At 63.4% G+C, this 56,306-nt stretch carries 54 protein-coding genes (2 of these 54 running past the window's edge); 18 read left to right on the top strand and 36 right to left on the bottom strand.

What is annotated here, in order from left to right; translation table 11 throughout:
- The 11 genes from NLY43_RS31025 to oiaX all read right to left on the bottom strand — a co-directional run.
- On the bottom strand, positions 1–1,264 hold the 5' portion of the coding sequence (locus tag NLY43_RS31025; RefSeq protein WP_023710714.1) for an FGGY-family carbohydrate kinase. 296 nt of this gene lie to the left of the window's left edge; the window shows 1,264 of its 1,560 coding nt (coding positions 1–1,264); it begins with the start codon at positions 1,262–1,264; the stop codon falls past the left edge of the window.
- A gap of 111 nt (positions 1,265–1,375) precedes the next feature.
- On the bottom strand, positions 1,376–2,317 hold the full coding sequence (locus NLY43_RS31020; RefSeq protein ID WP_081726801.1) for a D-ribose ABC transporter substrate-binding protein: 942 nt from the start codon (positions 2,315–2,317) through the stop codon (positions 1,376–1,378).
- A 39-nt stretch (positions 2,318–2,356) separates the two neighbouring features.
- Complete coding sequence (locus tag NLY43_RS31015) at positions 2,357–3,490, bottom strand: ABC transporter permease (RefSeq protein WP_023688198.1); 1,134 nt, start codon at positions 3,488–3,490, stop codon at positions 2,357–2,359.
- Positions 3,491–3,515: 25 nt separating this feature from the next.
- Complete coding sequence (locus NLY43_RS31010) at positions 3,516–5,054, bottom strand: sugar ABC transporter ATP-binding protein (protein WP_023697632.1); 1,539 nt, start codon at positions 5,052–5,054, stop codon at positions 3,516–3,518.
- On the bottom strand, positions 5,051–5,698 hold the full coding sequence (locus NLY43_RS31005; protein WP_023710715.1) for a DUF2291 family protein: 648 nt from the start codon (positions 5,696–5,698) through the stop codon (positions 5,051–5,053). The genes NLY43_RS31010 and NLY43_RS31005 overlap by 4 nt, the downstream gene beginning before the upstream one ends.
- A 33-nt stretch (positions 5,699–5,731) precedes the next feature.
- Positions 5,732–6,796, bottom strand: a complete 1,065-nt coding sequence (locus NLY43_RS31000) for a sugar-binding transcriptional regulator (RefSeq protein ID WP_245263962.1) — start codon at positions 6,794–6,796, stop codon at positions 5,732–5,734.
- Between the two features lie 273 nt (positions 6,797–7,069).
- Positions 7,070–8,782 (bottom strand): glycerol-3-phosphate dehydrogenase/oxidase, encoded by a 1,713-nt coding sequence (locus NLY43_RS30995; protein WP_023710716.1) that lies wholly within the window; start codon positions 8,780–8,782, stop codon positions 7,070–7,072.
- Positions 8,779–9,555 carry a DeoR/GlpR family DNA-binding transcription regulator gene (locus NLY43_RS30990; protein ID WP_023672603.1) on the bottom strand — a complete coding sequence of 259 codons (777 nt, stop codon included), beginning with the start codon at positions 9,553–9,555 and terminating at the stop codon, positions 8,779–8,781. The genes NLY43_RS30995 and NLY43_RS30990 overlap by 4 nt, the downstream gene beginning before the upstream one ends.
- Positions 9,552–11,069: an FGGY-family carbohydrate kinase gene (locus NLY43_RS30985; RefSeq protein WP_023688194.1), complete on the bottom strand. Its 1,518-nt coding sequence runs from the start codon at positions 11,067–11,069 to the stop codon at positions 9,552–9,554. Before NLY43_RS30985 ends, NLY43_RS30990 begins: the two co-directional genes overlap by 4 nt.
- Positions 11,070–11,304: 235 nt before the next feature.
- The gene (locus NLY43_RS30980) at positions 11,305–12,639 is read right to left on the bottom strand and encodes a four-carbon acid sugar kinase family protein (RefSeq protein ID WP_023710717.1); all 1,335 of its coding nucleotides are present in this window, start codon (positions 12,637–12,639) and stop codon (positions 11,305–11,307) included.
- 4 nt (positions 12,640–12,643) lie between these two features.
- On the bottom strand, positions 12,644–13,894 hold the full coding sequence (oiaX, locus tag NLY43_RS30975) for a 3-oxo-isoapionate-4-phosphate decarboxylase OiaX (protein WP_023697638.1): 1,251 nt from the start codon (positions 13,892–13,894) through the stop codon (positions 12,644–12,646).
- A 187-nt stretch (positions 13,895–14,081) separates the two neighbouring features.
- Here oiaX and NLY43_RS30970 point away from each other — a divergent pair, with 187 nt between their 5' ends.
- Positions 14,082–14,795, top strand: a complete 714-nt coding sequence (locus NLY43_RS30970; RefSeq protein WP_023710718.1) for a transcriptional regulator NanR — start codon at positions 14,082–14,084, stop codon at positions 14,793–14,795.
- A gap of 2 nt (positions 14,796–14,797) precedes the next feature.
- Here the strand turns inward: NLY43_RS30970 and apnL are convergent, their stop codons facing one another.
- From apnL to NLY43_RS30925, 9 genes are all read right to left on the bottom strand, one after another.
- Positions 14,798–16,636 (bottom strand): D-apionate lactonase, encoded by a 1,839-nt coding sequence (gene apnL, locus NLY43_RS30965; protein WP_023710719.1) that lies wholly within the window; start codon positions 16,634–16,636, stop codon positions 14,798–14,800.
- Positions 16,633–17,667, bottom strand: a complete 1,035-nt coding sequence (locus tag NLY43_RS30960; RefSeq protein ID WP_023681700.1) for a Gfo/Idh/MocA family protein — start codon at positions 17,665–17,667, stop codon at positions 16,633–16,635. The genes apnL and NLY43_RS30960 overlap by 4 nt, the downstream gene beginning before the upstream one ends.
- Positions 17,668–17,669: 2 nt before the next feature.
- Positions 17,670–18,734, bottom strand: a complete 1,065-nt coding sequence (locus NLY43_RS30955; RefSeq protein ID WP_023681701.1) for an ABC transporter permease — start codon at positions 18,732–18,734, stop codon at positions 17,670–17,672.
- Positions 18,727–20,283 (bottom strand): sugar ABC transporter ATP-binding protein, encoded by a 1,557-nt coding sequence (locus NLY43_RS30950; RefSeq protein ID WP_023710720.1) that lies wholly within the window; start codon positions 20,281–20,283, stop codon positions 18,727–18,729. Before NLY43_RS30950 ends, NLY43_RS30955 begins: the two co-directional genes overlap by 8 nt.
- Positions 20,280–20,924: a DUF2291 family protein gene (locus NLY43_RS30945; protein WP_023688188.1), complete on the bottom strand. Its 645-nt coding sequence runs from the start codon at positions 20,922–20,924 to the stop codon at positions 20,280–20,282. Before NLY43_RS30945 ends, NLY43_RS30950 begins: the two co-directional genes overlap by 4 nt.
- A 95-nt stretch (positions 20,925–21,019) precedes the next feature.
- Positions 21,020–21,961 (bottom strand): D-ribose ABC transporter substrate-binding protein, encoded by a 942-nt coding sequence (locus NLY43_RS30940; RefSeq protein WP_023681704.1) that lies wholly within the window; start codon positions 21,959–21,961, stop codon positions 21,020–21,022.
- 326 nt (positions 21,962–22,287) lie between these two features.
- On the bottom strand, positions 22,288–23,115 hold the full coding sequence (locus tag NLY43_RS30935) for a phosphogluconate dehydrogenase C-terminal domain-containing protein (protein WP_023710721.1): 828 nt from the start codon (positions 23,113–23,115) through the stop codon (positions 22,288–22,290).
- Positions 23,116–23,537: 422 nt separating this feature from the next.
- Positions 23,538–23,918 carry a hypothetical protein gene (locus NLY43_RS30930; RefSeq protein WP_023697645.1) on the bottom strand — a complete coding sequence of 127 codons (381 nt, stop codon included), beginning with the start codon at positions 23,916–23,918 and terminating at the stop codon, positions 23,538–23,540.
- A 136-nt stretch (positions 23,919–24,054) separates the two neighbouring features.
- The gene (locus tag NLY43_RS30925) at positions 24,055–24,282 is read right to left on the bottom strand and encodes a KTSC domain-containing protein (RefSeq protein ID WP_023691072.1); all 228 of its coding nucleotides are present in this window, start codon (positions 24,280–24,282) and stop codon (positions 24,055–24,057) included.
- A gap of 154 nt (positions 24,283–24,436) precedes the next feature.
- On the opposite strand from NLY43_RS30925, the gene NLY43_RS30920 reads away from it, so the two are divergent.
- From NLY43_RS30920 to NLY43_RS30900, 5 genes are all read left to right on the top strand, one after another.
- Positions 24,437–25,033 (top strand): alpha-ketoglutarate-dependent dioxygenase AlkB, encoded by a 597-nt coding sequence (locus tag NLY43_RS30920; RefSeq protein ID WP_023701700.1) that lies wholly within the window; start codon positions 24,437–24,439, stop codon positions 25,031–25,033.
- Between the two features lie 64 nt (positions 25,034–25,097).
- On the top strand, positions 25,098–25,484 hold the full coding sequence (locus tag NLY43_RS30915; protein ID WP_023697647.1) for a hypothetical protein: 387 nt from the start codon (positions 25,098–25,100) through the stop codon (positions 25,482–25,484).
- 77 nt (positions 25,485–25,561) lie between these two features.
- Positions 25,562–25,993, top strand: coding sequence for a cupin domain-containing protein (locus tag NLY43_RS30910; protein WP_023681708.1), 432 nt, complete (start codon positions 25,562–25,564; stop codon positions 25,991–25,993).
- Between the two features lie 114 nt (positions 25,994–26,107).
- Complete coding sequence (locus NLY43_RS30905) at positions 26,108–26,863, top strand: copper homeostasis protein CutC (RefSeq protein WP_023697648.1); 756 nt, start codon at positions 26,108–26,110, stop codon at positions 26,861–26,863.
- Positions 26,863–27,369 (top strand): GNAT family N-acetyltransferase, encoded by a 507-nt coding sequence (locus tag NLY43_RS30900; protein WP_023710722.1) that lies wholly within the window; start codon positions 26,863–26,865, stop codon positions 27,367–27,369. Before NLY43_RS30905 ends, NLY43_RS30900 begins: the two co-directional genes overlap by 1 nt.
- A 66-nt stretch (positions 27,370–27,435) precedes the next feature.
- Here NLY43_RS30900 and NLY43_RS30895 read toward each other — a convergent pair whose 3' ends face one another.
- From NLY43_RS30895 to NLY43_RS30880, 4 genes are all read right to left on the bottom strand, one after another.
- Positions 27,436–28,458: an acyltransferase family protein gene (locus NLY43_RS30895; protein ID WP_023710723.1), complete on the bottom strand. Its 1,023-nt coding sequence runs from the start codon at positions 28,456–28,458 to the stop codon at positions 27,436–27,438.
- A 205-nt stretch (positions 28,459–28,663) separates the two neighbouring features.
- Positions 28,664–29,461 (bottom strand): FAD binding domain-containing protein, encoded by a 798-nt coding sequence (locus NLY43_RS30890; protein WP_023710724.1) that lies wholly within the window; start codon positions 29,459–29,461, stop codon positions 28,664–28,666.
- 98 nt (positions 29,462–29,559) lie between these two features.
- Positions 29,560–31,905: a xanthine dehydrogenase family protein molybdopterin-binding subunit gene (locus tag NLY43_RS30885; RefSeq protein WP_023710725.1), complete on the bottom strand. Its 2,346-nt coding sequence runs from the start codon at positions 31,903–31,905 to the stop codon at positions 29,560–29,562.
- A 123-nt stretch (positions 31,906–32,028) separates the two neighbouring features.
- Entirely contained in the window at positions 32,029–32,529 is a 501-nt protein-coding gene (locus NLY43_RS30880; RefSeq protein WP_023710726.1) for a (2Fe-2S)-binding protein, read from the bottom strand.
- A 248-nt stretch (positions 32,530–32,777) separates the two neighbouring features.
- Between NLY43_RS30880 and NLY43_RS30875 the strand changes: the two genes are divergently transcribed.
- On the top strand, positions 32,778–33,962 hold the full coding sequence (locus NLY43_RS30875) for an FIST N-terminal domain-containing protein (RefSeq protein ID WP_353621253.1): 1,185 nt from the start codon (positions 32,778–32,780) through the stop codon (positions 33,960–33,962).
- A gap of 3 nt (positions 33,963–33,965) precedes the next feature.
- Positions 33,966–35,309: an ATP-binding response regulator gene (locus tag NLY43_RS30870; RefSeq protein WP_023710729.1), complete on the top strand. Its 1,344-nt coding sequence runs from the start codon at positions 33,966–33,968 to the stop codon at positions 35,307–35,309.
- A gap of 123 nt (positions 35,310–35,432) precedes the next feature.
- Here the strand turns inward: NLY43_RS30870 and NLY43_RS30865 are convergent, their stop codons facing one another.
- A complete protein-coding gene (locus NLY43_RS30865; RefSeq protein ID WP_023701705.1) occupies positions 35,433–36,116 on the bottom strand; it encodes a response regulator in 684 nt (227 codons plus the stop codon).
- A gap of 210 nt (positions 36,117–36,326) precedes the next feature.
- On the opposite strand from NLY43_RS30865, the gene NLY43_RS30860 reads away from it, so the two are divergent.
- From NLY43_RS30860 to NLY43_RS30850, 3 genes are read left to right on the top strand one after another with little or no spacing between them, the layout of a single operon-like run.
- Entirely contained in the window at positions 36,327–37,049 is a 723-nt protein-coding gene (locus NLY43_RS30860) for a fumarylacetoacetate hydrolase family protein (protein ID WP_023710730.1), read from the top strand.
- Between the two features lie 4 nt (positions 37,050–37,053).
- The gene (maiA, locus tag NLY43_RS30855; RefSeq protein WP_023710731.1) at positions 37,054–37,704 is read left to right on the top strand and encodes a maleylacetoacetate isomerase; all 651 of its coding nucleotides are present in this window, start codon (positions 37,054–37,056) and stop codon (positions 37,702–37,704) included.
- Positions 37,705–37,740: 36 nt separating this feature from the next.
- Positions 37,741–38,781, top strand: a complete 1,041-nt coding sequence (locus NLY43_RS30850) for a zinc-dependent alcohol dehydrogenase family protein (RefSeq protein WP_023710732.1) — start codon at positions 37,741–37,743, stop codon at positions 38,779–38,781.
- Between the two features lie 28 nt (positions 38,782–38,809).
- On the opposite strand, the gene NLY43_RS30845 is transcribed toward NLY43_RS30850, so the two are convergent.
- Positions 38,810–39,673, bottom strand: coding sequence for a DMT family transporter (locus NLY43_RS30845; RefSeq protein WP_023710733.1), 864 nt, complete (start codon positions 39,671–39,673; stop codon positions 38,810–38,812).
- Between the two features lie 106 nt (positions 39,674–39,779).
- On the opposite strand from NLY43_RS30845, the gene NLY43_RS30840 reads away from it, so the two are divergent.
- Positions 39,780–41,198 (top strand): aminotransferase-like domain-containing protein, encoded by a 1,419-nt coding sequence (locus NLY43_RS30840; RefSeq protein ID WP_023710734.1) that lies wholly within the window; start codon positions 39,780–39,782, stop codon positions 41,196–41,198.
- Between the two features lie 4 nt (positions 41,199–41,202).
- On the opposite strand, the gene NLY43_RS30835 is transcribed toward NLY43_RS30840, so the two are convergent.
- Entirely contained in the window at positions 41,203–42,096 is an 894-nt protein-coding gene (locus tag NLY43_RS30835) for a LysR family transcriptional regulator (protein ID WP_023710735.1), read from the bottom strand.
- A gap of 131 nt (positions 42,097–42,227) precedes the next feature.
- Between NLY43_RS30835 and NLY43_RS30830 the strand changes: the two genes are divergently transcribed.
- Entirely contained in the window at positions 42,228–43,700 is a 1,473-nt protein-coding gene (locus tag NLY43_RS30830; RefSeq protein WP_023710736.1) for an MFS transporter, read from the top strand.
- A 14-nt stretch (positions 43,701–43,714) separates the two neighbouring features.
- On the opposite strand, the gene NLY43_RS30825 is transcribed toward NLY43_RS30830, so the two are convergent.
- The 3 genes from NLY43_RS30825 to NLY43_RS30815 form a co-directional block, all read right to left on the bottom strand.
- Positions 43,715–44,212 carry a MaoC family dehydratase gene (locus tag NLY43_RS30825; protein WP_023710737.1) on the bottom strand — a complete coding sequence of 166 codons (498 nt, stop codon included), beginning with the start codon at positions 44,210–44,212 and terminating at the stop codon, positions 43,715–43,717.
- A 160-nt stretch (positions 44,213–44,372) separates the two neighbouring features.
- A complete protein-coding gene (locus tag NLY43_RS30820; protein ID WP_023672638.1) occupies positions 44,373–44,795 on the bottom strand; it encodes a phasin family protein in 423 nt (140 codons plus the stop codon).
- A gap of 107 nt (positions 44,796–44,902) precedes the next feature.
- Positions 44,903–46,198, bottom strand: a complete 1,296-nt coding sequence (locus NLY43_RS30815) for a DUF445 domain-containing protein (protein ID WP_023710738.1) — start codon at positions 46,196–46,198, stop codon at positions 44,903–44,905.
- 295 nt (positions 46,199–46,493) lie between these two features.
- On the opposite strand from NLY43_RS30815, the gene rirA reads away from it, so the two are divergent.
- Complete coding sequence (gene rirA / locus NLY43_RS30810; protein WP_023672640.1) at positions 46,494–46,955, top strand: iron-responsive transcriptional regulator RirA; 462 nt, start codon at positions 46,494–46,496, stop codon at positions 46,953–46,955.
- A gap of 10 nt (positions 46,956–46,965) precedes the next feature.
- Here the strand turns inward: rirA and NLY43_RS30805 are convergent, their stop codons facing one another.
- The 5 genes from NLY43_RS30805 to hemP are packed head-to-tail and all read right to left on the bottom strand — an operon-like array spanning position 46,966 to position 51,080.
- Positions 46,966–47,754: a heme ABC transporter ATP-binding protein gene (locus NLY43_RS30805; protein ID WP_023710739.1), complete on the bottom strand. Its 789-nt coding sequence runs from the start codon at positions 47,752–47,754 to the stop codon at positions 46,966–46,968.
- Positions 47,755–47,777: 23 nt separating this feature from the next.
- Positions 47,778–48,872 carry a FecCD family ABC transporter permease gene (locus NLY43_RS30800; RefSeq protein WP_023710740.1) on the bottom strand — a complete coding sequence of 365 codons (1,095 nt, stop codon included), beginning with the start codon at positions 48,870–48,872 and terminating at the stop codon, positions 47,778–47,780.
- A gap of 4 nt (positions 48,873–48,876) precedes the next feature.
- Positions 48,877–49,755, bottom strand: a complete 879-nt coding sequence (locus NLY43_RS30795; RefSeq protein ID WP_023710741.1) for a heme/hemin ABC transporter substrate-binding protein — start codon at positions 49,753–49,755, stop codon at positions 48,877–48,879.
- Between the two features lie 10 nt (positions 49,756–49,765).
- Entirely contained in the window at positions 49,766–50,824 is a 1,059-nt protein-coding gene (locus NLY43_RS30790; protein WP_023697659.1) for a hemin-degrading factor, read from the bottom strand.
- 49 nt (positions 50,825–50,873) lie between these two features.
- Entirely contained in the window at positions 50,874–51,080 is a 207-nt protein-coding gene (gene hemP / locus NLY43_RS30785) for a hemin uptake protein HemP (protein WP_023673860.1), read from the bottom strand.
- A gap of 258 nt (positions 51,081–51,338) precedes the next feature.
- On the opposite strand from hemP, the gene NLY43_RS30780 reads away from it, so the two are divergent.
- The 4 genes from NLY43_RS30780 (at position 51,339) to hmuQ (ending at position 55,389) form a co-directional block, all read left to right on the top strand.
- Positions 51,339–53,486: a TonB-dependent hemoglobin/transferrin/lactoferrin family receptor gene (locus NLY43_RS30780; RefSeq protein ID WP_245263963.1), complete on the top strand. Its 2,148-nt coding sequence runs from the start codon at positions 51,339–51,341 to the stop codon at positions 53,484–53,486.
- Between the two features lie 5 nt (positions 53,487–53,491).
- Complete coding sequence (locus NLY43_RS30775; protein ID WP_023710743.1) at positions 53,492–53,926, top strand: hypothetical protein; 435 nt, start codon at positions 53,492–53,494, stop codon at positions 53,924–53,926.
- Between the two features lie 223 nt (positions 53,927–54,149).
- Positions 54,150–55,019 carry an energy transducer TonB family protein gene (locus NLY43_RS30770; RefSeq protein WP_245263964.1) on the top strand — a complete coding sequence of 290 codons (870 nt, stop codon included), beginning with the start codon at positions 54,150–54,152 and terminating at the stop codon, positions 55,017–55,019.
- 55 nt (positions 55,020–55,074) lie between these two features.
- A complete protein-coding gene (gene hmuQ / locus NLY43_RS30765; protein WP_023688161.1) occupies positions 55,075–55,389 on the top strand; it encodes a heme-degrading protein HmuQ in 315 nt (104 codons plus the stop codon).
- Positions 55,390–55,434: 45 nt separating this feature from the next.
- On the opposite strand, the gene NLY43_RS30760 is transcribed toward hmuQ, so the two are convergent.
- Positions 55,435–56,306, bottom strand: the 3' portion of a protein-coding gene (locus NLY43_RS30760; RefSeq protein WP_023710744.1) for a glycosyltransferase. It continues 193 nt past the right edge of the window; only the last 872 of its 1,065 coding nucleotides appear in the window; its start codon lies off the right edge, out of view — the gene reads right to left on this strand; its stop codon occupies positions 55,435–55,437.

Genomic DNA, 56,306 nt, shown 5'->3' with positions numbered 1-56,306 from the left:
TGCGCGCGGCGCCGCCAGACAGGCGGATTTCGCCGGGCATGCTGCCCATTGCCTGGTAGCAATCGCGGGCCGCGAAGGCCAATCCTTCGAGAACTGCGCGCGCCAGATCGCCAAAACCGTGCTTGACGGAAAGCCCGATGAAGCCCGCGCGTGCGTCGGAGTCAACGAACGGTCCGCGTTCGCCGGCGAGCGAGATATAGGGCTGATAGACCAGCGATCCCGGCTCCGATCCTTCGACCCAGACATCGAGCGCTTTCAGCAATTCGTCGCCCGAAGGTTTTGCGCCGCTGGCGGTCAGCACGTCGCGCGCCAGGCCGAGCAGCCAGTCGATGTTGAGCGTCGCCGCCATATTGGATTGCAGTTGCGCATAGGCGCCGGGAACCGGCATGGCGATCGTGTAGCCGGACGCGTTGTCGTTGAGGATGACATCGTCGGCTGTGCGCGCCAGGCGCGTGTGGATGCCGGTCGATCCGATGACCGTGCAGCCAACATTGCCGCTTGGATCATAGAGGCCGGCGCCGAGCGCGGTGCTGACCATGTCGACGTAGCCCAGCACCACCGGCGTGCCCGCAAGCAGGCCGGTCTCGCCTGCTGCCGACGCAGAAAGCGGATGATGGTCGGTCGTGCCTTCGAGCATGGGGGGCAGCAGGCGGCGGTGCGACGTCAGACGCAGAATGTCGAGCACCTCGTCGGAATAGCTGCGCGCGCGGAAATCGCCGAAGGTGAATGTTCCCTCCGAAGGATCGGTGGCGCGCTCGCCGGTCATCTTGAAATAGAGCCAGTCCTTGCAGTGAAAGGCAGTGGCGGCGCGCTCCAGGATTTCCGGGCTGTTTTTCTTCAGCCAGCTGAGCTGAGCGCCCTGCTGGCAGGCGTTGAGCCCGGTGCCGGTGATCTCGAACCGCGTGCGATCCCGGGGATCGCCGCGCATCTCGTCCACCAGATGTCCGGCGCGCGCATCGAGCCAGAGCCACGCGCGCCCGACCGGCATGCCGTCGCCATCGATCAGCCAGGTGCCGTCGCCCTGCCCGGTGACCGCGACGGCCGCGGTTCGCCGCGCGAGGTCTGGAATTTTCGTCGCCAGATCGAGAACGGTCAGCACCATGTCGCGCCAGGTCTGATTAAGGTCCTGTTCGGCGCCGCCGCCTTCCAGCGTGACGAAGCTGTTGGTCACCGATGCCATGGCGAGCTGCCGCCCCGATAGATCGAAAGCGACCGATTTGATCACGGACGTTCCCGCGTCGATCCCGATCAGCAGGTCTTTCATGCCGCAAGTTCCGGATGGTTATGAAGGCAAGTCACAAGGAGCAGTCTTTGTTGTCTCGAAGCCATGGAAGAGCCAGGGAGTGTCCGCGAAGGACACCCCCTGAGCAGGTTTTTATTCCGACAGCACGAAGGGTGCGGTGTACTTGTCCACATTGTCCTTGGTGATGAGCAGGCAATCGAACAGTTGCTTCTCGCTGGTGGCGCCGGTAGCGCCCGTCTTGATGAACGAGTCGGCCTGCTGCACGGCCTTGGCCGAGAAGATGGCCACCGGCTGAAGCACGGTGTACTGCAGTTCGCCGGACTTGATGGCCGCAACCGCATCCGGGGAGCCGTCAAAGCCGCCGACCTTGATGCCGGCGAGCTTGCCGGCTTCCTTCAGCGCCGCAACCGCGCCAAGCGCCATTTCGTCGTTGCCGCTGATCACCGCGATGATGTCGGGATTGGCCTGCAGCATGCTCTGCATCTTGTCGTGTCCCTGGGTACGATCCCAGTTGGCGACCTGCGAAGCGGCCTTTTCGAGATCCGGATACTGGCTCAGCACAGTCGCGTAGCCGTTCGAGCGCGTGGCGGCGTTGTTGTCCGAGGGGGCGCCGAGCAGTTCGACATACTTGCCCTTTTCACCGACCGCCTGCACCCACTGCTGGGCGCCGAGAGCCGCACCCTGGGCGTTGTTGGAGACGAGCTGTCCCTTGGCAAGACCTTCCTGGTTGATCTCGGCATTGACGAGGAAAACCGGGATGTTGGCGGCAATCGCCTTCTTCACCGCGCCGACCGAACCATCGGCATTGGCCGGGTCGAGGATGATCGCCACCGACTTGTTGGTGATGGCGGTGTCGATCAGATTGCTTTCGGTATTGGTGTCGCCCTTGTGGGCGGCGACGTTGGCTGTATAGCCAAGCTTTTCGGCTTCGGCCTTGGCGACGTTGCCTTCGGTCAGCCAGTAGGGGTTGGCCGGATCGTTGACGATGATCGAGATCAGGCCCGCGGCCGATGCGGCTGCGCTAAACCCGACCACCATCGCGGCGGCAAGCAAACTTCTAAGCACGATTTTCATGTACATTCCTCCAATGATTTTACGCGGTCTTGCTGCCAGTCAGCTGGCAGTCTTCCCTTGGGCAGGATTGGCCGGTTCGGCCTTCCCCCGTTTCTGAGAAGTCGGTTGGCCGCCCGTCGAAGCTGGAAGCTTGCTACGGCGGCGATACTGAACGGCATTGAGGAGCACGGCGAGCACGATGACGGCGCCGGTGAACACTGTCTGCCAGTAGGATGAGATGCCGATGATCACCAGACCATCGGATAGGAAGCCGATGACGAAGGCTCCGAGCAAGGTGCCGCGAATGTTGCCGCGCCCGCCGGTGAGTGCGGCGCCGCCGATGACCACGGCGGCGATGGCCGTCAGTTCGTAGGTGGTGCCGGCGGTCGGCCCGGCCGAGGTCAGCTGCGAGGACAGGATCAGGCCGGCAATGGCGGCGCAGATGCCCGACAGCACATAGACCGAAATCTGCACGGTCTTGACCGGAACGCCGGAGAGTTCGGCGGCGCGCTCATTGCCGCCCGAGGCGTAGAGCCAGCGTCCAAAGGCGGTGCGGTTCAGGACGATGCTGCCGATCAGCGCGATAACCGCCAGCACCACCACGCCGGTCGGCACGCCGAACAGGCGGTTGAAGCCGAGAGCATCGAAACCGGTGTTGCCCAACTCCGGCTTGCCGCCGAGATTGTTGTAGGTCAGGCCGCTGGTCATCAGCAGTGCCAGGCCGCGCGCCATGTACATGACGCCGAGCGTGGCGACGAAGGCCGGAACCTTGAACCGCGCGATCAGCACGCCGTTGATAAGCCCGACGGCCGCACCCAGCATGCAGGCCAGCACCGCGACCACCCAGACCGGCGGGTAGAGAACGACGCCCAGCCAGGTCAGCGTCACGCCCTGCATCAGAAACCCAGCGACGACGCCGGCAAGCCCGAGCGTCGACCCCACCGACAGGTCGATGCCGCCATTGAGGATGACCAGCAGCATGCCGACGGCGAGAATCCCGAAGATGGCGACATGCGAGGCCATGGTCAGGAAATTCGCCACCGAGAGGTAATAGGGCGACAGGATCGAGAAGACGACAATGATGACGATCAGGGCAAAGAAGGCCCGGCCTTCGAGCAGCAGCTTGGCCACGTCGAAGCCCTCGCCGCCCGCATTGGGGCTGGACTGTTTGCTGGCCTGGCTGACATCGCTCATGGGTCGGGGCTCCGAAATTCTATGGTCAGGCGACCACGGCTTCGCCGGAGGCGGCCATGATCTGCTCTTTGGTGGCGTTGGCGCCGAATTCGGCTGAAATCTTGCCGCGCCGCATCACGACGATGCGATGGGCGATGCTGAGGCACTCATTGACCTCCGAAGTCGAGAAGACGACCGCCAAGCCTTGCGCGGCGCGCTCGCTGAGCAAGCGAAAGACTTCGGCCTTGGCGCCGACATCGATGCCGCGGCTCGGCTCGTCGAGAAGGATGACCTTGGGATCTGTCGTCAGCATCTTGCCGATGACGACCTTCTGCTGGTTGCCGCCCGACAGCGATCCGATCATGGCGTTGCCGCCCGCGGTCTTGATGGTCACCTTGCGGATCGAATCGTCGATCAGTGCGCGTTCCCTCGGCCGGGAGAGGAACAGGCCTTTCGCGAACGCCTCGATGCTGGCAAGCGACAGATTGCGGCCGACGGTCATGGTCTGAACCAGGCCATCGCGCTGGCGATCCTCGGGGACCAGAACCAGACCTCGGGCGATGCGCTGGGCAATGGTCAGTCCCGAAACGTCCTCACCCTCCAGCAGCGCCCGCCCGCCCGCCATGGGCACACGGCCGGCGACGGCCTCCAGCAATTCCGTGCGGCCCGCGCCCATCAGCCCATAGATGCAGACGATCTCGCCCGCTTTGACATCCAGCGACAGATGATCGACGACGTAGCCTGAACCCGAAGCGTCGGTGACGCTGACATCCTCGATCGACAGCGCCACCGCGCCGAACTCGTGGCCGGTCGGCGGCGAGCCGAGATCGAAATTCTCGCCCACCATGTTGCGGACGATCCATTCGAGGTCGATGTCCTTGGCCTCGGCCGTTGCCGTGATCGCCCCGTCACGCAGCACGACGGCGTAGTCGGTGATCTGCAGCGCCTCTTCGAGGTGATGCGAGATGTAGACGATGGAGACACCGCGGCTGGTCAGATCGCGGATCACCTTGAACAGCACCTCCACCTCGGTCGCACTGAGTGCGGAGGTCGGCTCGTCCATGATCAGGATGCGGGAATCGACCGACAGCGCGCGTGCGATCTCGACGATCTGTTGCTGCCCCAGGCGCAGGTCCTCGACCAGGGTCATCGGATCGATGTCTTCTTCGAGGTCGGCCATCAGCGCCCGCGCCTGGCGCGCCTCCTCGGCGAAGTCGAGGCCGGTTCTGGTGCGCAGTTCGCGGCCCATGAAGATGTTGTCGCGAACGCTCAGATTCGGCGCCAGGCTGAGCTCCTGGTGGATGATCGAAATGCCGCGATCGCGCGCGTCCGAAGACGAGGCAAAGCTGACGAGATTGCCGTCGAGCACGATGTCGCCGGATGTCGGCGTCACCACGCCGGACAGGATCTTCATCAGCGTCGATTTGCCGGCGCCATTCTCTCCGAACAGGGTGGTGACCTTGCCGCGATGGATGTCGAAGTTGACGCCCTTGAGCGCGTGGACGCCGCCATACGACATGACGACATTGCGCGCCGAAAGCACGGCATCGCCAGTCGCGGGTTCTGTGCCGGCAGCCATTGTCATTTGACGTCCAGCCTCACCGGTGTGACCAGCCAGCTCTTCGGATTGACCAGCTTGAAGACGCCGACCACCGCTATTGTCTTGCCGGTCAAGGCACTGGTATCGACTTTCGCCAGCACCTCCTTCTTCATCTCGTTGTTCAGCGCCGAGCCGGCGTCCTGATACTCGATCTGGTTGGTGAACTGACCAAAGGTGATCTTGCCGGTGGCGTCGCGAAGCTCGGTTCCGTTGATCGCCGGCCCAGTCTGTACGCGGACGGTCAACGTGTCCGGCAAACCGTCGACGGCGACCTTGTAGATGCCCGATTTTCCCTCGCCGACGACGCCGGTGAACTTGACCGAGATGACCGGTCCGACTCCCGCCGGCACGCCATATTCCTTTTCGGCCGTCGCCCTGTCCTTGGCGATCGCCGTTGCCACCGTTGCGGCGTCGGCGGCACGCGCTTCGACATCGGCCTGCACCTTGGGAAATTCAGACTTGCCGTAGTCGGCGGCCGAAAACACCGCGTTGCGAACATCGCCGGCAGAGCCGATCTTGATCACCTTGGTATCGAGCGCCATGGCGCCGAGCAGAACCACAACCGCAGCGCCGGCAAGCACCCGGCGCAGGCCGGGCGAAGCTTGCCGGGCGGTGGCCTTCGCGCTCATGATGCAACCACCAGCGGTGCGGATTGTCCGTTGTCACGCATTCGAAGTTCCTCCGTTCACGCAGCGCTTCGCGGTCCCGGCTGCATCGTCGAGCTCGACCAGCGCGCGGGCCGTGCATTCGTCGGTGATCAGGCCGCTGAGATAACGGCTTTCGAGTACTGCCTTGATGGCGCGCACCTTCACCTTGCCGCCGGCGACGGCAACGATCCTGCGGCCCTTCAACTGATCGCGCGGAAGCGCCAGTATTCTTTCCGACAGCGCCGTTTCGACCGGACGCCCCTTGTCGTCGAAGAAATGCGCCAGCAATTCACCAACGCCGCCGTCACGCTTGACCTCGTCGATTTCGGAAGGCTCGATCATGCCGGTGGCGACCAGCGACGCCTCCCGCTCGGCCGTGCCTATTCCGACGAACATCAGGTCGGACCGGCTGGCGAGAGCGAACACATCGCTGATGCCGCGCTGGCCAAGCAGCACTTCGCGGTCCTCGGCGGTATTGGCGACAAAAGGCACCGGCATGACGAAAGCCTGCGCGCCGGTCCGCTCTGCCAGGCGATGCATGACGTCGTGCGGGTTGGCGGCGAATTTGCGCGTCACGCCGCCAAGCAGCGAGACGAAACGGATGTGAGCAGCAGTTGCGCGCGTCAGATATTCGACGCTGGCGGCAAGCGTGCGGCCATGGCCGACGCCGATCAGCATGTCTTCGCCGCGATCGATTTCGCGCTTCAGGAACTGGGCGCCGGCAATGCCCAGCCCCTTGAGCGGCAGTTCGTCCTGATCGAGATCGGGAACCACCTCGCAATAGTGGAGCCCATAGGCGGCGATCAGGCGCTGTTCCAGGTCGACGCATTCGGCGACGTCGCCGTCGATGAAGACCCTGACCAGACCTTCCTGGTTGGCCTTGGTGATCAGCCTATGCGCCTTGAGGCTGGTCAGGCCAAGCCGCTTGGCCACCTGGGCCTGGGTCAGACCACCGGCATAGTGCAGCCAGGCCGCGCGCGTGGCGAGGCTGGATTCATGGTCGCGGTTTGCGCTTCCGCCGGAATTCAAGCCATCCCTCCCCAGGGTGATAATATTATCTTTGTGTGCAAAAATTTTCATACCTTTGCACCGCTGTCAATCCCTCCGCAGATGGTTGCCTCAGCCGACGTTCGGCAGCCAACGCGAGCCTATTAGAAGGTAAGCATACAATATGACCATACGGTAGTGTTAATTTAACGTCAATTTGTGTTACCGTATCCAGTGACGGCATGAGCCCGTAGGCGCCGGCAAATCCCAATCCGGGTGCAAAATGGGAAGGTTGATGCACAGGGCGCAACAAGGGCAAATCGATCGGATTGCCTCAGGAAAAGCTAGGCGTCGGCGATCAAGCGATCAGTCCAGCCGCATCAGGTTCCTGCCTTCGAGCTCGACAACAGCGGCTTCGACCTCCCGCGTGAGGCGCTCGGTGCTCCACCCCAACGCCCGCCCCGCGATCGCGGCAATCTCCTGCAGGTCGCGGCTCGTCAGCGAGCCGCCTATCGCCAACGTGCTGCGGCGCATAACGACATCGGCCAGATGTTCGACGAACTCGTTGCGCGCGATGTAGTCGATTTCCGCCTTGCCGTAGCCGCCGGAGTCCGGCAGGCAACCCTCATCATCCGACCCGTGCCTGGCGATCTCAACGGCTCTGGTCCCGTAGCGCGACAGCAATTGATCAAGGCGCCCTTCCCCGGCGCCCGTTGCCTGCTGTGCCTCAGCCAGCCAGTCCGCGCGCGCGGCGGCATTGGCCGGAAAATCCCGCCCACCGCCGATCGGCATCGACTGAGTCGACATCTTGCGGCTGCGCTGCAAGCGCTTGAGTACGGTATCAGTGACTTCCTCGGCAAAGCCGCGGAACGTCGTCCATTTGCCGCCGACCAGCGAAATGACTGCAAAGGGCCTGTTGCCGTCCGGCTCGGCAACGGGCGCCGAATGATCGCGGCTGATCAGTCCGGGCGTCGCTGCTTCAGACGTCGGCAGCGGCCGGATGCCGCTATAGGCGTAGACGATCTGGTCGCGCTCGAACGCCATGCCCGGCAGCAGCGTTCGCACGCTGTCGAGCAGATAGTCGACTTCTTCGGGTTCGCAGCGGACCGCGTCCGGATTGTCGGCCTTGATGTCGGTCGAGCCGACCAGCGCCAGGCCGAGATAGCCGTAGACCAGGCAGATGCGGCCGTCATCGGCCTCGAAATAGAGCATGCGCCCGGCGAGGCTTTTGACCAGTTCGTCATGCCTTAAAAGGATATGCGAGCCCTTGGTGCCGCCGATCATCTTCGATGGAGCACCAAGCAGCGCGTTGACGTCGTCGATCCACGGACCGGCGGCGTTCACCACCAGCTTCGGCCGCACCGAAAAGGCCGCGCCGTTTTCCGGCTGGAAGGTGAGCACGCCATTGGCTGAAGCCGCCAGTGTCGTGTAGTTGGCACCGGCAGACGCCGCGTGAGCCTGCAAGCCGTCGAGGATCAGTTCCAGCACCAGCCTTTCCGGGTGACTTATCTTGGCGTCGTAGTAGGTGCCGGTGGCGACGATCGCCGGATTGAGCGCCGGCATCTCAACAAGCGCCTGCCGCCGCCCGACCATGCGGTGGCGCGGCATGACCTGGTTTCGTGAACCGTAGAAATCGTAGATCATCAAGCCGATCTTGATCAGTATGGCGCCGCGGCTGCGCGGCGCGCTGGTCGAGCCGAACAGCGTTCGCAACGCCGCGAGCATGCCCTTGCTCCACGAGAAGATCGGGATGACGGTCGGCAGCGGGCTGACATAGTGCGGCGCGTTTTGAAGAAGCAGATTGCGTTCGAGCGTCGACTGCGCCACCAGCCCGAACTCGCCGGTCTCGAGATATTTCAAGCCGCCGTGGATGAGCCTCGACGGCGCGGCACTGGTGCCCGAGCCGAAATCCGCCTTTTCGACGATCAGGCAGCTGACACCTTGCGCGCACAGATCGCGAAACAGCCCAGCCCCGTTGATGCCGGCGCCAAGAATGACGACGTCGACTTCGCCGGTCCCGGCCATCGCGGCGAGACGCCCTGCGGGATTGTCCGCCCCGGCTCCATCTGCTGGGTTCATGGCGCCTTCGTCTTGACGATGCGCAACTTCACCCCCGCCCGTTCGAGGCTCTGCGCCTGCGCATCGCCCAGGCCCTCGGTCACCAGCACGGCGTCGAAACTGGTCAGATCGTCGAAGACATGCAGCGCGATCCGGTCGAATTTTGCGTGGTCGACCAAAAGGATGCGCTTCACGGAGGCGGTCATCATCGCCTGCTTGACCCGCACGACATTCGGATCCTGGATGAAAGCAGTGGTTCCGGTGACGGCCGAAGCCGAACAGATCAGCACATTGGCGCGCAACTGCGCCACGGCGTTCTCGCAGACAATGCCGATATAGGCATTGTAAGTGGGATGATACTGGCCGCCGAGGCAGATGAAATCGATATCGTCCACATTGATCAATTGGCCCGCCGTCGAAACGCTGTTGGAAATGACGGTCAGCGGCTTGACGTCGAGCAGCAGCGTCGCGACCGCGTTTGCCGTCGATGAATCGTCCAGCATCACCACCTGGCCGGCCTCGATATAATCCAGTGCCGCCCGCGCCAGTGCATCCTTCTCGGCTCGATTGACGGTCACCCGGTAGCGGAAAGCGCTCTCGTAGAGGCCGGAAGGCTGGACCGTCACCGCACCGTGCAGCTTGCGCAGCACGCCCTGCTGCGCCAGCCGGTCGATATGCCGGTGGATGGTCATGCGCGACACGCCGAAATGCTCGACCAGATCATCGATGCGCACCTGGCCGAGCTTGATCACATAATCGGCGATCTCTTCGCGTCGTTCGTCGGCCTTGATCATGCGTTTACCCCCGCCAGCCTTTCGATATCAGGCCAATGCGACTTCAGCTGCTCGGCTATGCGGCAGTAGAGCGAAAACCGCTCATTGAACACAGCACTGGAGGCGGGCACGGGTTGATACGTCCGCTCCGTCATCCCGACCTGCCTGGCGCCCTGTTGCGGCGTCGCGAAGATCCCGACCGCGGCACCTGCGCAAAGCGCGGCACCGAGGGCCGCGGTCTCATCCGTCGAGGTGACGGTGACCGGGGCGTTCAGCACGTCGGCAAACATCTGCACGAAGGCAGGATTACGCGAGCCGCCGCCGGTCAGGCGGATCTCGCTGATAGCAAAGCCTTCGCGCAAAGCCTCGACATGGGTGCGGTGATTGAAGGCGATGCCTTCCAGAACCGCCTTCAGCATGTCGCCGCGATTGTGCCAGCCATGCAGGCCGACAAAGCTGCCGCTGGCCAAATCGCCATAGGGAGAGCCGAACAGATAGGGATGAAACAGGATGGTCGAAGGCTTCTTCAACGCCGCGTCGATCTCTCCCGCCAGCAATTCGTGGAGGGAGCCGCCATCCGTCCTGTCCTGCTCCGCGCGGCAAAACGTGTCGAGAAACCAGTCGTAGTTCGCGGTCGAGGCCGGCGAGATCGACATGTTGTTCCAACGGCCCGCGTCGATGGCGTTGCGGCAGAACCAACGCCGGTCGACGCGCGGTTGCGAAGAGACGACTTCATTGATGGAATAGGTGCCGGCGACGATGGCGAGCACGCCGTCTTCATGGCCGCCCATGCCAAGCGCCGATGCGGCCACGTCGTGCAGGCCGCAGGCGACCGGTGTTCCCTTGCGAAGGCCGGTCCTTTCGGCGGCATCGGCTGTGACTTGACCGGCGATGTCAGCGGAATGCGCCACCGGCGGCAGCGCGTTGAACAGATCCTCCAACCCGAAGATGCGCAGCGCTTCAGGCGCATAGGCTTGCGTGCGAAAATCCGTGAATGAAGTGCTGGCCTCCGTGCGGTCGGTCCCGATCGTGCCGGTCAGGCAAAAGCGCAGCCAGTCCTTGCAGGCCAGCACATGGCCGATGCGGCCATAGCGATCAGGATCGTTCTGCTTGAGCCACGCCAGCAGCGCCGACGGCGCCGAAACATGCGGCGTCTGGCCCGTCGTCGCCAGCGCATCGGTGAAAACGGTACCGGCGGACCACCTGTCGACAATGTCGCCGGCGCGGCTGTCGAGCGACAGGATGCCTGGTCCCAAAGGCTGACGATCATGATCGAGCAGATAGAGACCATCGCCATGCGCGGTCGCCGCCACCGCCTTGATGTCTTCCGCCGGCCTGCCGGAGAGCGCGATCGCCTCCTTGATGGCGTCGGCTGTTGCTTGCCACAGGCCTGACATGTCGCGCTCCACCCAGCGCGCGTGGGGCATCGATTGCGGCACCCGGCGACGCGCCACGGACAATTGCGTGCCGTCGGCATCGAAGATGACCGCCTTGGTGACCGTGAGGCCGTTATCGATTCCGAGCAGGCTGGGCATGATCACCGCCTCTTTCAGCATTGGCGATTGCTACAGGGCGATCCTGCAGTCTGATGCAAGGGCGAAACACATGGCGACAACCCCGATAGAGCAAGGCGGATAAATGGCAAAAGTACCTTGCCCGGACAAAACACCCATATCTTTATGTGAATTTAACGTCAACATGCGCGACAAAAACCGCTACGGCGCCGTTAGAGGGCATGAATGGATCTCGCCGTTGCCAGGCGACGCGTAATCAGCTGCTAAGGCCGTCACGGATGGCGCTGAAATAGCGGTCGGTTCCAACCTGCCCGCCCTTGAGTGCCACCTCCAGCCCATCGATCGCCTTGACGCGCGAGTGAGCGACGCAAAGCGGCGAGCCCGGCGACGCCGGCAACGGCATCCGCACGGTCAGCGCATCGACACCCATCTGGCCGAGCGCGTGGCTCGACGTATCGCCGCCGGCAACGACCACGCGCTGCAACTTCTGCTCGATGGTCAGCGCGCGAAGCAGTTCGCCGAGGCCCCGCCCGAGCTTGTGGCGGGCGCCTTCCTGGCGGTCGATTTCGCCCCCCCTATCGGCCGCGGGTCCAAGGGCCGTGTAGAGAACGACGCTGCGCCCGGCTTCCAGACTGGCGCGACCGGCTGCCGTCGCGCGTGCGATCGCATCTCCGGAAGCATCGGAGATCAGTTCGACGGGATCGACCTCGATGCCATCGAAGCCGTCGGTCAAAGCGTGCCGGATCTGTCGTTCGGTCGTCGGCGAACAACTGCCCGAGACGACCGCGATCCGGTCGGCGGCACCTGGCGGCGAAAATCCTGGCTCAGCTCTGACTGTCCCACTCGACACCCATTCGGCCAGCAGCGCATATTCGATCCCGGACGAGCCGACGACGAACGAACCGCCCGGCTTGCGGGCGCGCCATATCCCCTTGCCGGCAAGCGCCTGCGTCTCGAGGCTGTCGACATCGACAAGTACGATGTCGGTGCCCTCAGCGAGCAAGCGGTCGAAGGCTTCCGAGCGCGACACCGACTGCAACGTCGCGAGATCGACCAGCCCCGATGTGAGCTCCGTCTGCCGCGACAGATGGATCAGCAGGTCGGATTCATCCATCGGCGTCGTCGGGTGGCGGCTCATCACCGGATGGCGGTCGATGCGGAAATACTTTTCACGATAGGCCGCGAACAAATGACCGAAGGCGGTGTAACGCTTGAGCTGCGGCGCCCCAACCAGCAGCGGCACGCTGTCCTGAGCGAAAACCGAGCGGCCGATCTCGATGGCGCGACCGATGCTGCCGATCGTCGGACTGGAATCGAAGGTCGAGCAGACCTTGTAGTGACAGATCGCGGCATTCAGCGTCTTCAGCCAAGCGAAGGCATCGCTCAGATGCGTGTCCATCCATTGTGGCGTCTCGCTGCGGCTGGTGCCGGCCAATCCAATGGCGCGGCAGTGGCTGAACTGCGCAAGCATGGCCGCGTCCGGCTGGCGCATGAACAGCACGGTCGGCACGCCGCCGAGTTCGAGCGCTTCCATGGCGTCGGTCGAGCCGGTGAGGTCGTCGCCATAATAGCTGAGAAGCAGGTCTTGCATTGCTTCAGGCCGCTTTGCCGTCGCCGAATTTTTCGATCGACCGCGCCAGCTCCGGATGGCTCAAGGCGAAATCCGCCAGCGGAATGCCGTCGACCGCCGCCTGCCAGGCTTGCTGCACGGCACGCACCCCGGCGCCCGGTCCATCCGGATGGCTGACGATGCCGCCGCCGCACAGATAGAGCAGATCGACCGTCCGGCCGGTCCGTTCATAGGTCTCGGGTGCTTGCCCGCCCCATTGGCCGGAGCCCGCCACAGGCAAGGCGCAATCCTCAGGCGCAAAAATCGGCGTCGTCACCGCCTTGAAGGACTCGACGAAAGACGCGTCCGGCTCCCAGTATTTCGATTGGATGCCGTTGATCTGGAACTGGTCGACGCCGAGCAGCCGCCAGAACTGTTGCCAGACCTTGAAGTTCATACCGAGGCCGGGATGGCGGGTGAGGATGTCCCAGCCGTTGCGATGAGCGTGAAGCACCAGGCTGGAGCGTTTTCTCAAGAAGGCCAGGCCACCGAAACCGACGGAGTTGATGTTGACCACCGCGCAATTTCCGCCGGCCTTGGCCACCAGATCGTGATTGCGCATCATCTCGTCCGGGTCGGCATGCGAGATGCCGAAGGCATACATCACCTTCTTGCCGGTCCTCTGCTCGTGGTCGAGGATCAGCGGCATGATTGCCTTTACCCGCTCCGCCAGCGGCGAATAGGCTGGGCTCATCAGCTTCTCATCGTCCTTGATGAAATCGACACCGGCGGCGATCAGCTCGCCCACCATCGCGGCGGTCTCGGGGGGCCGCAGCCCCAGCGCCGGCTTGACGATGGTGCCGATGATCGGCCGATCCGTGACACCTGTCAGCCTGCGGCTGCCGGCGACGCCGAATTGCGGACCTGGATGCGCGCCGCGGAATTGCTCCGGCAGCTTCATGTCGACAACGCGAATGCCGGTTAGGCCCTTGATCGAATAGGCGCCGCCGATGGCAATGGTCATCAGAGCCGACAGGTCGTGGCCGATGGCATCGAATGGAAAGGCGATGTCGACATCCGCGCGCTTGAACGGCCCGTTACCGGCCTCGGGAATGGAGGGGCGAAGTGCGTCCGGCAGGTGCCGAATGGCCAGGACACGCGCGGCCACCCGGGCTTTCAGTTCCTCGGTCTCGCCGGGCAGCGCGACGAAGGTTCCAGTCGACTGGTCGCTGGCGATCTTGGCTGCCAGCGTCTCGATGCTGCCTGATGTCTCGATGCGGTAGGTGAGCGTGATCATGGTTCGTTGTCTGAGGCCGCAGGGGGTTCGAAAAGAGTTCCTTGATCGTCGGAATCTGGTATAATGAGTACATAAGCTTTGCAAGCAATATCCTGTCTGGCGGCTATGGGCGATCGGGGCGACAGCCATTCCGGGAACAGCTGCGGCAGTGCTAGATAGACACAGGTCAAGGGAGTGATTCGCGACGATGAACCGTTCGGAGCCGATCGTCCGGCGCAAACTTTCCGACGAAGTGTTTTTGCGGCTGAAGCGCCTGATCACCAGCGGAGAATTGACGCCGGGCGACGACATGCCGTCGGAGCGCGAGTTGATGGAGCGCTTCGAGGTCGGCCGTCCCGCGATCCGCGAGGCGATGCAGGCGCTGAGCAATATGGGCCTCGTCGCGATCTCGCATGGGGAACGCGCCAAGGTGCTGCAGCTGACCGCCAAGTCGATCATCAAGCAGGTCGACGGCGCAGCCAAGATCATCCTGTCGTCGTCGAAGGACACGCTGGAGCACCTGAAAACGGCGCGCATCTTCTTCGAGCGCGGCATGGTCAGGGAAGCCGCCGAAAATGCCACTGCCGAGGACGTTGAGCAGCTGCGGGCCACAATTGCCGAACAGCGTGGCTTTCGCGGCGATTCCGAGGCTTTCATTTCAGCCGACATGAAGTTTCACACCCAGATCGCGGCCATTTCAGGCAACCCGATCTATATCGCCGTCAGCGAGGCTATGCTCAGTTGGCTGAAGGAATATCACACCGAAATGCTGATCTGGACCGGCAAGGAACAGTTCACGCTGACCGAGCATGAAGAGATCATCGGCCGCATCGAGAAGAAGGATGCCGACGGCGCCGAGAAGGCGATGATCAAGCACCTCGAGCGCTCGCGCGCGCTTTATGTGATGAACTCCGGCAACTGATTTCAGCCGATCCGCGTGATCGCGTAAGGGGTCATCACCAGTTGGCCTCGGCCAAACGCTGAGATGTCGACCGTCACGTCGTCCGCCGTCAGGTTCGCCAGCCACGCCACGGTCTTGCCCGAAGCGGAGCGGCCGGCCAGCGCCAGCACCTTGGTCTCGTCGCTCGTTTTCGTCGCCACATACGTAAGGCCGGCCAGTTCGCAAAGCCCCTTGATGGCATCGAAGATCGGCCGAGGCGATCCTTCCGCGACGGGTTCGCCGGATGCTGCGAGCACGCCGAAAGGCCCGGCGAAGCCGGACAGCGTGAGCAGTTCCAGCCCGGCCGGCGCGACACGCGCGGCATAGCCGATCGCCCATGCGGCTGCGAACAGGCCGGCATGGCGAGGGTCGCGATCGGCCATGGCGATGCGCTGGCCCCCGGGATTGCCCTTGGTCGCGCCGCCATAGGGGTTCTGGCGCATGGCGATCGTCGATGGACCGATGCGGTAAGACTTTTCCCCGAAGATCGCCCGCGCCGACGCGGTGATGAAGGGCAGCGCCTCCAGCGACTGCATGACGCTGAGATCGTCGGCGGCGTGCACGATCGGGCACGTGCAGTGGGTGACGAAATCGAGTTGGCCCGCCGGCACGCGCTTGCGGTTGAGCTCGGTGAAATAGCTGAACATGCCGCCGCCGAGCCGGATATCGGGAAAGGCGCGACGGGCCGCGGCATAGACGTCTTCGAGCGGCGGACAGTCCGGCCACGCGCTGCCCGGCGGTGTCGACTGCCGGTCAACCGAAGGCGAGACGGCAATGGCCGAAAGCTTCAACCCGGCTTGACGCACCATGTCGGCAACGCCTGACAGCTCGGCATCGAGGTCGCCCGCGCAGGCAACGACGCATTCCAGCGTCGTCTGCACCGGATAGGCGGCGGTGAGCCTTGCATAAGACTGCAATGCTTCGAGACCGTGGCCGCGCGTCGGATCGTAGTGGAAGACAAGTTGCTGCGGGCCGAGCTCGGTCAATGTCGAAAGATTTGCGAGCGCTGCTTCGACCTCATCCGGGTAGATGATCACGCCGAGATCCGGCAGCCTCTGCCCGGTCTCGCCGAGTTCGACGCTGACCGGTTCGGCGGCAGATGCTGCGGCCGGCATTCCCCCCTCGCCGGTGATGCGCAGGCTGACCGTCTGGCTTACAGTTTGGCCGGCCGGCAGCACATAGGGCCAAGGCAGCGCCAGTGGCCGCACATAGGTCTTGTAGGACGCGTCCGACCAGTTGCGCTGGTCCTCCATCTCGAAAGTGTCGCCCTCCATCCGGCATTCGGCAGTGATGCCCGGCCGGACCTCATGGATGATCGCGCGCAAATCCTTGAAAGGCTGCCGGGGATCGATCAACAGCGGCAGTTTCGTCGCCACCAAGCTGCCGTCCGTATGCTCGACCGTGACCGGGCTGCCGGCGAGGCCGGCGATCGGATGCAGGACGCAAAAACCGCAGCGATTGGTCTCGAAATCGCTTTCAGGGACCGCGCTGACGTCGAACACCAGGTTACCGTTGGCGGAGCCCTTGATCGTAGCGCGAAAGTCTAGCCGGCTTCCGCCCGGCGCTAAGCAACTTGCGGAGTAGCTGACGGAGAAGCTGTCGGCGTCCTGATCCACGGCAAGGTCCGTCAGCGCCGGTTCATAGGTGCCCCAGTCGCGGTCGCGCACGATGTAGGCGATGGCGCGCAACACTTCGATGCCACCGTAACGGATGGTGCGCAGGTTGCCGTTGACAAAGTCGGCGCTGAGCAGACCGGCATTCAGCCTGACCGGCTCCGCCTCGACGGCATGCGTACCGTAGAGGAGGAAGGCGTCGGCTGTCATGTCAGCAAGCCATCCAGGTGGACAGGTTCGTGGCTCGCGGCGCCCAGATAGGCCGCCTCGACCAGCGCGAATGTCTTGAGGTTGTCGGCGCCCGAGGTCGCCGGCTCGGTTCCCTTTGCCAGGCAGTCGACCCAGTGCTGCTGGATGGCGACGACGCTCTCCTGGATGTTGTGCCATGGGCGCGATGCCCAGGCGAGTACGGGCGGCGAAACGTCAGTGATCTTCGTGCCGCTCCTGCCGGTGACGGTGAGCCGATATCCCTGCGCCAAGCGGATCGTGCCGTCGCTGCCGTCGATCTCGATCAGCGTTTCGGGAAACGGTTCGGTGGCGAGCTTCGTCGCGTAGCTACAGTCGACCACTGACGTCGCCCCGCTCTTGTGGTCCATCAGCATCGTCGCGACATCTTCGCCCGCGATGCCGGGGTTGATGCGCGCGGTTCGCGTCGTGATCGTCGACACGTCGCCCAGTAGAAAACGGGCGATGTCGAGACTGTGGATACCGAGATCCTCGATGATGAAGCGCTTTCCCTTGGCGAGATAGGGCTGGCCGGAAAACACGTCATAGGCAGAGCGGAAGGAGATGCGCCCGAAGAACGGCGTGCCGATCTCGCCGCTGTCGAGCACGGCACGCACCGCCTGGATCGCCGACTGCCAACGAAAATTCTCATGCACCATCAGCGGTACGCCGGCTTCCACGCAGGCCCTCACCATCGCCTTGGCGTCGGCAAGCGTCGGCGCGAACGGCTTTTGGCAAATCACCGGCACACGGTGCAGCGCCGCCATCTCGACCAGCGGACGATGGCTGGGAACGGTGGTGGCGATATCGACGAAGTCGAGGCTTTCGCTTGCAAACATCTCTGCCGCGTCGGTGTAGCGCTTCGCAATACCGAACTGGTCGCCGATGATGCGCAGCCGCTCCGGGTCGCGGTCGCAAATGGCGACCATCGCGGCGCCTTCAATGTCGCGCCAGGCATGCATCTGGTTGATGGCAAAGAAGCCGCAGCCGATGAGCCCTCCCCGCAACTCCGCCATGCTCAGCCTGCCTTTGCCATCTGCATCAGCGTCACCCGGCTCTGCAGCCGGCGCTGCGCTTGGTCGACGACGACGGCGACGATGATGACAAGGCCCTTGATCACCATCTGCCAGAAGGAACTCACGCCCATCATCACCAACCCGTCCGAAAGAATGCCGATGACGAAGGCGCCGACAATGGTGCCGCCGATCGTGCCGCGCCCACCCGACATCGAGGTGCCGCCGAGCACTGCCGCCGCGATGGCGTTGAGCTCGAAACTTTCGCCCGTTGCCGGGTGCGAGGCCATCAGTTCCGACGAGATGATCAGGCCGACGATCGCCGCGCAGAAGCCGGAGAACATGTAGACGAACATTTTCACCATGTTGACACGAACGCCCGAAATTCGCGACGCCCGCTCATTGCCGCCGACGGCGAAGATGTGGCGGCCGAGCGGCGTGTATTTGGCGAGATAGGCCGCAGCCAGCGCGACGACGATCAGGATCCAGATCGCCACAGGCAGGCCAAGCAGCCGCCCGGCGCCGAGGAAACCAAACCCGGTGGTGCCGAGCTCCGGCTTGCCGACCAGGTTGGGGAAGGTGCGGCCATCCGACGACAGCAACGCCAGGCCGCGCGCGACATAGAGCACGCCGAGCGTGGCGATGAACGGCGCGACGTTCAGCCTGGTGATCAGCAGTCCGTTGACAGCGCCGATCAATATGCCGACCGCCAGCGTGATCAGCGCGATCTCGACGACGTTGAAATAGATGGTGTAGCCGAATTGCAGGTCGATGCCGTTCAGCACGAGGTAGCCGGCGACCATGCCGCACAGACCGACGATCGAGCCGACCGACAGGTCGATGCCGCCGGTGATGATGACGAAGGTCATGCCCATGGCGAGGAAGGCGTTCAGCGCCACATGTTTCGACATCAGGATCAGGTTGGCGGTCGACAGGAAATTCGGCGCCGCGATCGAAAAGAAGATCAAGACGGCGATCAGCGCGATGAACGTCCTCGCCTTCATCAGCGTCAGCAGCAGCGAGCCGCTCGAGACGGAGGAGACAGCCGCCTTGGCCGGGATGTCAGTCATGGGCGCTTTTCTCCGTGTGCGGGGTCGGTCCGTGGCCAAGTGCCGAGGCGGCGACAAGGGCTGCCTCCGTCGCCTCGGAGCGATCGAACATGCCCGTCAGTTTTCCATTGCTCATCACCGCGATGCGATCGGACAGCGCCATCACCTCATCGAGATCCGAGGTGGCGAACAGAATACCGAGCCCATCGCGCGATAGTTTGCGCATGGTGCGGAAGACGTCGGCCTTGGCGCCGACATCGATGCCACGGCTGGGCTCATCCATCAGCAGCACCTTCGGCCCGGTGAGCAGCGCCTTGCCGATCACCACCTTTTGCTGGTTGCCGCCCGACAGCGATGAGACCTCCTGCGCCGGGTCGGCGACCTTGATCGCCAGTTCCCGCACCATCTGCGTCACCGCCTGCTTCTCGTGGCCGCCGCGAATGTGAAACAGGCGGACAAAACGCGACAGGCTGGCCAGTGTCAGATTGCTCGCGACGGACAGGATCGAGACTAGCCCTTCGCGTTGGCGGTCTTCGGGGATCAGCGCCAGCCCGCGCCGGATACGCCGCGTCGTGTCGCGCTCCTTGACCTTTTTGCCGGCGATGAAGATCGCGCCGGTCGCCTGGCCATGGCGGCCCATGATGCAGTCGAACAGCTCGCTTCGCCCGGCGCCCATCAGGCCGTATATGCCGAGTATCTCGCCGGCGCGCAGCGACAGCGAGACGTGATCGACCGCCAGCCCGCCGGTAGCCCGCGGCAGGCAGATGTCCTCGGCGCGGAATATCTCTTCGCCGGGAACATGGCCGTCGGCTTTGGCAAAATCCTTGGCGTCGGAGCCGATCATCTGCCGCACGATCCACCGCGTGTCGACGTTTTTCATCTCTTCCTGGCCGGTGATGTGTCCATCGCGCAGCACCGTGATGTAGTCGCCGATGCGGATCAGCTCTTCCAGCCGGTGCGAGATGTAGACGATCGCCACGCCGCGCGCCTTGAGGTCGGCGATCACCTTGAACAGGATCTCGACTTCCGCCGCACTCAGCGCCGAGGTCGGCTCGTCCATGATCAGGATGCGTGCATCGAGCGAAACCGCCTTGGCGATCTCGACCAGCTGCTGCTGGCCGATGCGCAGATCCTCGACCAGCATGTCCGGTCGGATCCCGGCCTGCAGGCGTTCGAGAAATTGCGCCGCACGGCGCTCCTGTTCCTTGCGGTCGATCTTGCGGAACCGGTTGGTGATCTCGCGCGTGGCGAAGATGTTCTCGGCGACGGTCATATTGCCAAACAGGTTCAGCTCCTGGAACACCATGCCGATGCCGCGGTTCACCGCGTCGCCCGAGGACGAGAAGGAGACCTCCTCCCCTTCCAGGAGGATCCGGCCGAGCGTCGGCTGTTCGACGCCGGCGATAATCTTCATCAGCGTCGATTTGCCGGCGCCGTTTTCGCCGACCAGCACATTGACCGCCCCCTTGCGTACCTCGAAATTCGCGCGCTTGACCGCGACGGTGCCGGAATAGACCTTCGAGACGTCTTCCAGCTTCAGGATGACATCGTGAGCGGCGGCGGCACTCATGGCTTCGGCCCGATTTCTGCCTCCGCCGGCGTCACCAGCGGCAGGTCCTGGCCGTTTTCGAGCGTATAGGCGCCGAGGACCTTGGCGGTCCGGCCCTCCAAGGCGTCACGCGGCAGTTTGGCAAGCACGGCCTTGACGGCATAGGCGTTGAACGCCTTGCCGAACTGGGCGAAGTCGATCTGGTTGGTAAAATCGTTGAACTGGATGAAATCGAGGCTGTCGCGCAGCGCGGTTCCGCGCATCGCCGGTCCGATCTGTACCCGCGCATCGGCCTTGCCGTCGCCGTCGACATCGACATCCATGGTCGCTGCCCGCGACTGCGTGTTGGCGGCGATGATCTTGCCCTCGACGCGAACCGCGAAGGTCCATGGCGAATTCGCCTGCTTCTTCGGATTGCCATATTTGGCGCCGGCGGAAGCAGGATCGGTTTTCGCCAGAGCGTGGACTTCGGCAAACGGCCCGGCTTTCTGCTGGAGGTAAGGCACGACCTTCGCCGCCCATATCTCCTCGACCATCTTGTCCGGATTGAAGGCGGCGGCGCTGCCGCTGTCCCCCGAGGGCGTCGGCAGGATCTTGCAGGCGGTCAGGCTGATGCCGACTGCAACGACAAGGATCGGCCAGTTCGGCTTGTTGTTCAGCATGATGGTTTGTTGTTCAGCATGGTGGTCGGCACCCACGGAAAATGGCGACGAGGGACGACCCTTGGGTCGCCCCTCACTATTCATGTCACGCCGGCTCAGTTGGTCAGCGCAAACGTTTCCAGCTTGGCAGCATTGTCACCATTGACCAAGACGCAGTCCATCAGCTGCTTTTCCTTGGCCGGCGACTTCTTGTTCTTGATGAAGTCGTTGGCCTGCTCGACCGCCATCTGCGCCTGCGCATAGGCCGGCTGCAGGACGGTTGCCTTGATGCCGCCCGCGGTGATGGAGTCGCGCACGTCGTTGGATCCGTCGAAGCCAACGACGATGACGTCCTTGCGGTTCGCCGCAACCAGCGCCGCATACGCGCCCATCGCCATGGTGTCGTTGCCGGAGATGACGCCCTTGATATCCGGGTTGGCCTGCAGGATCGATTCCATCTTGGAATAGGCTTCCGTCTGGCTCCAGTTGGCCGATTGCTGGGCGACCATCTTCAGATCCGGATAATCGTCGATGACGTCATGATAGCCCTTCGAGCGAATGCCGGCATTGGTGTCGGATTCCTTGCCGACCAGCTCGACGAAATTGCCCTTCTCGCCCATCAGCTTGACGAACTCCTGCGCGCCGAGCTGGGCGCCCTGGTAGTTGTTGGAGACGATCTGAGCCACGGCGACGCCGGTGGCGTTGATCTCGCGATCGATCAGGAACGACGGCACGCCCGCGTCCTTGGCCTTCTGCACGGCAGCGACAGTGGCGTCGGCGCCGGCATTGTCGAGGATGATCGCCTTGGCGCCGCGACCGATCGCGGTGTCGATCAATTCGGACTGCTTGTTGGCATCGTCGTCATGGACGAGCACAAGCGCTTCGTAGCCGAGTTCCTTGGCCTTGGCTTCGGCGCCGACGGCTTCCGCCTTGAAGAACGGATTGTCGTGCGAGGGCGTGATGATGGCAATGAGGTCGGCCGCATAGGCGGGTACCGCCGTGCCAAGCGCCAGCATGCCGGCGAACGCCGCAAGTGTCATTCTGCGTGTGAGTTTCATGATGTCCTCCCGTTTGAAAAATTGCCTTGATCAATCAAGGCCTCTGCATTCGAATTCGTCGCGCAGCGCGGGCCGCCGATCGGTTCGGGCTGAAATGCCGTTGCCGGCTTCCCAAACGATCGCTGCTCCCCCGCCGTCCCTCCACTCGCCCAGGCTTCGTACTTCCCGCGGACCCTTGCTCAAGCCATCAACAGCTAAGCCAACTGGTATGATGAGTCAATCATGAATTGAGGTGACGTGTGCCCACCGAGCAAAAACATCTGGGCGTCATGGCGGGTTTGTCGAGCCATCGAGGCGCTCCGGCAAGCCCCCCGACTCGGCCTGTCTCAGGTAATGCGCCGAATGCTCGCGGCGATCTCTTCCGGCTCGAACACCCGCTTCCAGTCGTCGCGCATCAGCACCGGCTTGCCGAATTCGATCGCCTTGTTGCAGGCATCCGAGAATACGCCCTTGGTCTCGCCGAAAATCACGGCGCCGAGCACGTTCATGTGGCCGAGCAGGAAATCGAGCGCCGCCTGTTGGTCGACGCCTCGCGCGACGACCTCGTCGACGGCTTCCTTCATGACGACAAGCAGTGACGCGCACACCGTCTCCGATAGACCGGGCTCCAGCAGCGCCATCTGCTCGACGGTGACACGGTGCGAGCGCATGACCGGCGCCCAGATGATTTTTGCGACCGCCTCGCCCTTGGCGTAGTCCGCTTCCGGCCCCTGCATCAGCGCGCTGACCATATGCTGCTTGGCCTTGACGCCGCCAAAATAATCCTTCTTGGCCGCCATGTCGGTCTCGTCGTTGAAGATCGGCGGATGACAGGGATGGGTGACGAAATAGGTCAGGTCCGGCCGGTTGGGCAGATGGCCGGCGAAGGGTGCGGCCGCGTCGAGCACTATCACCATCGTGCCAGGCGCGAGCTTGCTCTCGATATCAGCCGCCACCTTGCCGATATGCGTGTCGGGAACGGCCAGGATGACGATATCCGCCCCGTCCAGCGCCGCATCGGCACTGACCGCGTCGAAGCCCAGTCCGGTCTTCAGCCGATCGCGGCCGGCCTCGCTGACCTCGACATGGCGTACCGTGTAGGGCGATCCGCGAAAATTGGTCGACAGGCGGAAACCCATTTTGCCGCCGGCACCGAACAGCGCAATCGTCGTCATCTATCCCTACTCCCGCTTTGAACGACGGCCGCGCCGATCGTCATGTTATTAACTGGTATAATCACCTTACCACGAATTGAGGAGTTGAACAGGGCTTTGATGAGCGGCTATGCAGTCGCCGTTTGGCTTCCGTCCGCACGATTTCCGCGGTGGCGGCCGATAATTCAACCAAGCCAGAGCGCCGTTGCCTTTCCAGACAATCGATGCCCGCGCTAGAAGCCTCCAGGTCCATTTTCTCGGGGGCTCGGTTGCGAAGTGACGGTGGGGGCGTCACCAGCAAGGCGAAGCGCGTCCGCGCGGTCCGGTCGCGTTTTCGGGCCGTGAGTTCTCACGGCGATTTGGCGAAGGGGCTATAGAGAATTCGCGCTTCGCCGGGGTTCCGGCGAGCCAAATCACTTCTAGTCGATCATGCCGACAACTATTTACCGGTAGCTTCCCGGGTCCTTGGCTTTCTCCGCCCGACAGCTGTCCGTGCGTTGCGCCGCCGTGCGGTAAGCGCCTTCATAAAACCTGATGGCTCTCTTGAATTCGGGGGGATTGGGTATCAGGTGTTTATCTTGCACATCGTACAAGATGTATATCGCCGTTATTTTGGATTTTCCGTCTGGAGTCAGCTGCAGCGCCGGGCATCGCGTCGTAACGGCGATGACGTTAGCTGACCATGTTACGACCAATTTCAACTGGGCGTCGGACAGCCCGGCCAGATAGTTGATGTTTTTTTGATAGGCAGGGTCGATGTGTTGTCGATTATCTTTTGCAGACGCAGCGGAAGACAGGACACCTACCACGCCGAGTATAATCAATATGCATTTCAAAAGCTGCCTCCCCCAATGTTACGGCCATCTCGACCACGGCATTGTCCGTCCCCACAAAGCAGGTTGAAACAAGTCAATTTGAAAAGCAATTGGGGTTCGCGACCTTATACGGATCACCGCACCTTCAGAACCCGGTTGCTCGCGGACGCCCTTCTTCAACCAAGTGAAACCGGTAGCGGTCGCGCACGAACTCGTTGAAAAATTGCCCTTTCGAGAAGGCGGCCCGGAACGCCGCATAGGTCTCAGGCTCGACCTCTTCATAGTCGTAGCGGGCTCCGCTTGGAACGAACCAGACCGAGAGGATTTTCGTCGACGGGTCGTAATGGGTGTTGCGGATGGCAGTGGACGGCATGTCGAAAATCCTGCTTCGTCCCAAAATCTTGCTTCGCCCCAGATCCTGCTTCGAAAATGCGTAATGCCGCAACGATGCGGAGGTTCCGTCAGGGAGGCGCATCACAACGCCGAAAATCTTGCCCAGGCGGCGAGGCTTCCTATCTCTCCGTCAGATGGCACAGACGAAATCCAGCACAACAGCGTATGCCAGCCAGGGCGATCTCTTCGGCGCGGCCGACACGCTGCCGGAAGGATTTTCCTACCGGCCGGGCCTGATCACAACGGACGAAGAGGCGGAACTGGTCCGTCACCTCAATGAACTGTCCTTCAAGCCGTTCGATTTCCATGGCCATATTGCCAACCGGCAGGTCGCCGGCTTCGGCTGGCGCTATGACTACGACCGGCGCCAGGTCGTCGAAGCGCCGCCCATCCCGAAATTCCTGCTGCCGCTTCGCGACAAGGTCGCGGATTTTGCCGGCAGGCAGGCCACGGAATTCGCCCAAGTGCTCATCAACGAGTATCCGCCGGGCGCGGGCATAGGTTGGCATCGCGACAAGCCGCATTTCGATCTCGTCGCCGGCGTCTCGCTGCTGGCGCCCTGCAGCTTTCGGCTGCGCCGCAAAAACGGCTCCAAATGGGATCGCGAGACGATCGAGGTCGAACCGAGGTCCCTCTATCTCATGGACGGTCCGGCGCGCCACGAGTGGGAGCACAGCATTCCGCCGGTCGCCGGTCACCGCTACTCCATCACGCTGCGCACTCTTAAATAGGCGATACTCCAAGCCACGCAGCAGCCGCTCTGGAAGGCCGAGCGCTGTTGTGCTTCGATTGCACATGAGCGTTGACCGCAGCAGAATTTTAGTTACCCGCGTAGCGCCCTTTCTGTGGGCATGCCTGTCCTGCCTGCTGGCTCTGCAGTGGCTCGTCGACCTTGGCATGGTCGGCTTTCCCGACGGATACATAACGCCCTATGCAAGAGCAACGAGCACGCTGTTGCATGTCCTTGTCTGGGCGTGCCTGGCTCAAAGTCTCTACTTCGCTTGCCGAGCCTTGTTTGGCAAACGCTTCGAGCCTGCTCCTCTCTTCCTGCAAATCCTGATCGCCGCCGCACTGACTGTCGTGCCGGCATTCATCGTAAAACACTGTCCGCGGTCTCAGGTATGCAGCAACATCTATGAAGCGCTCACGAATACGATGATGGACGACGGCACCGGCGGATGACGTTGTGTCTCCAGTAACTGACGAGAGTTAGAACTTTGGCGTCGCGCCGCGCGGTGGCGGTAAAACCTGGAGGAACCATGCGAAAGATCCTGGCATCGATGCTGCTGTTCGCGGCAGCGCTATCTGCAAACCCCGCTCGGGCGCTGGACAGTACCATCCCGCCGGTTGTCGTCACACCGCTTGCCGATCGCAGCCAGACGGCGTCCGGCCAGCCGATCGTGCTGCCGCAGAAAAATGTCCAGGTCCTGGTTTCAACCTATGACATTGCGGTCGGTGCCACTCTGCCGGTGCACAAGCACCCGTTTGCCCGCTACGCCTATGTCGAGGCCGGGACACTCAAAGTGACGAATGTCGAGACCGGCAACAGCAACACCTACAAGACGGGCGATTTCATCATCGAGATGATCGGCCAGTGGCACCAGGCCACCAACATCGGCGACGGCCCGGTCAAGCTGCTGGTCATCGACCAGGTCGAACAAGGCGCCAAGAACACGGTGCTGCGCCAGTAATTGCGGATCGGCCGGGTTGCCGGGCTGGCCCAAGCAGCGACTGGCTGTTCCGGCTTCCCCACCAACCGAGCCGATGCTAGGGCTGGCCGTCATGCAATCATAAAGGATCGCCCCTTGGTCGGAAATGCTCGCCCCCTGATCGAAATCTGCGTCGAAGGCATCGATGGACTGCTGGCTGCGCAGGCCGCCGGCGCCGACCGGGTCGAGCTCTGCGCCAGCCTGGTCGAAGGCGGCATCACGCCCAGCCTCGGCACGGTGCGCGCCGCACTCGAGAGCGCGACAATTCCCTTCCATGTCATCGTGCGGCCGCGCGGCGGCGATTTCCTCTACAGCGAGGCCGAATACAGCTCGATGCTCGCCGATGTCGCAGCGCTTCGTGACCTCGGCGTCGCCGGCGTCGTTGTCGGTTGCCTCGATGCCGACGGCACCATCGATGAAACCCGCATGGGCGCGCTGGTCCATGCCGCCGGTCCGCTCGCCGTCACCTGCCACCGCGCCTTCGACATGACCCGCGACCCGGCCGAGGCGCTGGAAGCGCTGATCCGCTGCAAGGTCGGCCGCGTGCTGACCAGCGGCCAGAGGGACACCGCGGTGGAAGGCGCCGGCCTGTTGGCGGATCTCGTCCGCCAGGCCGACGGCCGCATCATCATCCTCGGCTGCGGCGCGCTGGACCCCGAAAACATCGCCGGGGTGCTGGCATCAACCGGGCTGACGGAAATGCACTTCGCCGCGCTCAAGGATGTACCGAGCGCCATGGCCTACCGCAACCCGCAAGTCGGCATGGGCGGCGGCGATCTCGACCGCGAATACCGCACCACAGTCACCGATGGGGCGCTGGTTGCCGCGACGATTGCGGCGGCCAGAGCATGATGAGCGAAGCCGTGACTGGGCCGTCGCCGATCAGCCGTGTCTCGCCTCAGGACGAAGCGGCCATCCTCGCACTCAACAATGAGCACGCCGCCGAACTGTCATGGCTCGAGCCCGAACGGCTGTCCTTCCTGCTTGGCGAAGCGTTTTACGTCAGGCGCATCGGCACGCTCGAAGCCTTCATCATGACCTTCGACCAGAATGCGGCCTACGACAGCCCGAATTTCCTCTGGTTCCGCGAGCGCTATCCACGCTTCGTCTATGTCGACCGCGTCGTCGTCGCGGCGCAAGCGCGCGGCCGCGGCCATGCCCGCCGGCTCTACGAGGATCTGTTCGGGGAAGTCGCCCGCGCGGGCCACAGCATCGTCACCTGCGAGGTGAATGCCGAACCTCCCAATCCGGCTTCGGACGCCTTCCATGCCGCGCTTGGCTTCGCCGAGGTCGGCGACGCGGTGATCCATGGCGGCAAGAAGGCGGCGCGCTACTACCTCAAGGAGATCGCCGGCTGATGGGTCGCTGGCTGATGATCGGCAAGCAGATCGTCGCGGCAGCATAAGATTAGGAGTCCGTAGCCCTCACCAATTCCGGTTCAGCCAGGCCCGCGCGGGCTTCTCGACCAGATAGTAGCTGCACAGTGCGCAGGCAAAGACCGCAGCCAGCATCGGGATCGGCGCACTGCCCTGCTCGGCGACGAATTTGTAGAAGGGCTGTTGCCAGAGATAGAGCGAGTACGACCATAGCCCGATCATCACCATCGGCCTGGATGAAAGCAGGCCGGTAAGATGCCAGTTGCTGGTGTCCAGCGTATTGACGGCAAGCGCCAGCAACGGCACCGCCAGTAGGTAATGGATCGGCGTCGGCACCGGATCGAGGAACAGCAATATAGCCGCCGCCGCCGACACGAGGCTGACATAGGGGCTCTTCAGGAATGCCGGCAGCCGGTCATCGTGCTTGAGCAGGCAGATCGATGCCGACAGCAGGATCGAGGCGATATGCACATCGGTGCGCCAATAGCTGTGCTCGTAATCCATGCCGAGTGCCCAGTACGAAATGGCGCCATTGGCCATCGCCAGCAGCGACAGCGTCACCAGCAGCCGAACGACATTACCCCGCCCGGTCACCACCACGCTGATCAGCGCCAGGATGATGTAGGCATGCTCTTCCACGCATAGCGACCAGATGTGGTCGAGCGCGCCGGCGCGGGTGATGAGAATTCCGGCATAGTTGTAGGTGAATGTCAGCGCCGTCAGCGCCGCCTTCCATTTGAAGCCGATAAAGGTGCCGGAGAGCCCGATCATGGCTGATGTCACGAACACCAGCAGCGCGGGATAGATGCGCGAAAAGCGGCGCTTGAAGAATTTTTTCAGCGGAAAGCGTTCGATGAACAGTATCTCGCCCATCAGCCGGCCTGAGAGCACGAAGAAGAACTCGACGCCGAGCACGCCGAGATTGATCCCGGGAACGGGGAAGAAATGGCCGATCAGCACCAGTGCGATCGAAAGCCCGCGCCAGCCATCGAGATAGGCCAGTCTTGCTCTGGCTGCTTTGTCGGCTGTGGCCCGCGGCAGGGCAACAGACGCTGCGGAGATGTCGGCCATGCCCGTCCTTCGCACTCAAGAACCGATGCAGCGCGCATCGCTGCGCCACGGATTCGCCTCGTATTCCCGCCCAGTTTATATTGCAGTGCGGGATAACTTTGTGCAAGTGCGAAGCTTTGAGATTGGCGCGTGTTGGCGCCAACGTTTGTGATCGCAAAAAAGAAAGGGGCCGCAATGGCCCCTTCCCGTCTCGAATTGGCACTGTTCAAGCGTTGGCGGCGTTCACCGCGCGCTTGGCCATCACGGCGATCAAATTGGCGCGGTATTCGGCCGAAGCGTGGAGGTCGGTCATCAAATTCTTCGCCGGCACTTTCACGCCGTCGAGCGCCGATGCGGCAAAATTCTTCGCCAGTGCTGCTTCGATCTCCTTCGAGCGGAACACACCGTCATCGCCTGCGCCGGTAACGGCAACGCTGACCCCGTCCTTGCCCTTTGCCACGAACACGCCGACGATCGCATAGCGCGAGGCCGGGTTGCGGAATTTTTCGTAAGCAGCCTTGGCCGGCGCGGTAAAACTCACCGAGGTGATGATCTCGCCTTCTTTCAGCGCCGTTTCGAACAGCCCGGTGAAGAATTTCGCGGCTGAAATCTCGCGCTTGTTGGTGACGATGGTGGCGCCCAGCGCCAAGAGCGCCGCCGGATAATCGGCGGCTGGGTCGTTGTTGGCGACCGAGCCGCCGATCGTGCCCTTGTGGCGCACCGCCGGATCGCCAATCAGCGACGCAAGGTGGGCAAGCGCCGGACAGGCCTTCCGCAGCTTCTCGTCATTGGCGACGTCGTAATGGGTTGTGGCGGCGCCGATGGTGACGGTCTTGCCCGACACCTTGACGCCTTGCAGCTCCTTGATCCGCGACAGGTCGATCAGGTCGGACGGTGCGGCGAGCCGCGTCTTCATCGCCGGGATCAGCGTCATGCCGCCTGACAAAAGCCTGGCGTCGCCGCTCTTCACCAGCTTGGCGGCGTCGGCGACCGAGGCGGCGCGGTGGTAGTTGACTGCGTACATGTGATCCTCCCCTGAAGTGGTTAGGCAGTAGTGAGTAGGGAATAGGGACGCTGTCATCTCCGGCGATGCCCATTCCCTACTCACTACTCCCTACTCACTCATTTCTTCGCCCGTATCGCCGCCCACACCGTCGACGGCGAGGCCGGCATGGCGATGTCCACAATCCCCAAAGCGTCGGTGATGGCGTTGATGACCGCTGGCGGCGAGCCGATGGCGCCGGCCTCGCCACAGCCCTTGATGCCGAGCGGATTGCTCGGACACGGCGTGTTCGAGGTCGACACCTTGAATGACGGCAGGTCGTCCGCGCGCGGCATGGTGTAGTCCATGTAGCTCGCCGTCAGCAGCTGCCCGCTATCGTCATAGTGCGCGCCTTCCAGCAGCGCCTGGCCGATGCCCTGGGCGATGCCGCCATGCACCTGACCCTCGACGATCATCGGGTTGATGATGTTGCCGAAATCGTCCGCCGCGACGAACTGGACGATCTCGGTCGTGCCGGTTTCCGGATCGATCTCGACCTCGCAGATGTAGCAGCCCGCCGGGAAAGTGAAGTTCGCCGGATCGTAGAAGGCTGTTTCCTTCAGTCCCGGCTCCATGCCTGCCGGCAGATTGTGAGCGGTGTAGGCGGCAAGCGCCACCTGGAACCAGGGCAGGCTCTTGTCGGTGCCGGCAACCTTGACCTCGCCATTCTCGATGACGATGTCGCCCTCGTCGGCCTCGAGCAGATGGGCGGCGATTTTCTTGGCCTTGGCCTCGACCTTGTCGAGCGCCTTGGCAATTGCCGACATCCCGACCGCGCCCGAGCGCGAGCCGTAGGTGCCCATACCCATCTGCACCTTGTCGGTATCTCCATGGACGATCGAGACCGAGTCCAGTGGCACGCCAAAACGCTGGTTGACGAGTTGCGCGAAGGTCGTCTCATGGCCCTGGCCGTGGCTGTGCGAGCCGGTCAGCACCTCGATCGTGCCGACGGCATTGACCCGCACTTCGGCGGATTCCCACAGACCGACGCCGGCGCCGAGCGAACCGACCGCCGCCGACGGCGCGATGCCGCAGGCCTCGATATAGCAGCTCATGCCGATGCCGCGCAGTCTGCCCTGGCTGCCGGCCGCCGCTTTGCGCTTGGCAAAGCCGGCATAGTCGGACGCCTGTGTCGCCGCATCGAGTGAAGCTCCATAGTCGCCGGCGTCATAGTTCATGATGACCGGCGTCTGATGCGGAAACTCGGTGATGAAATTGGCGCGCCGCAACTCCGCCGGCGAGACCCCAAGTTCACGCGCGGCCGTCTCCATTGTCCGTTCGAGCAGATACGTGGCTTCCGGCCGCCCTGCCCCGCGATAGGCGTCGACGGGTGCCGTGTTGGTGTAGACGGTGCGCACATTGGCGTGGATCGTCGGGATGTTGTACTGGCCCGACAGCAGCGTCGCGTAGAGATAGGTCGGCACGCAAGACGAGAACAGCGACATGTAGGCGCCGAGATTGGCGATGGTGTCTACCTTGAAGCCGGTGATCTTGTTGTTCTTGTCGAACGCCATTTCGACCGTCGAGACATGGTCGCGGCCATGCGCGTCGGTGAGAAAGCTTTCGGTACGGTCGGCGACCCATTTGACCGGGACGCCGGTCTTCTTCGACGCCCAAAGGCAGACGATCTCTTCGGGATAGATGTAGATCTTCGAGCCGAAGCCGCCGCCGACATCGGGCGCAATGACGCGCAGTTTGTTTTCCGGTGCGACATTGTAGAAGGCGCTCATCACCAGCCGCGCGACATGCGGGTTCTGCGACGTCGTCCAGCAGGTAAAATGGTCCTCGGCCTTGTCGTAATGGCCAAGGGCCGCGCGCGGCTCCATGGCGTTGGGAACCAGCCGGTTGTTGACGATCTTCATGCGGGTGACATGGGCCGCCGCCTGGATCGCCGCATCGGTCGCCTTGGCATCGCCGATCTCCCAGTCGAAGATAAGATTGTCCTCGGCTTCGGCATGGACCTGCGGCGCACCTTTTTGCAGCGCCTTGGTGGCATCGACCACCGCCTTCAATTCCTTGTAGGTGATCTCGACCGCTTCGGCCGCGTCGCGGGCCTGGCCCTTGGTTTCCGCCACCACCATGACGACCGCGTCGCCGACATAGCGCACCTTGTCGACGGCCAGCGGCGACCACGCGCCCATCTTCATCGGCGAGCCGTCCTTGGAATGGATCATCCAGCCGCAGATCAGGTTGCCGATGCCGTCGGCCTTGAGCTCCTTGCCGGTCAAGACGCCGATGACGCCGGGCATCGCCTGCGCTCGTCTGACGTCGATCTTCTTGATCTGAGCATGCGCGTGCGGGCTGCGCACGAAAGCGGCATGCTTCATGCCGGGAACCACCATGTCGTCGACATAGCGGCCGGCGCCGGTGATGAAGCGTTTGTCTTCCTTGCGCACGACCCGAGCGCCGATGCCTTCAATGCCCATAGGAATTCCTCCGGAATAGCGAATAGTGAGTGGCGAATAGTGATTAGTGAGTAGGGAATTGTGCTCGGAGCGGTTCGGCTAAACCGACTACTCGCTATTCACTATTCACTACTCGCTTCTTTCTTACGCTGCCTGTTTCGCCCTGCCCTTCGGCACCTTCGCCATCGTCTGCGATGCGGCGAGGATCGCCTTGACGATGTTGTGGTAGCCGGTGCAGCGGCAGATGTTGCCTTCGAGCTCGGCGCGCACCGTCGCCTCGTCAAGGCCTTCGGGATGGCGCGCGATCATGTCGGTCGCCGTCATGATCATGCCCGGCGTGCAGAAGCCGCATTGCAGCCCATGATGTTCCTTGAACGCGGCCTGCATCGGATGCAGGTCGCCGCCATTGGCAAGCCCTTCGATCGTCACCACGGTCGACCCGGAGGCCTGCACGGCCAGCATCGAACAGGACTTCACCGCCTTGCCGTCGACATGCACGACGCAGGCGCCGCATTGAGAGGTGTCACAACCGACATGCGTTCCGGTGAGATCAAGATTTTCGCGCAGGAAATGAACCAGGAGCGTTCGGTCCTCGGCAGCGCCGCTGATCCGTTTTCCGTTCAAGACAAACGAAACGTCCGACATGCATCCTCCCTGGGTATGACCTTGGTAGTCATGCTGCCGATGCGGCTTTGGCGCTCGGCCATGCGCTATTGGTACACTGCAAAAAGCGCAAAAAACACACGGCGCTCATTGTACTTTCGGTCATGGAGAAAACGAAAATCATGGGCCTGTCCGCCCCATTGCCAAAGAGCGAATAGGGGGCAACAATGCCCTCGACGCCAGCGCGCCGAGAGACATAAAACGGGCGCGCGCAGGAAGCGTCGGAGGATATCGGGAGGAAGCCTCTGGCCAGTTCACGGACGAGCTATGCATCCGGTCTGTCGGCGCTCACCACCGACGAGCCCGACGCCGATGCATTCGCCCTGGCGGTCGCCGTCGAGGCCGCAGCCATCGATGCCGGCTTTGCCCTGCTGTTCTTCTCCCAGAGCCTGCTTGATGCGAGCGTCCTTTCGCAAGCGCTGAAGACCCACGCGCCGACGCTGGCCTACGCCGCCTGCTCGACCGCCGGCGAGATCACCCCGCAAGGCCTGGAGGAAGGTCATGTGCTCGCCATGCTCTTTCCCTCCGCGTCGTTTTCGGCGGTCAGCACCATGGTCGACAATCTCTCCTCGTCGGGCATGGACAGGATCACTGATGAAGTCGAGGGCTTGCGGCGGTTGCTGCGCGGACGCACCGGCAGTTGCCATGCCAAAAGCACTTTCGCGCTCTGCTTCATCGACGGCCTGTCCTTTGCAGAGGAAGCGGTGACCTCGGCCATCCATTGGGGGCTGGACGACATCCCGCTGATCGGCGGTTCGGCGGGCGACGATTTGAAATTCGAAACCACCAGGCTGATTTCGAACGGCAAGGTAGCGTCAGACAGCGCCATCATTGTGCTGATCGCCACCGAGATTCCGTTCCATGTCTTCAAGACCGACAATTTCATCCCCACCGACGAGAAGCTGGTGGTGACGGCATCCGATCCGGACCACCGCACCGTGCGCGAATTCAACGCCACCAATGCGGCTGAGGAGTATGCAGCCTCCGTCGGCATCGTTGCGCAGAACCTGACGCCGATGAGCTTCGCCTCGCACCCGGTGGTGGTGAAAGTGGGTGGCGAATTTTACTGCCGCTCGATCCAGAAGATGCATCCCGACGGCTCGCTGTCATTCTTCTGCGCCATAGACGACGGCGTCGTGCTGTCCATCGCCCAGCCCAAGGACATGGTGGAATCCACGCGCGCCGCACTGCGCGACGTCGAGCAACGGCTCGGCGGCATCGACATGATCCTCGGCTTCGATTGCGTGCTGCGCCGGCTCGATGCGCGCAACCGCCAGGTGTTCCGCGACATTTCGGAGCTCTACCGGGTCAACAATGTCATCGGCTTCGGCACCTATGGCGAACAGTACCGCTCGATGCATCTGAACCAAACCTTCACCGGCATCGCCTTCGGCGAACGCCAGGCGGCGGAATAGCCCATGCCGCTCAGGGACATCGACGACGTCGACAGGCTGAAGAAGATCAATGCCGCTCTGGTCAGCCGCGTCGAGCGCTCGATGGACCAGCAAGGCAATGCCTTCTCGCTGTTCCAGACCGCGATTTCACTTGAAAACCGCGTGCGCATGCGCACCGAGGAACTGCACTCGACCTTGCGCCGGCTGGAACAGTCGAACATCGACCTCAGCGCCGCCAAGGAAAACGCCGAGCTGGCAAACCTGTCCAAGACCAGGTTCCTGGCCGCCGCCAGCCATGACGTGCTGCAGCCGCTGAACGCCGCCCACCTCTCCGTCTCGGCGCTGGCCGAAGTGCAGACCAGCGACGAGGGCAAGAAGCTGGTCCGCCAGGTCGAGCGCTCGCTGGAGACCATGGAAGACCTGTTGCGCACGCTGCTGGACATTTCCAAGCTCGATGCCGGTGTGGTGCAGCCCGACATCGGCGATGTCAATCTGGAGACGCTGTTTTCCTCGCTGCGGTCGGATTTCCTGCCCGTGGCCGAGATGAAGGGGCTGGCGCTGAAGTTCCGCCCGGTCAGCGCCGTGGTGCGTTCGGACCGCACGCTCTTGCGCCGCATCCTGCAAAACATCCTGTCCAATGCGCTGCGCTATACCCCTTCGGGCGGCGTGCTTGTCGGCACAAGGCATCGCGGCGATACCATCCGCATCGATGTCGCCGACACCGGCTGCGGCATTCCCGACGACCAGCGCGAGGCGGTGTTCGAGGAGTTCCATCGCGGCTCCGCCATTCCAGCCGACACCGGAATCTCCGGCGGCGGGCTGGGCCTGGGCCTTGCCATCGTGCGGCGCATGGCCGCCGCGCTCGGTCATCCCGTGACGTTCTCCTCGAGGGTTGGGCGCGGCACCATCTTCCACATCGACGTGCCGGTCGGCATCGGCGCCAGCGCCGACGCCATCGCCAGCCTTGCCGAAATGGAGCGGCCGCGCGGCTACGGCCTGTTCGGCACCAAGGTGCTGCTGGTCGAAAACGACGCCGACGTGCTGCAGGCGATGACTTTCCTGCTCGAGCGCTGGCAGTGCCTGGTGCGCGCCGCGACCTCGACCGAGGCTGCGGTCAGCCTGCTTGGCGACACCGACTGGGTGCCCGACATCGTCATTGCCGACCAGCATCTCGACGACGGCGACCTCGGCACCGCCACCATCGCCGAAGTCCGCGATTATCTCGGCCGCGCCGTGCCGGCGCTGATCGTCACCGCCGACGGATCGGAGGCCGTCGCCAAAGCCGCCCGCGCCGCCGGCATCGAACTGATGCGCAAGCCGCTGAAACCGGCGCAGCTAAGGGCGCTGCTGGCGCATTTGCTGGCTTGAGCCCCATACCCTCCCCTCGATGGGGAGGGTCGGCGCGCAGCGCCGGGGCGGGGTGCAGCGCCAAGCTCCCCCACCCCGCTCCGCTTCGCGGATCGACCCTCCCCACAAGGGGGAGGGTAAAGATCAAAACCCGGCCTGATCGCGAAACAGCTCCGCATTGTCCAGCTTCGACACCTCAATCACCGCTTGCGTGCGGCTGTAGACGTTGAGCTTGCGCAGGATCTCCGAGACATGCGCCTTGACCGTGGTCTCGCCGACCTGCAGCTCGTAGGCGATCTGCTTGTTCAGCAGGCCCTGGCGCAGCATCTGCAGCACGCGCAGCTGCTGCGGCGTCAGTTTGGCCAGCCGCTGCACCATATCGGCGCGGTCGGCGCTGTCGGCGTCGGGCGGCTGTCCCTCATATGTCTCCGGCACATAGATCGCGCCCTCCATCACCGAGCGGATTGCGGCCGCAAGATCGCTCTTGCGCGCCGATTTCGGGATGAAGCCGGCAGCGCCATAGGACAACGCCTCGGAGATGATCTTCGGCTCCTCATAGCCCGAGACGACGACCACCGGCAGCCGCGGATGGCGGGTCCTGAGTTGCAGCAGTCCATCGAAGCCATGGACATCAGGCATGTTGAGATCGAGCAGCGCCAGATCGAACGGTTTTATCCCACCCAAGAGATCGAGCGCTTCGGCGATCGAGCGCGCCTCCACCGTGTCGACTTCCGGGTACGCCATCTGCACGGCGCTGTGCAGCGCCTCGCGAAACAACGGATGGTCGTCGATGATCAGAAACCGGGCGCGATCGTTCACTGCGGTCATGGTGTTCGTTTCAGTCCTCCCTGGGCAGGATACTCCCGCTGGTATGGGCAGCTTATTGGCAAATAGTCTATCGCCATCTTAACCCCCGGAGACGAAGCCGACTTAATCAGACAATCAAGGCGCAGCCGATGCTTTTGCGGACGCTGATGCCTTGCCCGGGGGTTCAAATCGGTCAAATGTGCCGTCAAGATCCCAAGCAGAGACCCGCGCATGACAGACTTCGTCCTTCCCCTGCCCGCAACACCATCGGTCGCCGTCGCCGGCTCGGCCGAGCGTTTTGCGGTGCGACGCATCTTCTGCGTCGGCCGCAACTACGCCGCCCACGCCCGCGAACTCGGCAATGATGAGCGCGATCCGCCCTTCTTCTTCACCAAGCCGGCCGATGCGGTGGTCAATTCCGGCACCACGATCCCCTACCCGCCCTTGACCAAAAACCTGCATCACGAGATCGAATTGGTCGCGGCGATCGGCAAGGCCGGCTTCCGCATTCCGCGCGCTGAGGCGCTCGACCATGTCTGGGGCTACGGCGTCGGCATCGACCTCACTCGCCGCGACCTGCAGGACGAGGCCAAGAAAGCCGCGCGGCCCTGGGACTGGTCGAAGGCCTTCGACCGCTCGGCGCCCTGCGGTCCGCTGGTGCCGGCCGCCAAATCCGGCCATCCGCAAAAGGGCCGCATTTGGCTCGCCGTCGACGGCGCGGTGAAGCAGGAGGGCGACCTCGCCGAACTGATCTGGCCGATCGCCGATATCGTTTCGATCTGCAGCAGTGCGGTTGTACTACAACCGGGCGACCTGATCTTCACCGGCACGCCGGCCGGCGTCGGCCCGGTGGTGCCGGGCCAGACGATGACCGGCGGCGTCGACGGCATCGGCACCATCGAGATCACTGTCGGCCAAGATTCGATCGGCCAAAATTCCACCGACAAGCCGTGATCCAATGAGCGACCTCGTCCTCCACAACTACTACCGCTCTTCCACCTCCTATCGCGCACGCATTGCGCTCGAGATGAAGGGCCTGACCTACGATTACGTGCCGCATCATCTGCGTCATGGCGACCATCTGGAGCCGGCTTACCTGGCGGTCAATCCGCAGGGGCTGGTGCCGGCGCTGATCCTGGGCGACGGCACGCTTTTGACGCAGTCGCTGGCGATCATCGAATATCTCGACGAGACCCATCCCGAACCGCCGCTGTTGCCGAAGGACGCGCTCGGCCGGGCGCGCGTGCGAATGCTGGCGCAGATGATCGCCTGCGACATCCACCCGGTGAACAATCTGCGCGTGCTGACCTCGCTGCGCACTTTGTTCGGCGCAGGCGACCAGGATGTCGTCAACTGGTTCCGCCACTGGGTGAACGAAGGCTTCCAGCCGCTTGAAAAGATTCTGGCTTCATCGGATGAGACCGGCACATTTTGCCATGGCGACGCACCGGGCCTCGCCGACATCTGCCTGGTCGCCCAGATCGCCAGCAACGCCCGCTTCGGCGTCGACCTGACACCCTACCCCGAGATCTCGCGCATCCACGCCGCCTGCATGGCGCTGCCGGCCTTTCAGAAGGCGGCGCCGGAGAATCAGATAGATGCCGAATAGGCTCACAATGCCGGAGCAGAGCACGGAGAGTTGCCGATGAAAGCCGTCGTCTTCGAAAAATTCGGTGAGACGCCGAGAATCCTGACCGTGCCGGATCCGAAACCGGCTGCCGACGGCGTCGTCATCAAGGTCGAGGCGACCGGGCTCTGCCGTAGCGACTGGCATGGCTGGATGGGTCATGATGACGGCATCACGCTGCCGCATGTGCCGGGCCATGAACTGGCCGGCATCGTCGTCGCCGTCGGCAAGCAGGTGACCCGCTGGAAGGCCGGCGAACGCGTCACCGTGCCGTTCTGCGTCGGCTGCGGCCGCTGCTTCGAATGCAATTCGGGCAATCATCAGGTCTGCGAACAACAAACGCAGCCCGGTTTCACCGCCTGGGGCTCGTTTGCCGAATATGTCGCCATTGAGCATGCCGACACCAATCTCGTGCGCCTGCCCGAGGAGATGGAGTTCGCCACCGCCGCCAGCCTCGGATGCCGCTTCGTCACCTCGTTTCGCGCCATTGTCGACCAGGGCCGGGTGACGCCGGGCGAATGGGTGGCGGTGCATGGCTGCGGCGGCGTCGGCCTGTCGGCGATCATGATCGCCAGTTCCATGGGCGCCAATGTCATCGCCATCGATCTCACCGACGAGAAACTGGAATTCGCCAGAAAGATCGGCGCGGTGGCGACCATCAACGCCTCGACGACGCCGAACGTGGTCAAGGCGGTCAAGCAGATCACCAATGGCGGCGCGCATATGTCGATGGACGCGCTCGGCCACCCCACGACATCGTTCAACTCGATTGCCAATCTGCGCCGGCGCGGCCGCCACGTGCAGGTCGGCCTGATGCTGGGCGAACACGCCCGCCCGAAAGTGCCGATGGACAAGGTGATCGCCTTCGAGCTGGAAATCTTCGGCAGCCACGGCATGCAGGCCTACCGCTACCCCGCCATGATGGAGATGATCCGCACCGGCAAGCTCAAGCCCGAACTGCTGGTCGGCAACAAGATCAGCCTTGATGAGGCGCCGGCGGCGCTGATGGCGATGGGCGGGTTCGAGGGGATTGGCATTGGGGTGGTGACGAAGTTCTAGGGCGGAGTCGCCCTCCACCACCAAACTCCTAGCGTGCAAATTTCTTCGCCCCGAACACGCAGGCCACCACGCCGAGCGTGACGACAATCATCAGCGGGCTGACCTGCTCGTGCAGCAGCGACGCTGCCAGCGCCAGGCCGAAAAAGGGCTGCAGTAGCTGCAACTGCCCGACGGCAGCGATGCCGCCTTGGGCGAGGCCGCGGTACCAGAACACGAAGCCGATCAGCATGCTGAACAGCGAGACATAGGCGAGACCCGCCCAGGCGCCGGAGCCGACGCCGGCGAAGGACGACGGCAGCGTCGCAAAGGTCAGCACCAGCATGATCGGCAGCGAGATCGCCAGCGCCCAGCAGATCACCTGCCAGCCGCCCAGCCTGCGCGACAATGCGGCCCCCTCGGCATAGCCCAGGCCGCAGACGATGATTGCGGCCAGCATCAGGCCGTCGCCGACAGGTGAGGCCGTCACGCCTTGCATCAGGGCAAAACCGGCGACCAGCGCGCTGCCGATGCAGGAGAACAGCCAGAAGGCCGGGCGCGGACGCTCGCCACCGCGCAGCACGCCGAAGATCGCGGTGGCCAGCGGCAGCAGGCCGACGAAGATGATAGAGTGGGCAGAGGTGACGTGCTTGAGCGCCAGAGCGGTGAGCAAGGGAAAGCCGACAACCACCCCAAGGGCGACGATCACCAGCGACAGAAAATCGCTGCGCGCCGGGCGCTTCTGCTGGAACAGGACGAGCATCGCGAGACCAAGCAGCCCGGCAATCGCGGCGCGGGCCGAGGTCAGGAATGTCGGATCGAACTCCGCCACGGCGACGCGCGTCGCCGGCAGCGAGCCTGAGAAGATCAACACGCCGATGAATCCGTTCACCCAGCCGCTCGCGGTCTTGTCCATTCCAGGCTCCATTGCTTTCGCCCTCTATCGGGCACGTGCCTATGGTGCAGCCAGAGACAATGCAGTACAATTCCATCAAACTGTAATGGCTACCAGAGCAATACAGATGACCGAACTCATTTTGGAAACCGGCAATGCGCACCCTCCTGTCGCGACCACGCTTGTGGAAACTGTCATGGCGACCATCCGCCAGCGGATATCGGCGCGCAGCCTGACGCCAGGCGCGCGGCTGCCTTCGATCCGCGCCTTCGCCAAGGCCATGCAGGTGTCCAAGTCGACCGTGGTCGAAGCCTATGAGCGGCTTGCTGCCGAAGGCGCGATACGCTCACGGCCGGGCTCGGGCTTTTATGCCGCCGGATCGCTGGCGCCGTTGTCGCTGGCCGAGATTGGACCCCGGCTCGACCGCGCCATCGATCCGCTGTGGGTTTCGCGCCAGTCGCTGGAAGCCGGCGACGAGATGCTGAAACCCGGTTGCGGCTGGATGCCGGCCTCGTGGATGCCGCAGTCCGCCCTGCGCCGGGCGCTGCGCACGGTGGCGCGCGCCGACGATGTCGACCTTGCCGATTACGGCACGCCGCTCGGTCTGCCGCCGCTGCGGCAATTGCTGGCACGGCGCATGGAAGGGCACGGCATCGAGGTCTCGCCCGAACAGATCATGCTGACGGAATCGGGCACGCAGGCCATCGATCTTCTGTGCCGCTTTCTGATCGGGCCCGGCGATACCGTGCTGCTCGACGACCCCTGCTATTTCAATTTTCACGCGCTGCTGCGCGCCCACCGCGCCAAGGTGGTCAGCGTGCCCTACACGCCATCGGGGCCGGATATCGAGCTGTTCGCGCAGGCGCTCGCCGAGCACAGGCCGCGCCTCTACATCACCAATTCCGCCATCCACAACCCGACCGGCGCGATCCTGTCGCCGGTGACCGCGCACCGGCTGCTGAAGCTCGCCGACCAGTCGGACCTGACCATCATCGAGGACGATATCTTCGCCGATTTCGAGCACAGCCCAGCGCCTCGGCTGGCGGCGTTCGACGGCCTCAACCGCGTCGTCCATATCGGCAGCTTCTCCAAGACGCTATCGGCGTCGGTTCGCTGCGGCTTCATCGCGGCACCACGCGACTGGATCGAGCAACTTACCGACCTCAAGATCGCCACCACCTTCGGCGGCGGCCGGCTGGCGGCCGAACTGGTGCTGACGCTGCTTAGGGACGGCAGCTACCGCAAGCACATGGAATTGCTGCGCGCGCGGCTTTCCCGCGCCATGGGCGAGACGGGCGCGCGCCTGAAGGCCATCGGCATCACGCCCTGGATCGACCAACCGGCCGGCTTGTTCCTGTGGTGCAGCCTGCCGGATGGCGTGGACGCGGCTGAAATGGCACGCCGCGCGCTGGCCGACAACATCGTGCTGGCGCCCGGCAACGCATTCAGCCTGTCGGGAACCGCCAGCCGGTTCCTGCGCTTCAACGTTGCCCAATGCCATGACGAGCGGATTTTCAGGGTGCTCAAGGCGGCAATGGCGCGCTGAGCGCTCAGCGGGAGGCCGCGCAGACCTCCCGAACGCAATCTCGCAGCCAGCGTTGCGCCGGATCGGCATCGAGCCGTGGATGCCAGAGCATCGAGATGGTGACCTCCACCGTGGCGACCGGCAGCGGAAAGCTGACCATGCCGGCGCGTGCGCCTTGCGTGTGCCGTTCGGGCACGCTGGCAATAAGGTCCGAAGCGCGCGCCATGGCGAGTGCAGCCGAAAAGCCGGAGACCATGCACATGACGGTTCGCCGCAGGCCGAGCAGCGCCAAAGTCTGATCGATCGGCCCTCTTTCCCGACCCCGCCGTGAAACGCTGATGTGGCGGCCGGCCGCGTAGCGTTCAGGCGTTACCGCGCCTTCACTCAAAGGGTGGCCGGCTCGCACAGCACCGACGAAGCGGTCGCGAAACAGCGCCTGTGTCAGCACTTCAGGTCCGGCCTCGCCGGCAACGCCGATTTCGAGGTCGATGTCCGCGTCGCGCAGCGAGGCGACATCCTTGTCGGATTTGGGCCCAAAGCGCAGCCGCGCGCCCGGCGCCTCGGCCTGGATGCGGGCGACAAGACGCGGCCCGAATTCCTCGACGAACCCTTCATTGGTGCGCAGCGTGAAGATCTGTTCCAGCTTTGCGAGATCGAGAGGCCTGGCAGGGCGCAGCAACGTTTCTGCTTCCTGGACGACATGGCCGGCCTGCTGCCGCAATGCCTCCGCGCGCGGCGTCGGGACCAGGCCGCGGCCGGCGCGGACCAGCAGCGGATCGCCGGTCGCTTCCCGCAGCCGCGCCAGCGTGCGGCTCATCGCCGAAGGGCTGAGCCGCAGCCGGGTTGCCGCGCGCGCCACGCTGCCTTCGGCGAGCAAAACGTCGAGCGCGAACAGCAGATTGAGATCGGGCGATGCCATCGGCGGATTGTAGCACATGCCATGGCGTTTGCCGCACGAATAAGATGCAAATGATGCGCCTTCCGCCATTCCATCCTGACGACTAGATCTCCGACAGGTCCGGTTGCGGGACTGACAAGGAGGAAATCGCCATGGCAATTGCTGAGCAGAACGAGTGCGCATCGGCGCCGCAGAACACCCGGTCCGCAGGCCTGGCCCACTCTCCTGTCTTGGCATTGGCCAGCCTGTCGCTCGCCACGCTGCTGTCGTCGCTTGGAACCAGCATTGCCAGCGTCGGACTGCCTTCCCTCATGCAGGCGTTCGGTGCGCCGTTCCAGTCCGTGCAATGGGTGGTTCTCGCCTATCTGCTCGCCATCACGGCCCTGATCGTCAGCGCCGGTCGGCTGGCCGATATGCTCGGCCGCCGGCCGTTGCTGCTCGGCGGCATCGCGCTGTTCACACTGGCCTCGGTGCTCTGCGGCCTGGCGCCGACGCTCTGGCTGCTGATTGCGGCGCGCGCCGTACAAGGACTGGGTGCCGCGCTGATGATGGCGTTGACGCTGGCCTTTGTCGCGGAGACCGTGACCAAGGAGAGAACCGGCAGCGCCATGGGCCTGCTCGGCGCCATGTCGGCGATCGGCACGACGCTCGGACCCTCGCTCGGCGGCTTGCTGATCGCCGGCTTTGGCTGGCGGGCGATCTTCCTCGTCAATGTGCCGCTCGGCCTCCTGACCTTTGCCCTCGCCTCGCTGGCCCTGCCTGCCCGCGACAAGACTGCGGAAGCAGCTCAAAACAGCTTCGATGCGATCGGGACGGTCTTGCTGGCCCTGACGCTGGCCGCCTATGCATTGGCCATGACGCTCGGCCGCGGCCATTTCGGCGCCCTCAACATCGGCCTCCTGGTGGCCGCCGGCATCGGCGTCGTTCTGTTCGGCGTTGCGCAGACGAAGGCGAAAAGTCCCTTGATCCGGCTTGCCCGGTTGTACGACATCCGGCTCAGCGCCAGCCTCGCCGCGAACCTCGTTGTCGCCACCGTGATGATGGCGACCCTGGTGGTCGCTCCGTTCTATTTGTCGCGAGGGCTGGGGCTCAATGCTGCGATGGTCGGCGTGGTCCTGTCGACAGGTCCGCTGGTCTCCGCGCTCTCGGCGCTTATCGCCGGCCGCCTCACCGATCGCTTCGGTACCAACAGGATGATGATCGCCGGACTGTTCGGCCTGGTCAACGGCACCTTGCTTTTGTCGCTCGCCGCAACAAAACTCGGCATTGCCAGCTATATCGTGCCGATCGCCGTCACCTGCTTCGGGTACGCCCTGTTCCAGACATCCAACAATGCCGCCGTCATGAGCGGTGTCGCTGCCGGCGAGCGCGGCGTGGTGTCCGGCCTGCTCAATCTGTCGCGCAATCTCGGCCTGATCACCGGCGCATCGCTTATGGGCGCCATTTTTGCGGCTGCCTCGACGGGAGAACGGCAAAGCCAGGACATGCTGACCTCAGCGGCAGCCGCGCACGGCATGCAGGTTACCTTTCAGACGGCAACGGTCCTGGCGGTGGCTGCGCTGTTGCTGGCACTGCTCTCGACCCGCGCCGGCGGCAGGCTGTCGGTGCGGCAACAGCCATCATGACCGAAGATGGGAGCTTACGCTCCCGCCCGCTTGCGCTGCTCATAAAGCATGACCAGCGTTTCGGCGGTCAGAGCCGGCCTCTGTTCGCCCTCGATCTCGACAGTGTTGGCGGCCTTCATCAGATACTGGCCCGGCCCTTTGTCCTCCACCGACAACAGCGTCGTGCGCAACCGGATGCGTGCGCCGACCCTGACGGGCGCCAGGAACCGCACCTTGTCGAAGCCGTAATTGAAGGCGGCTTGCGTATTTTCGGGAACGATGCCCATGCCCAGCGCCAGCGCGCCGATGATCGACAGCGTCAGATAGCCATGCGCGATCGTGGTGCGAAATGGGCTCTGCCGCTTCGCCCGCTCCGGATCGACGTGAATCCACTGATGGTCGCCTGTGCATTCGGCAAACTGGTTGATGCGGTTCTGGTCGACGGTCGTCCATTCCGACACGCCGAGCTCCTGCCCGGCCATCGCCCTTAACTGCTCGAAGGTCGGCGGCGTTTTCGGCCGTAGTTCCGTCATTCCTGCTTTCCCGGTGGCTCCCAGTGCCTCGGACCACGAACGGACGGCTCCTGTCAATTCGCCCGTTGCGATTCCGTTCCGCCATTTTCCGCCAAACAGCGTCCCTCGTCCATGCTCATGCGCCGCAACCGGCCCACTCCTCTCATGGTTGCGTTGAGAGTTACTTCTTGTCATAGCCCGAGCGGATTTCCTCCATCGCTTCCTTGATGCGGCTGCGCAGGATTTCGATCGATTCGGTGCCGGATTTCTTGACCAGCTCGGCCACTTCGCCGGCATTTTTCAGGGCGGCTTCGAAGGATTTCCTGGCGAACTCCGCCTGTTTTGTCATCAGTTCCTGGGGATTGCCCGGCGCCTTGTAGCTCTGCGCCATGTCGCTGACTTCACGCAGCGTGTCCTGCAGCATCTCGCGCTGTCTGGACAACAATGAGGTCGCGCCGGCAGCTCCCGCCCGCGCCGATCTTTCCAGGGCCTCGAGGTTCTTGCGATGATGCGCGAGGATCGCCTCGACATTCGGCACCTTCAGGTCACGGCCGAACCGGCTGAACATGTCCAGGAACGAATCGGAGTCGGGTTGTTTGGCCATTGCTCGTGCTCCCCAGTGTCGCAAATGCTGAACCCTGTTCTGGACAATAGCACTCGCGCGCCGTGTGTCCATTCGGACGCCCAAGCAATTCAGCGGCAAATGCAGCATCAGCCAGCGAGAAACAGCCTCTCCGCCGTGTAGAGCACGAGACCGGCCAGGCCGCCAATAATCATGCCATTGAAGCGGATATATTGCAGGTCCCTGCCGATGTTCATCTCGATCAGCCTCGTCAGCTGGGCAAGGTCCCAGCGCTTGACCTGATCGGCGATGAACGTCGACACACCGCTGTTCTGGCTCTCGACGAATGACGACAGCGCCACGACAAAGCCCTGGTTCATGTCGGCCCTGATCTGCGGATCGCCTGAGAGATGACGGCCGACCTCGACGAACATGTTGGCGAGATGCGCGCGAACAATCGAATTCTCCGCCTTGGCGTCCTGTTCGATGAACACGCTGAGGCTCTGCCACATGTCGCCGGCGAGCGACTTCACTTCCGGCCGCGCCAGGAAATCGCGCTTCAGCTTCTCGGCCCGTTTGGCGTATTGCTTCGAGGTTCTGAGCCGCTCGATGAAGCTGTGCGCGAAACGGTCGAATTCGGCGCGCATCCGATGGTCGGGATCGGCCCGCACCTCGTCAAGCAGCGAACCGGCAGAAGCGACGATCTTCTTCAGCAGATAGGCGTCGGCTCTGAACAGGTTGAACAGCGACGGCAATTCCTCGCGGATTTTCTCGCGCATGGTCGCCAGCGCCTCTTCATCGTTCAGGAACCGGCCGATCACCCTGGTGAATTCGTCGAAGAGTTTCTGGTGGCGGCGGTCGTCGGTCAGTGCCGACAGCAATTCGGCCGCGAGCGGCGCCAGCGGCACCTTGTCGATCTGCTCCAGCATGCGGCTGGTGACGAAGCCGCGCAGGCCGGATTGCTCGATCGCCGCAAGCGTCTGCGGGACCAGCCGTACGACGAAGCGCGACAGGCCGGCAGAGCGTTCGGCGTCAGTCAGCCAGTCGGCGACGAGTGCTGCAAAATCGACCTCGGCCAGCTTTTCCCGCACCGGCTCCGGCGCCAGAAAATTGACCTCGATGAAGCGGCCCAGATTGTCGGCGATGCGGTTCTGGTTCGCTGGGATGATGGCGGTGTGCGGGATCGGCAGGCCCAGCGGCCGCTTGAACAGCGCCACCACCGCGTACCAGTCGGCCAGGCCGCCAATGGTCGCCGCCTCGGCGAAGGCCGCCACGAAGCCCAGCCACGGATACTTGGCCTCGAACGATTTGGCCACGGCAAAAACCACGACGCAAAGCACCAGCGCAGCCGTGGCGAGGAACTTTGTCCGCCGCAACGCGAAAAGCTTGGCGCCCGTCTCGGCATCAAAACCGCCAGGCGCCAGGGACGAAGCCGATTGGGACATGATACGCCGCTCCTCATCGATCTCTTGGCTATCTGGCATGGGCTATTTAGGGGGTGTTTGGGCCCGTAGCATGATCGGATGGGCCGATTTCGTCCGGGAATTGCCGGTTTCGCACGCAAAGTTGACAAGAATGTTCATCTATCATGCAATCCCAGTCTGGAATTGTTCCAAGGTATAGGCCATATTCCGATCAGGCCAGTGTGGGCGAATCCGAAACTCCGGGTGAGAAAGCCGCACCACCACAATCTAACATCTGGTGCAGTTCCAACGCGCCAGCACTCGGGTGAGGAATGAAATGCGGCTGACGCGCCAGACCAACTACGCCATGCGCATCCTGATGTATTGCGCCGCCAACAACGATCGCCTGAGCCGCATCCCCGAGATTGCGGCCGCCTATTCGGTGTCGGAGCTTTTCCTGTTCAAGATCCTGCAGCCGCTGGTCGAGCATGGCCTGGTCGAGACAGTACGCGGCAGGAATGGCGGCGTGAGGATCGGCCGCCCCGCCGAGCAGATCAGCCTGTTCGACGTCGTACGGGTGACCGAAGAGAGCTTTGCCATGGCCGAATGCTTCGAGAACGACGCCGCCGAATGCCCGCTGGTCGACAGCTGCCAGCTGAATTCGGCGCTGCGCGAGGCGCTCAACGCCTTCTTTGCCGTACTCTCCCGCTACACTATCGCCGATATGGTGGCGGCGCGCCCGAATGTGCGTCATTTGCTCGGCATCGACATGCTGGTCCAGCGAGCTCCGGCCGCCTGAGTTTTCTAGTTTAGGCGGCTGACTGCGGCAAGACGAACGGCATGTTCGCCGCCGGCAACACACCGACCCTTAGCCGACAATCGAACACCTTTTCGATCAGATCGTCGCTCAGCACCTCCTGCGGTGAACCGTCGGCGGCGAGCCGGCCGCGATGCATGACGAAAATCCGGTCGGCATACATGGCCGTCAGATTGAGGTCGTGCAGGATGGCGATCACACCGCCGCCGCGCCGGGCGAAATCGCGGGCGATGTTCATGATGATCAGCTGGTGCTTGATATCGAGGCTGGAGACCGGCTCGTCGAGATAGAGATAGCGCGGCTTGCCGTCCAGCACCGGCGCCCAGACCTGGCACAGCACGCGCGCCAGCTGCACACGCTGTTGTTCGCCGCCCGAAAGCTCCTGATAGAAACGGCCGGCAAAGCCGTCGAGGTCGACCCGCGCCAGCGCCCGCTCGGGCAGACGATCATCTTCGCCCGGCAGAACGCCGGAACGGCCGCCGATAAGGCCGAGCCTGACCACTTCGTGCACGGTGAAGGGAAAGGACAGCGTCGCGGCCTGCGGCAGCACGGCACGCACGGTGGCGGCCTCCACCGGCCTCATCGCCGTGAGATCGCGCCCGTTAACGGCCACTGTCCCCACAAACGCCAGATCGCCCGACAACGCCTTCAAAAACGTCGTCTTGCCCGAGCCGTTGGGTCCGACGATTGCCGCAATTTCGCCCGGCCGCGCGACGAAATCGACATTGGCAACAATGCGCTTGCCGCCGATCGCTACCGAGACATCGCGTGCTTCGATCATGCCGGCCTCATAGGTTTCAAATCTCACAAGTCGATTACGCCGCGCTTGCGCAGCAGGATCCAGAGGAAGAACGGTGCGCCGGCGATCGCGGTGACGATGCCGATCGGCAGTTCGGCCGGGGCCACGACCACGCGGGCAACGGCATCGGCGATCAGCAGCATGGAGGCGCCGAGCAGCGCCGATGCCGGCAAGAGATAGCGATTGTCCGGACCGATCAGCAGCCGCAAGAGATGCGGCACGACGATGCCGACAAAACCGATGCCTCCGCTGACTGCGACAGAGGCGCCGACCGCTGCCGAGACGCCGACGATCGCGGTGTATTTCAGCCGCTGTACCGGGATGCCGAGATGTCCGGCCGTCGCCTCGCCGAGCGCCAGGGCGTTGAGGCCTTTGGCCAGGAACGGCATTGCGGCAAGCGCCAGGATGATGATCGGACCGACGGAAGCGATCTTCGGCCAGGTCGCGCCGCCCAGCGAGCCCAGTTGCCAGAACGTCAGGTCGCGCAACTGCCGGTCGTCGGCCATGAAAATCAGGATACCGGTCAGCGCCATGGCAAGGGCTGCCAGCGCAATGCCGGCAAGCAGCATGGTGGCGACCGAGGTCTGTCCCTGCCGCGTGGCGACACGGTAGAGCACCAGCGTCACCGCAAAGCCACCGCAAAAGGCGGCCAACGGCAAGGCCAAACTGCCGAGCGCCAGAGTGAGCGGCGCCAGCCACGTCGTGCCGAGCACGATGACGGCGACCGCGCCGAGGCTGGAACCGGCTGAAACGCCGATCAGGCCGGGATCGGCGAGCGGATTGCGAAACAGGCCCTGCATGACCGCGCCCGATACGGCCAGCGCCGCACCGATCAGCACGCCGAGCAGCACGCGCGGCATGCGGATATCGTAGACGATCAGCCGGTCGCGGGCGCCAAGCGCGGCGTCGGCCGGCACGGCGCCGGTTAGCCAGTCACGAATGACACCGACGGCCGATGCATCGGAAGCGCCCGACCTCAGAGACAGGAACAGCGAAAGGGCAAGGGCCACGCACAGGAGCAAAATAACCAGGCGCGCGCGCCCGGAACGATCGCCCTCGGCCATCTTGCGCGCCGCGCCGGCGATCGACTGATCCACCATCGGCTCAGTCCGTGACCTGGCTGCCATAGAGCGAGACTGCGAGATCGTGGATGGCATCGGAGGTGCGCGGCCCGAAGCCGAGCAGATAGCTGCCATCCATCAGGATCAGTTTGCGGCCTTCACCGGCCGGCGTCGAGGTGATCGACGGGATGGCAAACAGCTCGGCTGCAATCGGCGGTCCGGCATTTTTCATCGCCAGGATCACGTCCGGCCTGGCGGTTACGATGGCCTCGTCGGACATCTGCTTGTAGCCGGAAAAACCTTCGACGGCGTTGACCGCACCGGCGAGCTTGATGATGCCGTCACCGGCGGTGTCGGTGCCGGCGGCCAGGATCTTGCCGCCCTGGATCGACAGCACGAACAGGATGCGCTTGCGCTGCTTGATCGACGCCGTCTGCTTCTCGGCCGCCTTCAGCTTGGCGTCGGTCTCAGCCACCAGCGTCTCGGCCTTGGCGTCGACGCCAAGCGCCTTGCCGACGATGCGGATCTTTTCCAGGATGCCGTCATGGCTGTAATGCTCGGGCACGTCGATGAACGGAACGCTCGACTTTTTCAGCACATCGACCGCTTCCTTCGGCCCACTGCCATGCAGCGCCAGAATGCCCGAAGGATTGACCGACAACACGCCTTCCGGCGACAGCTGGCGCATATAGCCGACGTCGGGCAGCGCGACCGCGGCGGCGGGGTAGCGGCTGGTCGAATCGCGGGCGACGAGATGACCTTCCTCGCCAAGCGCGTAGACGATCTCGGTGATCGAACCGCCGATCGCCACGATCCGCGACGTGTCGGCAAACACGGCCACGTTCTCGCTGGCCGGCACTGGGGCGGCAATAAACAGCGACAGGCCCATGGCCGCGGCAAGCGTCCTGAACAGTGAAATCATCGTCGTTTCCTCAGGCTGCGGTCGGGCTTGGAATGCGCGGCAGGTTCTCGGCAAGGAACCGCCAGTCGTCGCGCTCGCCCTCGCCTTCATGGCGCTTGCCGAAGAACTGGATGATCATCTTGCCGTCGGCGCCATAGGCTTCGAGCGAGGTGACATGACCGTCCTTGGTCGGTTTGCGCACCGCCCACACCTCCTGGATGTGGTCGGTGCGCAGATGCAGGTGGAACGTCTCGTCCATGACGTTGATCCACGGCCCCATCGGCTTGATCGACTTGACGGGACCGGAATGGATCTGGATGCAGCCTCGGTTTCCGACAAAACACATGATCGGCATGCCGTCGGCGGCGGCATGGTGGAACATGGCGCCGATGGCGTCATTGTCGAGCAGCCAGGCATAGTCCTGGCCGACCATGCGCATGGCCTGGTGGCGGGTGAGCTTCAGCGTTTTCAACATGCCAAAGAACTGGTGGACGTCGGTCAGCCGGCTCCAGCGGTCACGCAGATCGTCGGTGTCTGCGGCAACGCCCGACGTCTCCGCGTCGTCGTCGGCCAGGCCTGCGATAGACACGGTCGCCTCCTGGTTCGGCGATTCGAGTGCGGCCACGAGTTTCTGGTAGGCATAGAGATTGGACGCCGGCCGCAGATGCACCTTGTGCACCGCATCGCCGGCCGCGTCGAAGAATTGCAGGCTGCGGCGGATGTCGCCACCGTCGCGCTTTTCCACGGCAAAGCCATGCGCCCAGACTTTGGGAAAAATGCGCAGGTCGATGTTTTCGCCCAGTACCATGGCATTGTGCGCACCTGTGACAACCTTGTCGTAGACGCCGATCTTCTCGTGCACCGCGCTTTCGTTGCGGGTCAGTGCCATCACTTCGCCAACGGCATCGAGGCCGGTCAGCAGATCGTTGACCCTGGGCTCGACGCGCACGACACCGTCGCCGCAATGCTCGGCGACCAGTTCGGCTTCGGAAATACCGAGCTCGGCGGCAAGATCGCGCTCGCGCGCTTTCGGATTGTCTGCCCGCGCTCGCCGGATTTCATGCGGTGCGGGTTTTACGCGCTGGTCCATGTCCTGCTTACCTGTCCTGCCTGGCGTTTTGGCCTGCCTGGCTGTTTCATCACTTGTTGAGGATGAGCTTGCCCTGGCGGGTGATCTTCAGCCGATAGAGCGCGCCATGGTGCTCGATGCCAATCTCGTGCTCGCCCTGGAACAGCGTGTTGGAGGACAGCGTCCGCACCGCCAGCGGCACCCGGTCGAAGCGGGTCGGCGTCTCCTCGGAACGGCGGACGCGGTAACGGAAGTCGTTGGGATTGTGGGTGTTCATCTCTTTCGATCCCTTTCCTGTGCCGGGCAACTGGCTAGGCGTTGCAAATGCCGATTCATTTCTTGACTTGAATCATCATGTTTATTAGTCAGTGCAATACCGGAATAAATGAGTCAATATTTAAGACGCCGGACGGAATGAAAAAAGCCAGCGAGCGCCAAGCCAGCCAGCGTCGAACCTGGAATTTGGAGTTGGGGCATGGGCTTGGGAAATTCTGGACGACTGGGTCTGGCGAGCACCGGTCCGGTGCATCGGTCTATGGCAAAGGTGGCCTTGCTTGCGGGGGCAGCGACGATCGCGCTGCTGACATCGCCGGTCAGCGCTCAGCAGGCCGCTCAGCCGGCCGCTGACCAGGCCGACCAGACCAGGAAAACCGAGGACACCAAGCCGGCGCCCGCCGGCGCGACCCTGCTGGACAAGATCCTCGTCATCAGCCGCACCGGCGAGACGGCAATCGAATCGCTGGCCTCGGCCAGCCATGTTGACCAGGAACAGCTCGACCGCCGCATGGCGACGACGCCGAACGAAATGCTGCTCGGTGTGCCTGGTGTCGCGGTGCAGGCCGATGCGCGACGCGTCAGCTCCAGCATCAACATCCGCGGCCTGCAGGATTTCGGTCGCGTCGCGGTCATCGTCGACGGTGCCAGGCAGAATTTCCAGCGCTCAGACCACGGCACGCAGTCGACCTTCTATGTCGATCCCGAGCTCATCAAATCCGTTGACGTCATTCGCGGACCGACCGCCAACACCTACGGCTCCGGCGCCATTGGCGGCGTCGTCTTCTTCGACACCAAGGATGCGGTGGATTTCCTCAGACCGGGCGAAACCTGGGCCGGCTCCGTCACCGGGCGCTATGAAAGCAACGGCAAGGGCTGGACCGCCAGCGCCAGCGGCGCCTACAAATTCAACGACGATTTGGATGTGCTGGGCAACATCGTCTACCGCGACTACGGCGACTACAAGAATGGCAGCGGCGACACCGTCGCCGGTACCGGTTTCGACGTGCTGAGCGGCCTGCTCAAGACCACAATCCGCCCGAGCGAGAACAGCGAATTGAAGCTCGGCTGGGTCGGCTCGAGCGACGGCTGGACGGAAACCAGCGGCGGCGTGCCGGCCAACGACGTCGACCTGAAGTCGAGCACCTTCACCGCCCGCTACAACATCACTGACGACGCCAGGAGTTGGCTCGATCTCCACATCAACGCCTCCTACAACAAGACCAATCTCGACCTCGCCACGCTGGTCCCGCAGAACCGCTTCGATCCGTCGACCGGCCTTCCCGTGCTGCTGCCCGTCGGTTCGACCTCGACCTTCGACGTTGGCACGGCCGGCGTCGACATCTGGAACACGTCGCGCTTCGAAACAGCCGGTGTTGCGCACGAATTGACCTATGGCGGCGACTGGGTGGGTGACGATGTCGAGACCGGCGGCACCGCCGGCGGCGACAGCTTCTACACCCCATCGGGCAAGCGTAGTGTTTCGGGCGCCTACATCCAGGACAAGCTCACCTGGGACTGGCTCGAGGTCATTGCCGGGCTGCGTTACGACAATTACAGCCTGGAGGATTCCGACAATGGAACGTCAGGTGATCGTCTGTCGCCGCGCATCACCGTTGGTGTCACGCCCTTCGAAAGCGCCAGCCTGGCGGGCCTGCAGTTCTATGGCACCTACGCCGAAGGCTATCGCTCACCCTCGCTGACCGAAACGCTGATCAGCGGCAACCATCCGGCAGGCGTCACCTTCCCGTTCCTGCCCAACCCAAACCTGCGGCCTGAAACCGGCAAGACCACCGAGTTCGGCGTCAACTACAAGCTGAACGACCTTATCGAGGCCGGCGACGCGTTCCGGCTCAAGGCCGCCTACTTCCACAACGATGTCGACGACTACATCGAAGGCGTCACACTGTCGGCATTCGACCCGACCAGCGGCTGCCCGTTCGGCCCCGGCATTCCGATCTGCTTCCAGTACCAGAACGTCGCCCAGGCCAAGATAAACGGCTTCGAACTGGAAAGCGTCTACGATGCCGCCTGGGGTTATGCCGGGCTCTCCGCCTCGATCACCAACGGCCACACCATCTCCGATGAAGGTGAGCGCGCCGACCTTGCCACCATCCCGTCCTCGCAGGTCACCGGGCAGCTCGGCTTCCGCTTCCTTCAGGACAAGCTGACCGTCGGCGGCGAGGTGCAGTACAACGGCAAGCCGAAGGGCAACCCCGTAGCCAAGGATTATACTCTGGTCAACGCCTTCGCCAGTTACCAGGCCACCGACAATCTGAAGGTGGACTTCCGCGCCGACAATTTGTTCGACGTCAAATACACCAACCCGCTGAACGGCGGCACCACCGCCGTCATCTATGAACCCGGCATCACGCTGAAGCTGGCCGCAACCATGCGCTTTGGAGGCTGACACCCATGACAAGTTTGACGGCATCGCTTCGGCTCCTGACCTCGACGCTGGCGATGTCGCTTGGCTTGATGCCGGCGTGGGCTCAGTCCGCGCCGGCTCCGCAACTCAGCCTCGAGCTCAATGCCGCGCAGCCCTCCGAAAAGGGTTGCCGCCTGACCTTCGTCGTCAACAATGCGCTCGGCGCCGATCTTTCCAAGGCGGCATTCGAAATCGCGCTGTTCAACGAGGCCGGCATTGTCGACCGCCTGAGCGTGCTCGACTTCAAGGACCTGCCGGCCGGCAAGACCAAGGTGATCCGCTTCGACCTCGCCGGCACCGACTGCACCAAACTCAGCCGCGTGCTGATCAACAGCGCCACCGAATGCGCCGGCGTCGAACCGGGCGCCTGCATGCGCGGCCTGAAGACGCAGACCAAGACCGGTATCGCATTCGGCGTTTGAGGTGGGTCTGCATCCCGCCTTCCTGCACGACAATGCGACACGACCCGTCGCAGCTCCGCCGTTATGGCCGGCAACCGATCTTGATTTGACAATCCCGCCGCGCTCGCGGCAGGTCTCGCCGCGAACCATGCAGGACATCACCCCCCTCCCCGACGCCGGCAACGAACCGGCGATAACAATGGACGAGCTCGTACAGCCGGCGGCCGCGGACCGCAAATGGACTGTGGCGATCGTCGCGTCCTGCCTGCTCCATGCCGCTGCCGCAGCGGCGTTCATGGTCGCACCCGCCGGGACATTCGATACCGGAAAGGCAATACAGGCCGAAGGCGCCGATCGATCAGGCGCAGACGTCCTCGGCACCGCTTTGCAAAACCCGGTACCCGACGCAGTGGATGTTACCCTGGTAACCGATCCTCAGCCGGCCAACCCCGTCCAACCCACGCCGCAAACCGAGGCGCCTCAAGCCGTAGAGGAGCCGGCGGCGCCCAAATCTGCGCCGGAAGCTGCCAAGCAGGTAGTCGTCGCTCCGGATGCACCGACGGCTGCCATCCCGGATGATCAAAGTGTCGCCCCGGAGGGTGAGACGCCTGCACCGTCACCGGTTCAAACGCAGAGTTCGGAGGCGTCTCCCGCCAATGAGCCTGCCGTTGAATTGCCTACCGCGAGGCCACCAGTCCCAAGCCCGAGGCCAAGTACATCAATATCAGGCGCACCAATACCGGGAGAGACTGGCGGCACGGCAGATGGCGAGGAGCGCGAGGCAACGGCGGTTGCCAGCAAAGGCGGAAAACAGGGCGCGGCGGGCAATTCGATGGAATCCGGCTACAGCGTTGAAGTTCAGAACAAGCTTGTCCGCGCCAACCGCCACGTTTCGAAGGCGGTTCAAGCCAAGGCTCGCAACAATGCCAGGGTCTATTTCGTCGTCATGGCCGACGGCAGCGTCAGCGACTTGCAGCTTGTCGAAAGTTCAGGGTCTGCCGAGCTAGACCAATTCGCTTTGAAACTGGTGCGCCAGCAAGCCCCGTTCCCGCCCATTCCACCCGAGACCGGATTATCAAGTTGGGTGTTCAGGGCGCGGATCGGTCCGTTTTAACCAGCTCGCAGACCTTCGCCAAATGTCGTCGTCCACCAATTCAAGAGGAAGCCCAATGTACATCGCCATGAACCGCTTCAAGGTCCAGAACGGCTCGGAGACTGCCTTCGAGGATGTCTGGAAGAACCGCGATTCCAGCCTTTCGAAGATGGAAGGCTTCAGGGAATTCCACTTGCTGCGCGGCCCGGTCAACGAGGCCGAGGGTTACACGCTGTTTGCCTCGCACACGGTGTGGGCAAGCCATGAGGATTTCGTCGCCTGGACCAAATCCGAGAATTTTCGCGCCGCCCATCGCAACACCGGCACCTCGAAGGTGCATTATCTCGGCCATCCGCAGTTCGAAGGCTTTTCGGTTGTCGAAGGCGCCTGATTGAGATTTCACCCGTCGACGAGATCTGACGACCTGCAGATGCCGTCATGTTCCGGTTGAATTCCGGCCGCCCAGTCGCCGAAGCCACTGGGCAATGTGCAGGCGCAGCCGCCGCCAGGGCTGTCCGCGTGTCAGGTAGCGCGCCAACCGCGGATCACCGGCCAGCTCCGGGAACTGGCGCACATGCTGCATCAGGAATGCAGGTATGAAATTTCGCCCGTTGAGATCGCTGAGCCAGGCAGAATTCGCCAGCAAATAGTCTGCGGCATCCGCCGCCAACACGCTCCTGTAGCTCCTGTATGCAGGCGTTTGCCGCACATTGCCGCCGGCAAAGGCAGTTCCGGTGGACAGGTTGGAGCCATGCAGGCGATAGAGGCCGAGACCTTCTGACAGGATGAGGCTGCCGCCGGCCTGGTGCGCGAGTGTCGCCGTCAGATAATCCGTCCCGACCTTGGCCTTGAACGGGAAGGACAATACCGGTTCCAGCGCGCCACGCCGGTACATGATCGCCGAGCATGGCGACCACAGCCAGCCCGTCACCGCAGGTGCGAAATAGGTTACCGGATGCTCCGATGCGTAGGCGATCCCGGGCGCCATGCCGGCAAGCCGGCCACCGGGCGCGATGGCGACGCCACTGCGATCCGCTCCGGACCGCGGTTTGCGCAAGGCAAGGAAGGTACCGCCCAGCAAGGTGCCGTCGCCATCGACAAGGAACACATCGGAACTCGACAGTGCGGCCGAATGCGTCGTGTTGAGGTGGGCGGACAGATGCGCCAGGAGAAAATCCGGCAGCCACACGTCATCGGAATCCAGAAACGCGACGAAAGGCGCGGCGGTTGCGGCAAAGCCGTCGCGGAATCCCGCGATCTGCCCACCATTCTCCGTGCGCGCCATCAGGCGCAGGCGCGGGTCGTCTA

Origin of the sequence: Mesorhizobium sp. C416B (assembly GCF_030323165.1) — a bacterium.
Taxonomy (GTDB): Bacteria; Pseudomonadota; Alphaproteobacteria; order Rhizobiales; family Rhizobiaceae; genus Mesorhizobium.
The sequence above is the reverse complement of the archived record's forward strand: the minus strand, read 5'-3'. Positions and strand labels throughout refer to the sequence as shown.

Coding starts and splice junctions, on each gene's coding strand:
- NLY43_RS31020 (WP_081726801.1), bottom strand. CDS start 2,317: ATGAAAATCGTGCTTAGAAGTTTGCTTGCCGCCGCGATGGTGGTCGGG.
- NLY43_RS31015 (WP_023688198.1), bottom strand. CDS start 3,490: ATGAGCGATGTCAGCCAGGCCAGCAAACAGTCCAGCCCCAATGCGGGC.
- NLY43_RS31010 (WP_023697632.1), bottom strand. CDS start 5,054: ATGACAATGGCTGCCGGCACAGAACCCGCGACTGGCGATGCCGTGCTT.
- NLY43_RS31005 (WP_023710715.1), bottom strand. CDS start 5,698: ATGAGCGCGAAGGCCACCGCCCGGCAAGCTTCGCCCGGCCTGCGCCGG.
- NLY43_RS31000 (WP_245263962.1), bottom strand. CDS start 6,796: ATGAAAATTTTTGCACACAAAGATAATATTATCACCCTGGGGAGGGAT.
- NLY43_RS30995 (WP_023710716.1), bottom strand. CDS start 8,782: ATGAACCCAGCAGATGGAGCCGGGGCGGACAATCCCGCAGGGCGTCTC.
- NLY43_RS30990 (WP_023672603.1), bottom strand. CDS start 9,555: ATGATCAAGGCCGACGAACGACGCGAAGAGATCGCCGATTATGTGATC.
- NLY43_RS30985 (WP_023688194.1), bottom strand. CDS start 11,069: ATGCCCAGCCTGCTCGGAATCGATAACGGCCTCACGGTCACCAAGGCG.
- NLY43_RS30980 (WP_023710717.1), bottom strand. CDS start 12,639: ATGCAAGACCTGCTTCTCAGCTATTATGGCGACGACCTCACCGGCTCG.
- oiaX (WP_023697638.1), bottom strand. CDS start 13,894: ATGATCACGCTCACCTACCGCATCGAGACATCAGGCAGCATCGAGACG.
- NLY43_RS30970 (WP_023710718.1), top strand. CDS start 14,082: ATGAACCGTTCGGAGCCGATCGTCCGGCGCAAACTTTCCGACGAAGTG.
- apnL (WP_023710719.1), bottom strand. CDS start 16,636: ATGACAGCCGACGCCTTCCTCCTCTACGGTACGCATGCCGTCGAGGCG.
- NLY43_RS30960 (WP_023681700.1), bottom strand. CDS start 17,667: ATGGCGGAGTTGCGGGGAGGGCTCATCGGCTGCGGCTTCTTTGCCATC.
- NLY43_RS30955 (WP_023681701.1), bottom strand. CDS start 18,734: ATGACTGACATCCCGGCCAAGGCGGCTGTCTCCTCCGTCTCGAGCGGC.
- NLY43_RS30950 (WP_023710720.1), bottom strand. CDS start 20,283: ATGAGTGCCGCCGCCGCTCACGATGTCATCCTGAAGCTGGAAGACGTC.
- NLY43_RS30945 (WP_023688188.1), bottom strand. CDS start 20,924: ATGCTGAACAACAAGCCGAACTGGCCGATCCTTGTCGTTGCAGTCGGC.
- NLY43_RS30940 (WP_023681704.1), bottom strand. CDS start 21,961: ATGAAACTCACACGCAGAATGACACTTGCGGCGTTCGCCGGCATGCTG.
- NLY43_RS30935 (WP_023710721.1), bottom strand. CDS start 23,115: ATGACGACGATTGCGCTGTTCGGTGCCGGCGGCAAAATGGGTTTCCGC.
- NLY43_RS30925 (WP_023691072.1), bottom strand. CDS start 24,282: ATGCCGTCCACTGCCATCCGCAACACCCATTACGACCCGTCGACGAAA.
- NLY43_RS30920 (WP_023701700.1), top strand. CDS start 24,437: ATGGCACAGACGAAATCCAGCACAACAGCGTATGCCAGCCAGGGCGAT.
- NLY43_RS30915 (WP_023697647.1), top strand. CDS start 25,098: ATGAGCGTTGACCGCAGCAGAATTTTAGTTACCCGCGTAGCGCCCTTT.
- NLY43_RS30910 (WP_023681708.1), top strand. CDS start 25,562: ATGCGAAAGATCCTGGCATCGATGCTGCTGTTCGCGGCAGCGCTATCT.
- NLY43_RS30900 (WP_023710722.1), top strand. CDS start 26,863: ATGAGCGAAGCCGTGACTGGGCCGTCGCCGATCAGCCGTGTCTCGCCT.
- NLY43_RS30895 (WP_023710723.1), bottom strand. CDS start 28,458: ATGGCCGACATCTCCGCAGCGTCTGTTGCCCTGCCGCGGGCCACAGCC.
- NLY43_RS30890 (WP_023710724.1), bottom strand. CDS start 29,461: ATGTACGCAGTCAACTACCACCGCGCCGCCTCGGTCGCCGACGCCGCC.
- NLY43_RS30885 (WP_023710725.1), bottom strand. CDS start 31,905: ATGGGCATTGAAGGCATCGGCGCTCGGGTCGTGCGCAAGGAAGACAAA.
- NLY43_RS30880 (WP_023710726.1), bottom strand. CDS start 32,529: ATGTCGGACGTTTCGTTTGTCTTGAACGGAAAACGGATCAGCGGCGCT.
- NLY43_RS30870 (WP_023710729.1), top strand. CDS start 33,966: ATGCCGCTCAGGGACATCGACGACGTCGACAGGCTGAAGAAGATCAAT.
- NLY43_RS30865 (WP_023701705.1), bottom strand. CDS start 36,116: ATGACCGCAGTGAACGATCGCGCCCGGTTTCTGATCATCGACGACCAT.
- NLY43_RS30860 (WP_023710730.1), top strand. CDS start 36,327: ATGACAGACTTCGTCCTTCCCCTGCCCGCAACACCATCGGTCGCCGTC.
- maiA (WP_023710731.1), top strand. CDS start 37,054: ATGAGCGACCTCGTCCTCCACAACTACTACCGCTCTTCCACCTCCTAT.
- NLY43_RS30850 (WP_023710732.1), top strand. CDS start 37,741: ATGAAAGCCGTCGTCTTCGAAAAATTCGGTGAGACGCCGAGAATCCTG.
- NLY43_RS30845 (WP_023710733.1), bottom strand. CDS start 39,673: ATGGACAAGACCGCGAGCGGCTGGGTGAACGGATTCATCGGCGTGTTG.
- NLY43_RS30840 (WP_023710734.1), top strand. CDS start 39,780: ATGACCGAACTCATTTTGGAAACCGGCAATGCGCACCCTCCTGTCGCG.
- NLY43_RS30835 (WP_023710735.1), bottom strand. CDS start 42,096: ATGGCATCGCCCGATCTCAATCTGCTGTTCGCGCTCGACGTTTTGCTC.
- NLY43_RS30830 (WP_023710736.1), top strand. CDS start 42,228: ATGGCAATTGCTGAGCAGAACGAGTGCGCATCGGCGCCGCAGAACACC.
- NLY43_RS30825 (WP_023710737.1), bottom strand. CDS start 44,212: ATGACGGAACTACGGCCGAAAACGCCGCCGACCTTCGAGCAGTTAAGG.
- NLY43_RS30820 (WP_023672638.1), bottom strand. CDS start 44,795: ATGGCCAAACAACCCGACTCCGATTCGTTCCTGGACATGTTCAGCCGG.
- NLY43_RS30815 (WP_023710738.1), bottom strand. CDS start 46,198: ATGTCCCAATCGGCTTCGTCCCTGGCGCCTGGCGGTTTTGATGCCGAG.
- rirA (WP_023672640.1), top strand. CDS start 46,494: ATGCGGCTGACGCGCCAGACCAACTACGCCATGCGCATCCTGATGTAT.
- NLY43_RS30805 (WP_023710739.1), bottom strand. CDS start 47,754: ATGATCGAAGCACGCGATGTCTCGGTAGCGATCGGCGGCAAGCGCATT.
- NLY43_RS30800 (WP_023710740.1), bottom strand. CDS start 48,872: ATGGTGGATCAGTCGATCGCCGGCGCGGCGCGCAAGATGGCCGAGGGC.
- NLY43_RS30795 (WP_023710741.1), bottom strand. CDS start 49,755: ATGATTTCACTGTTCAGGACGCTTGCCGCGGCCATGGGCCTGTCGCTG.
- NLY43_RS30790 (WP_023697659.1), bottom strand. CDS start 50,824: ATGGACCAGCGCGTAAAACCCGCACCGCATGAAATCCGGCGAGCGCGG.
- hemP (WP_023673860.1), bottom strand. CDS start 51,080: ATGAACACCCACAATCCCAACGACTTCCGTTACCGCGTCCGCCGTTCC.
- NLY43_RS30780 (WP_245263963.1), top strand. CDS start 51,339: ATGGCAAAGGTGGCCTTGCTTGCGGGGGCAGCGACGATCGCGCTGCTG.
- NLY43_RS30775 (WP_023710743.1), top strand. CDS start 53,492: ATGACAAGTTTGACGGCATCGCTTCGGCTCCTGACCTCGACGCTGGCG.
- hmuQ (WP_023688161.1), top strand. CDS start 55,075: ATGTACATCGCCATGAACCGCTTCAAGGTCCAGAACGGCTCGGAGACT.